Raw genomic sequence first — 56,331 nt, 5'->3', positions numbered from 1 at the left:
GCCAGCTGAGCCAGGGTCAGGGACCGGGAGGCCCCCACCAGCGGGTGGTTCATGAATTTCCCAAACCGGCGCTGGAACACAGACCGGGAGGCCCGGTTATCCAGCAGCTCCCCCACCGTAATGGTGTTGTTTCTCAGATCCAAGGTCATTTCACCTCCGCTCCATTCTATGCAGGGGAGGGGAAAAGAATGTGGAGTCAGGACGGTGAGACTGTTGAAAAAGTAGCTCTGCCGCTTTTTCGAGCAGGAGCTTAGAAAAGTTTACCCACAATTCTTTGCAGAATTGTGGGTAAAGATTTCATGAAAAGCATCATTTCTAAGGCACATGCCCTGAGAAATGACGCAATCAAACCTTACTCGGCTGCCTGCGGGCGCTGGAACTCCGAGCAGGAGTTTTTTTCCACAAGCTGAGTGGGAGCTTCCTTATACAAGAAGCTCCCACTGGTGAGGTTTAAAATTGTGGTGTGCTCAACTCTCCGCATACCGGGAGAGGAACTGCCGGGTGCGCTCCTGAGAGGGGTGCTCGATGACCTGATGGGCTGGGCCCTGCTCCACAATGACGCCGCCATCCATGAAGATGACCTGATCGGCCACATCCCGGGCGAAGGCCATCTCGTGGGTGACGATGATCATGGTGGTCTTCTGCTCCGCCAGGGAGCGGATGACCTTGAGCACCTCACCGGTGAGCTCCGGGTCCAGGGCGGAGGTGGGCTCATCAAAGCAAAGGATGTCCGGGTGGAGGGCCAGGGCCCGGGCGATGGCCACCCGCTGCTGCTGGCCGCCGGAGAGCTGACTGGGGTAGTGGTCCGCGCGGTCACTCAGACCCATCTTGGCCAGCAGCTCCCGGCCCTCGGCCTGGATCTCCTCCAGGATCTGCTTCCGGTTGGCTTTGAAGTCGGGCCGTTCCTGGCTGAGGAGCTCCTTGGCCAGGGTGACGTTCCGCAGGGCGGTGTACTGGGGGAACAGGTTGAAGGACTGGAACACCAGGCCGAAATGGAGCCGCTTTTTCCGCACCTCGCTCTCCCGCTGGGTGGCGGGATCGTCGGCGTCGAACAGAGTGTCCCCCTGGACGACGATCTGCCCCTGGTCGGGGGTCTCCAGAAAGTTCAGGCACCGCAGCAGGGTGGTCTTGCCGCTGCCGGAGGAGCCGATGATGGCCAGAGCCTGGCCCTGCTCCAGGTCAAAGCTGATGTCCTCCAGCACCCGGGTCGCGCCAAAGTGCTTTTCAATATGATGTACTTCTAAGATCGGCATGTTCGCTCCCCCTTATACCCGGAAGTAGTCCAGCTTCTTTTCCAGCCGGCCCAGCACCATGGTCACGATGGCGCTGAAGGCCAGGTAGTAGACCGCCGTGAACATCAGCGGCCACCACAGGCCGGAGATCCCCTGATTGCCCTTCATGAAGGACTCAGCCGCCCAGATGACCTCCTGCAGCGCAATGGCACGGGCCAGGGAGGTGTCCTTGACCAAGGTGATGATCTCGTTGGACATGGGGGGCACGATGCGCTTGACCATCTGGAGCAGGGTGACCTTGAAAAAAATCTGCCGCTTGGTCATGCCCAGCACCAGGCCGGCCTCGTTCTGCCCCGCCGGCACCCCCTGGATGCCGCCCCGGTAAATCTCGGAAAAATAGAAGGCGTAGTTGATGATGAAGGCCACGCATACCGCCGCCATCCGTCCCACCTCGCCCCGGGGCCATGGGCTGCCATCCTCCAGTATCAGACCGGGCACATAAAACAGGGCGATGATCTGCAGGATCAGGGGCGTGCCCCGGACAATCCAGACCAGCAGACGGGTGACCAGGCTGATGGGGCGGAAGGAAATGAGCGCCCGGGCCACCCGGCCGGGCTCCTGCCCCCGGCGGAGCAGGACCCACCGGGTGGGCCGGGACAGGGGCGTCCAGCGGTTCATGGAGCCGAAGGCGATGACCAGCCCCAGAGGGAGCGCCCCGATCAGGGTCACGAAAAACAGCTCCAGGGTTACAAGAAACCCTTGGTTCAAGGCTATCAGTACCGTCTGGGTCACTGGTGATTGAAAAAAGTCGAGCATAGGGGTCGTCCTCTCTGTCTGTGATAGTGGGGCGCAACCGCTCAAAAGCAGAGAGCGGACCCGCTCTCTGCTTTTGAGGGATTCAGCTGCGGAGATCGTTTACTCCAGGATGACGGCATCCTGCAGGCCATAGGTGGCAGCAATCTGCTCCACGGTGCCGTCAGCCACGGCCTGCTTCCAGAACTCGTTGAAAGCATCCACCAGGTCAGAGCCCTTGCGGAAGCCCACGCCGTAGAACTCAGATGCCTCTGCTCTCATGTCGTTAAGGTTAAGGTCGTACACCAGATCGCCGTAGCTGGTGCCCTCGCCGGTCATCTCGGCGGCCATGAGCACGTCGATAACAGCGGCATCGGAGGTGCCGGAGGCGACCTCCATCAGGGTGTTGGCCTGGGACTGCACGGGCACGGTGGTGGCCCCCAGCTCCTCGGCGGCGTCCTCACCGGCGGAGCCGGACTCTACGGCGATGCTCAGCCCCTCCAGAGAGGTCAGCCCCTCAAAGTCCGCTGCCCTGTCGGCGGGGTAGACCAGGGTCTGATAGTTGGTGCAGTAGGGCTCGGAGACGCCCATGGCGGCGGTGACCTCGTCGTTGATGGTCATGCCGTTCCATACACAGTCAATGGTCTTGGAGTCCAGCTCCTGGACCTTATAGTCCCAGGTGATCTCCTGGAACTCCACGTTCACGCCCAGGCTCTCGGCAAAGGCCTTGGCCATGTCGGCATCAAAGCCGATCCACTCGTCACTCCCCGCTTCCTTATAGTCCATCGGGGCGAAATTGGTGATACCCACATACAGGGTGCCCTGGTCCTGGACATAGGCCAGGTCGCTTTCCGCGTCCGCGGGAGTGCTGGATGCCCCCTGGCTGGAGCTGGCGGCGGGGGTGCTGGCAGCGGGAGACTGGCTGCTCTCCCCCTGAGAAGTGGTCCCGCCAGAGCAGGCGGCCAGAGACAGGCACATAGTGATCGCCATTACAAGAGACAACATCTTTTTCATACCGAGAGATCCTCCAAAATGCAGATTGGTCAAAAACGGGGCATTTGACACTTTCACATTTTAGCACGCTAATGTAATGTTGTAAAGAGGTTTTTAATTTTTTTTGATCTTTCGGGGAAAAAGCAAGCGTCCCCCCGCAGCCCATAGGGGACAGCGGGGGGACGCCTTCCGCATCCGATCAGAGAGGCGGCAATTACTTCATGCCGTTCTCGTAGGCTTCGATCATCTTCTTGACCATCTGGCCGCCCACGGAACCGGCCTGCTTGCTGGTCAGGTCGCCGTTGTAGCCCTGCTTCAGGTTGACACCCACCTCGTTGGCCGCTTCCATCTTGAACTTATTCAGAGCCTCGCGGGCATTGGGGACCAGAGACTGCTTGTTGGTAGACATAATTCGTTTCTCCTTTACCTGTTCATTTTGATCTTCTTTGTTTCGTTGGATGGAACATCCGAGCATAGCATTGCCCTGGAGAAGCGGACTATGCAGGAAAAGGCTTTCCTGTTTTTGTTGATTTTCCATCATTTTCAGATCAGGGAAACGGCAGGAAGGAAACCGGCTCAGAGAACGGGGGCCGGGCGGACGGCGGGGCTCATCCGCGGCGGCGGAGACGGCGCAGCAGGCCGCCCAAGGGACCGGAGGGCAGGGCACGGGCGGCAAATTCCACCTCCCGGCAGCTCCGAACGGCCTCGTCCATGAAGAAGTCCTGAGAGGAGAGGCCGGGGGCGCCCGGGGCGGGCACTTTTTTTTGATAGCTCCCTTCACTGTCCAGGGCCCGGGCCTTCACGGTATCCCGCAGCAGGATGTCCAGAATGTGATTCAAGCGGGCCTTGGTGTGGGTGGCATAGACGGGACAGATGACCTCCACCCGGCGCTGGGTGTTGCGGGTCATCATGTCCGCCGAACCCAGGAAGAGGCGCTGGTTCTCTCCAGAGCCAAAGCTATAGATGCGGGAGTGCTCCAAAAAGCGCCCCACCACGCTGGTGACGGAGATGTGCTCCGTGTGGCCGGGGACGCCGGGCCGCAGGCAGCAGATGCCGCGGATGATGAGATCGACCCGAACCCCTGCACGAGAGGCCTCGGCCAGCTTTTCCATGACATCGTAGTCGGTGAGGGAGTTCATCTTCATGATGATGCGGCCGTGGCTGCCCCGGGCGGTCTCTTCCCCGATGAGCAGGAGGATGATCTGCTTCAGGTTGGAGGGGGAGACCAGGAGGTTGTGGTAGCTGCCCTCCAGATTGCCCACAGCCATGTTTTTGAAAAATTCCGCTGCATCCAGGCCGATGCCCTGATCCGCGGTGATGAGGGAGAGGTCTGTGTACTGCTCTGAGGTCTTCTCGTTGTAGTTGCCGGTGCCGATCTGGGTGACGTACTGGATGCCGGATTTGCCTTTCAGGGTGATGAGACATACCTTAGAGTGGATCTTATAGTCGCTGAACCCGTAGATCACCCGGCAGCCCGCGTCCTCCAGGCGCTCGGACCAGTCGATGTTGTTCTGCTCATCAAAGCGGGCCCGCAGCTCAATGACGGCAGTGACCTCCTTACCGTTTTCCGCCGCCGCACACAGATACTCCACGAGCCGGGCCTTCTGGGCCAGGCGGTAGATGGTGATCTGGATGGAGAGGACCGACGGGTCGGAGGCGGCCTCCCGGATCAGGCGGAGGAAGGGCTCCATGCTTTCAAAAGGGTAGCTGAGAAGCAGATCCCGGCGCTGGACCAGGTGGAGATAGGTCTCCCGCTTGGGCTTGGGGGGCGTCTGGGGGGAGAAGGGCGGGTAGAGCAGCGCACTGTGGAGGGGTTCCGGCAGCTTTTTCAGCATGGGGTGGACAAACCCCATGCGCATGGGAGCCCGGGAGAGGAAGATCTGGGCGGGGGCGACGTGGCAGCGCTTGCAGAGAAAGGCGGACAGGGCCTCGCTGAGGGGAGCGGCGCACTCCAGCCGGACCACGGCCATCCGTTTGCGCTTGTGAAGCAGCTTCTGCATCTGGCAGCGGAAGTCATCGTCCACATCAAAGCCCTCGTCCTGGGGGGCGATATCGGCGTTGCGGGTGACGCAGACACAGTTTTTCTCCGCCACGCCGTAGGGGTCAAAGACCCGCTTCAGGTTATCCAGAAGCAGCTGTTCGGTGCGCACATAGCGCAGTCCCTCCCCGGGGAGATAGACTACCTCGGGGGCGGAGGGAGGCACAGGGACGATGCCGAAGAGACTGCGGTCCTTCCCATGGAGGCGGGCCACCACATAGACGCTCTTGTTCTGGAGGTGAGGGAAGGGGTGGTTGATGTCCACGATCTGAGGGGAGAGGATGGGGAGCAGCTGGGTCTTGAAGTAGGTCTTGAGAAAGTCCTTGTCCTTCCCGGCGAGCTGGCCGGGGGAGACTTCGCAGACCCCATAGGCCTGGAGCTGGGTCTGGAGCTGGGCGTAGACCTGGTCCCGCTGCTCCATCAGAAGGACTGCCCGGCGGTAGATGGCCTCCAGCTGCTGGGAGGGGAGCAGGCCGGTGCGGCTGTCCACCTGGTCGTCCCCCATGACAGCCATGTCATAGAGGCTGCCCACCCGGATCATAAAGAATTCGTCCAGGTTGCTGGTGAAGATGGAGACAAATTTCAGCCGCTCGGCCAGGGGATTGGAGGGATCGCGGGCCTCTTCCAGCACCCGCTCATTGAACGTGAGCCAGGAGAGCTCGCGGTTCTGCATGTAAGGTTGGGGTTCCCGGGCCATCAGACAGTCACGCTCCTTCGTTTCAATACCTCGGTGAGCAGGAAGCCCTCCCGGACGCCGTAGCTGCTGACCTCAATGGCGTCGCCCCGGCACCGATGGGCCAGGGTGGAGAGGATGACCAGCCCAGGGAGCAGGGTGTGGACCCGCTCGGGGACGATCTTCAGCAGGATCTGGAGGTCCGCCTTAGCGGGAGCGGAGAAGCGCTCCAGGAGGCCGTCCACCATGTTCAGGGTGATGGTGCGGTTGCCGGCGGGCAGCTTGTAGAGGTAGTTGCACAGCTTCCCGGCCCCGCGGATGGTGCCGCCCACCCCACAGATCACCGGACAGGGAAAGTCGGGCAGGGGGGCGCCGTCCAGCGCCTTTTTCACCTGCTTGCGGATCTTGGCCTGTTCTTTGGGGGAGGGGAGCAGGGTCTCCACACAGCGGTTATACAGGTTCAGGGAGCCCAGGGGGATGGAGGCGGCGTGGCGTATCCTGCCCTGAGAGAAGCAGACCCACTCGGTGGAGCCGCCGCCGATGTCCAGCACCATGCCCTGCTCCCGCTCCTCCATGCCGGAGGTGGCTCCCACATAGTCCAGGATGGCCTCCTCCCGGCCGGAGAGGAGGCGGATCATCAGTCCGGTGCGCTCCTGGAGCTGGAAGACCGCCTCCTCGCTGTTGGTAATGTTGCGCAGAGAGGCGGTGGCGAAGACCGCCCGGTTCTCAATGTGGAGGGCATCCAGGATGGACCGGAAGCGGAGCAGGGCATCTGCGGCCCGGTCGAGGCCCTCCCGGCTCATGGAGCCGTCCTCCCGAACATAGCCGGCCAGGCCGGCCGTCTCCTTGCTTTGAAAAATGCTGTGGATAGCTCCGTCCTCCTCCACCTGATAGACATTCAGGCGGATGGTATTGGAGCCGATGTCGATAATAGCGTACATGCAAGCTCTCCTCTGTGGCTGCGGTCCGCTCGGAAGCGGGACCGGATCATCTGAGTCGTATGATATCAAATGCAGGGGGCTGGGTCCAGAAATAGGATGCAGAATTTTGGTTAAATGTATGTAAAATCACTGGCTGAACAGACAAGACGATGATTTTTGACGGCAGAGTATAGAGATCCCCGGGGAAATGTGGTAAACTTCCTTCATCTGGAGATCTTACAGAGAGGAAGGAACTGAGCATGCTGTCTTTTGTCAACGACTACTCTGAGGGGGCCCACGAGCAGGTGCTCCGGCGGCTGGCGGAGACCAATCGGGAGCAGCATCCCGGATATGGGACCGATCCATACTGCGCCCGGGCAAAGGAGAAGATCCGGCGGGCCTGCGGCTGCCCGGAGGGGGACGTCTTTTTCCTGGTGGGCGGGACCCAGACCAATCAGGCGGTGATCTCCGCCCTGCTGGCCCCCTGGGAGGGGGTGATCGCCCCCGCCACGGGACACATCTGTACCCATGAGGCGGGAGCCATCGAGGCAACCGGGCACAAGGTGCTGGAGCTGCCCCAGCGGGAGGGGAAGCTGTCAGCGGCGGAGCTGCGGACCTATCTGGAGGGCTTTTACGGGGACGAGAACCACGAACACATGGTATTTCCGGGCATGGTGTACCTGTCCTGGCCCACTGAGCTGGGCACCCTCTATACCCGGGCGGAGCTGGGGGAGATCCACAAGGTGTGCCGGCAATACAAGATACCGCTGTACCTGGACGGCGCCCGGATGGGCTATGGGCTGGCCAGCCGGGGGAGCGGCATGACCCTGGCGGACCTGGCGGCCAGCTGCGACGTGTTCTACATCGGGGGGACCAAGGTGGGGGCCCTGTTCGGAGAGGCGGTGGTCTTCCCCCGGCACAACGCCCCCGGGCGCTTTATGACCGCCGTGAAGCAGCGGGGCGCCCTGCTGGCCAAGGGCTGGCTGCTGGGGGTGCAGTTCGACGCCCTGTTCACCGATGGACTCTACCAGAAGCTGGGCAAAAATGCCATCGAGACGGCGGAGCGGCTGAGAGAGGGATTCCGGGAAAAGGGGTTCTCCTTCTATTTGGACACCCCCACCAACCAGATATTCCTGGTGGTGGACCGGGCCCAGCGGGAGGACCTGGCCCGGAAGGCCGCATTCAGCTTCTGGGAGCAGCTGGACGAGGAGCGGACGGTGATCCGCTTCGTCACCAGCTGGGCCACCCGGATGGAGGACGTGGAGGAGTTGATCCGCCGGCTGTGAAGCGGGCTGTTTGAATCATTTGGGAGGAAAAAAGAGATTGTTCTTGTTGGAAATAGACAAAAAGATTGACAAATAAAAGAAAAAGATATATATTATTCTAAAAGGAAGCGGGGGCGATGGTCAGATAACGGAGAGATGTATGAAAAAATCAGTGAGAAATTTCATAAAAATCTATTGGGAAGTTCTGCTTGTAGTGGCTGCTGGAATTGCAGGTGTGATACTTTTAAAAGTAAAAGGTGAAGATTGGCCTGCTGCGTTGAATTTTCCCACAGAGGCAGTAGCGGCTGGCTATTGGATCTTGATACTGGGAATGACGGCATTAGAAGGAATCCTGATTTTCCGTTTTCTGGTGAAAGGGCTGGAATATGTAATATATACTGTTCTGCCGCTATGGCTCTACCTTATGTTTGCCTCGCCAGGAGGACTGCTTTTCCCAAGCCTGATTTGGACATACAGTTTGGTGATCCTGATCGCCCGGCTTGTGATGCTGATAAGGTGCAGGCTAAAAAAACAGGACCGGCAGTTTTCTCATCTGTCATCTATGATATGTATTGATGTGATCAGCACCATAAACATCCTTCGAGAATTTGTATTGTTTGGATAGCGGTAAAAAGCATCGGCCCCATCCATCACGGATGGGGCCGATGCTTTTTATCGGTAGGAATCGGCCAGGGCCTTGAATTTGGGAAGGGCCCGCTGGATCATGTCGGTCTGGACGCAGTAGGCGATGCGCACGTGGCCGGGGGCGCCGAAGCCGGAGCCGGGGACCAGCAGCAGATCGAACTGCTTGGCCCGCTCGCTGAAGGCCATATCGTCGGGCTCCAGGGAGCGGGGGAAGAGGTAGAAGGCGCCGCCGGGCTCCACACAGTGGTAGCCCATCTCCCGCAGGGCGGGGACCAGCAGCTTGGCGTTGCGCTCATAGACCGCCAGATCGGAGGTGAGGTCGCAGCACAGGGAGGTGACCTGCTGGAACAGGCTGGGGGCGTTGACGTAGCCCAGAGACCGTCCGGCGCCTGCCACGGCGGCGTAGACCTCCCGGCTGTCGGTGACGGAGGCGGGGACCAGCACGTAGCCCAGGCGCTCACCAGGGAGGGAGAGGGACTTGCTGAAGGAGTAGCACACGATGGTGTCTGGGTAGAGCTGGGGAATCCAGGGCACCTGGAAGCCGGAGAACACGATCTCCCGGTAGGGCTCGTCGGAGATCAGGTAGATGGGGTGGCCGTAGGCCCGGCTCTTTTCCGTCAGGATGGCGGCCAGCCGCTCCAGCGTCTCCCGGGAGTAGACCACGCCGGAGGGGTTGTTGGGGGAGTTGACCACCACGCCCTTGGTGTGCTCGCTGATGGCGGCCTCAAAGGCGTCAAAGTCGATCTGGAATCCCTCGATCTCCGGGGGAATGAGCACCATCTTGGCCCCAGCGCCCTCGATAAAGACCTTATACTCCGGGAAGTAGGGAGCAAAGACGACGAACTCGTCCCCGGGGCAGGTCAGGCCGTTGAACACACAGCACAGGGAGGCGGCGGCCCCCACGGTAATGTAGAACTGGTCGGCGGTATAGCAGGTGCCGAAGCGGCGGTTGAGGGAGTCGGCGAAGCGCTGGCGGGCCTCCTGGTCCCCCTGGGCGCTGGTGTAACAGTGGATGACCTCCGGCTGCTCCCGAAGGATGCGGACGGCGGTGTCGTTGACCTCCTGGGGGCAGGGGACGCTGGGGTTGCCCAGGGAGAAATCGAAGACATTCTCCGCCCCCACCTGGGCGGCACGTATCTTGCCGTATTCAAAGAGCTCGCGGATGACGGACCGGGCGGTGCCCAGCCCCAACATGCGTTGATTCACCATGAAGATGGCCTCCTGTCCTTTGTCTGATTTGAGCCTATTATAGCACCGGGGCCAAGCCCCGTAAAGCGCATCTTTTCCCGCAGAAGGGAGGAAAAGCGGGCCGGGCCCGCTCTGCCGCACGCGGCGGCGGCGTCAGGAGGCGCCTTGAAAAGTGACCATATCAGATGCCGAGTCAAAACATATAGTAATTTAAAATTGGTATATTGCGATAAGTTTTAAAAATCTGGGGGGAGATCAAGCCGATCCAGTCAGCGTCCCGAAGAAATGGTGCCCATGCGCCGCCGTCGAAAATGCCCAGAAGAACAGGCGTAAAAACGCCGCACTCCCACGGGAGTGCGGCGTTCAAATTCTCACATCTCCTGACGGCCCTCCAGGGCCCGCATCAAGGTGGCGTCGTCGGCGTACTCCAGGTGGCTGCCCACCGGGATGCCGTAGGCCAGACGGGTGATCTTCACCCCAAAGGGGCGCAGCAGCCGGGAGAGGTACATGGCGGTGGCCTCCCCCTCCGTGTCGGGATTGGTGGCCATGATGACCTCCTGGACCCCGCCGGCGGCCACCCGCTCTACCAGGGACTTGATGTGCAGGTCATCCGGCCCCACGTGGTTCATGGGGGAGATCACCCCGTGGAGCACGTGGTAGAGCCCCTGGTACTCCCGGGCCCGCTCCATGGCCACCACGTCCTTCGGGTCGGCCACCACACAGATGACGGAGGCGTCCCGCTTGGGGCTGGCGCAGATGGAGCAGGGGCCGTCCCCCTCCGTCAGATTCTGACACACCGGACAGCAGTGGATGGCGGACTTGGCGGACAGAATGGCCTGGGCAAAGGCGGCGGCGTCCTCCTCTGGGAGGGAGAGGACGTGGAACGCCAGCCGCTGGGCGGATTTGACGCCGACGCCGGGCAGGCGGGCGAACTGCTCCACCAAATTTTCCAGTGCGGGGGGGAAATACTGCATGGGAAAGACCTCCGGAGTCGTAAATAGTACACGGTGTGAACAGGGGGAGATCAGCGCTCCCGCTCCAACACGACGGCAAACAGATAGCTGACACCGGCCGGAAAGCCGGCGGGATAGGGCGTGAGGGAGGTGGTCCGCCACCCGGCCAGGGCCATGTCGTTCATGACCTGCTCCGCCTGCTCCAGGCTGTCAGCGGAGAGGATCTTATACTCTCTCACCGCGCACCCCCTGACACGCGGAGGGCCTGAATGGCGGCGGGGATGTCCTCCGCCCCGTAGACAGCGGAGCCGGCCACCAGCACGTTGGCCCCCGCCTCCACCACCAGGGGGGCGGTCTTGGGGGAGATGCCCCCGTCCACCTCCAGTTCGCAGGCGGGGTTGTACCGCTCGATGAGGGCGCGCACCTGGCGGATGGTGTCCAGCTGGGACTCCATGAAGGCCTGGCCGCCGAAGCCGGGCTCCACCGTCATCACCAGCACCAGGTCCAGCTCCTCCAGATAGGGGAGGATGGCCTCCGCCTTGGTGATGGGCCGCAGGGCCACCGCTTTTTTTACGCCGCACTCCCCCATGACCTTCAGAGCCTGGGCGATGCGGGTGGGGTGGTCGGCCTCCAGGTGGATAGAGAGCAGGTCCGCCCCAGCCTTGGCAAAGGCTTCGATGTACCGCACCGGCTTTTCGATCATCAGATGGACATCCAGGAACATGTCGGTGCACCGGCGGATGGACTGGACCACCGGGACGCCGATGGTGAGATTGGGAACGAAAGCGCCGTCCATCACGTCCACATGGAGGTAGTCGGCATCGGAGACCCGCCGGATATCCCGTTCCAGATTGACAAAATCGGCGGAGAGGATGGAAGGTGAAACTTTTATCATGGTTTTGACCCCGCTTTCCGAAAAAATGAGAGGTTTTGATCAGGGCTGTAGGGGCTGGGCCAGGGGCAGAGGGCCGGTCCGACGCATAGGATGCAGAGCGGAGAGCGGGAGGGCGGAAGCACTCCCCGGAGCCCCGGACCCGAGGCCTGCTCCAGGCTGATCCCACGGCCGCCCGGCGGCCCCGGCCGATCCGGATGGCCCGCCGCTTTTCAGATACCCCCCGCCGGGGGCCCCCCCCCCGGGGGCGGCGGGCGAAAAACAAACACGCCGTGCAGGGCAAGCCTACACAGCGCGAGAAGCACGGGCTTCTCCATGCAACACGGACGCAGGAGTACAACAGCAAAACCGACCTTTACAAGAAAGACCGGAATGTCGTATAATATCCATGCGGTGCGGCCGGATGGCCGTTGTGTAGGTGGTGTCAGCACCTGCGCAGGTTTGCGGGCGTTGGCGCGCCCGCAAACTGCCGCATTTTTGTTTTTCGTGTTGATTATAGCAGGAAACCAGTTCCAATGCAAGAGGCAGGCACACACGCCCTTTTTCGCGCAGAGGACAGAAAGAGAGGAGAGGCGGATGCCTCTCCTCTCTTTCCGCTCAGCCCGACTGGGGCATGGTCACGGTGGCCTTGAACAGGTCCCCGTCCACCGCCAGCTCGAAGGTCCCGCCCTGGAGCTCCGTCAGGCTGCGGGCGATGGACAGCCCCAGCCCGGAGCCCTCGGTGGTCCGGGACTCGTCCCCCCGGACGAAGCGCTCCATCAACCGCTCCGGCGGCACGTTCAGCGGGTCCCGGGAGATGTTCTTGATGGACAGGGTCACCTGCCCCTTCCCCCGGACCAGCTCCAGATAGATGCGTGTCCCCTCCATGGCATATTTGGCACAGTTGCCCAGTAGGTTGTCAATGACCCGCCACAGATGGCGCCCGTCCGCATACACATAGGTCTCCCCCTCCGGCAGACTGGGGACCACTGTGAGCTTCCGGGCCTCCAGCTTCTCCTCGTACTCCCCCAGAGCCTGGTCCACCAGCTGGCACATTCCGATCTTCTCCCGGTTCACCGTCAGCGCGCCTGTGGAGGCCTTGGACGCCTCCACCAGATCCTCTGTGAGCTTTTTCAGCCGCTGGGACTTCCGATCCAGCACCTCGATGTATTCCCGGGCTTTGGGGTTTTCCACCTCCTCCATTTTCAGGAGGTTGACATAATTTATAATAGAGGTGAGAGGAGTCTTCAGATCGTGGGAGACGTTGGTGATGAGCTCCGCCTTGAATCGCTCACTCTTCATCTTCTCCTCCACCGCACCGTTGAGCCCGTCAGCAATGTTGTTGAGCGCCTCGGCGTGGAGCCTGAGATCGTGGGGCATGCGGGTAGTGTCGATCTGGTGGTTCAGGTTGCCGCCCGCGATGGCCTCGCTCCCCTTCCGCAGGCGCTGGAAGCAGACACTCCAGTGGCACAGCCACAGCAGCATCCCAAGATTGATCAGAAACAGAGGGATGGGATTGTCCCACCAGATGCGGCGGGCAAAAAAGCATAGCACCAGATAGGCCAAAAACCCCGCCACGCTTCTCCATATCATGGGGAAGGAGCGGATGGCATCCAGCAGACCGCTCCATATCCAGCTGCATGCCCGGCAAACCAGGGTAGTGCGGGCCAGGACCCCCGCCTTGCAGCGCACCACCAGGGTGCGCAGGACCAGCACGGCCAGCGCCGTCATAGCCGTTACGCACAGAGAGACCACGATGGCGCTCACCTGGTTCTCATAGCTCTCCTGAGACGCATACCCCCAGCCGTACAGGAACTCCATCAGCGGGAAAATCAGAATGAAAAACAGGACCCCCGCCCCGATCAGATACAGGTCAAAATAGATTTTTTCCTGCCAGGTGAGGACGATCCCCTCCACTCCCTCCTTATGGCCGGAGGACCACATGAGAAAGGCAAAGCAGGCAAGGGAGAGCACCAGGCACACACAGGTGGCAGCGATCCTCAGGGGGATCTCTTTCCGGCCCCCTGTGTCGCGGGCATGGAGCTCAGAAAATTCATCCTCTGCCCCGGACAGCTCCTGGGGGACGCCACACTCGATGATATAATAGGCATCTCCGCTCTCCTCCGACCCCTCCGTCACCAGCGCAGGGTCCCCCGCATCGGGGCTGCTGTTCCAGGGCTGGGTCAGGTGCTCCCCTGGACGGAACACAGCGGAGTGGATCTCGGGCACCAGCTGCTCCAGGGACTCCCCCGGCGCCAGATTGGTGGCTAGGACCTTTGTCCCGTCCTGACTGAGCACCCGGTAGCGGAAAGAGGTCTGATCCTGCGCCATTGCTGCTCCGATCCGCTCCGCATCTGTCTCATACCGCACCTGGTCCAGATAGGCCAGTCCAGGATCCTCCAGCGCAGCTCTGGCCGCGAACCACTCGGCCAGCTGGTCCTCCCGTTCCCGGATCAGCTCTTTGAACTCCCAGGTATCCTGCCAGCTGTCTGTCAGCACATAGTCGATCCCCCGCAGCACAGCCATCCCCTGCCAGCACAGGCTGAAGACGGACACCAGAATCAGCAGTGAGGCGATCACCTTGGCCGGCACGCTCTTTCGGACATCGCTCACTCACGCTCCCCCTTTCTCGATCTTATAGCCCAGCCCCCACACTACTTTCAGATAGCGGGGCTCGGCGGGGTCGATCTCGATCTTCTCCCGCAGATGCCGGATGTGGACCGCCACCGTGTTCTCTGAGCCGTAGGCGGGGTCGTTCCATACCTGTTCATAGATTTGGGCAGAGGAAAAGACCTGTCCCGGGTGGGAGAGGAGCAGCTTCAAAATGTTATACTCAATGGGCGTCAGGGACACAGGCGCACCGTCCACCATCACCTGCTTGGACCCGTCGTCCATAGAGATGGGGCCCACGGTGAGCATACCGGGCGCCTTCTCCGCTCCCCCCAGTGCCGTATAGCGGCGCAGCTGGCTCTTCACCCGGGCGATCACCTCCAGGGGATTGAAGGGCTTTGTAATGTAGTCGTCCGCCCCGATGTTCAGTCCCAGGATCTTGTCTGTATCCTCGCTCTTGGCGGTAAGCAGGATAATGGGCACATTGCTCCCCTCCCGCAGCTTGGCCGTGGCCCGGATGCCATCCAGCTCAGGCATCATCACGTCCATCAGGATCAGATGGATCTCGTTTTCCTCCGCCGCCTGGATAGCCTCCCGGCCGTTATATGCCGCGATGGTGCGGTACCCCTCGCTGGTCAGGTAGATATCCAGTGCGGAGACGATGTCCCGGTCATCGTCACAAATCAGTATCGTGTACATACTCTCTCCCCCAGAAGCTTCATTTCCGGCCGGCTCAGCAGGTCCGGCCCGACTGTACTATAAGGATAGCATAGACAGTTTAAGTTGCAAGACCGAAAATCTTAAGAACTGATAAAATTGTGGGGCCATCCCTGTGCTTTCTTCCACTCCTCCGCCGGCAAGGTCCCCTTCCAATGCGGGCTTCCTAACCGGTTTTTTAAATTTATCCTATTTCCTCCAAAAACACACCAACAAACCTCATAAGAAAAGGGCTTTTTTCCTCCGCTTTTTTGTTTTGAGCGAATAAATTCAATTATTTTCCATCATACTCTTGAAAGTGACAGAATAAAAGTGTAACATACAAGAAAGGTCGATTTTTCTTCCTCAGCCCACTATCGCATCATGTTGCGTAAGAAAAAGGAGTGTCCTACTATGAAGAAGACCCCGGAGACAATTGAGAAGGCGGCTGAGCCTGTCGCTGAGAAGGCGGCCGAGACCGTAGTGGAACAGGCTTCCAAGCCTGTGACAGAAAAGGCCGCTGAGACCGTCGCCAAGCCCAAGGCCGCCAAGGCTAAAAAGCAGCCCGCTGCCAAGGCCGCACCCCAGAAGACGGAGGATATCTTTGTCCAGTTTGGCAGCGGAGAGTGGAACGTCTCTGAGTTAGCCGAACGCGCTAAGGCGGCCTATCTGGCTGAGGGCCACCGCGCCGCCTCCATCAAGAAGCTCTGCCTGTATGTCAAGCCGGAGGATGGCAAGGCCTACTATGTGGTCAATGACAAGGCCGCCGGCAACATCGAGCTGTGACCCCCTTTCCTGCCTGAAAAGCGGAAAAGCCCTCCGGTCTGGAGGGCTTTTGTCATTAGAAAACGCCGCAGCTCACGCTGCGGCGTTTTTGATGCCTTAATAGAACTTCTTGCGATTCTTGCGGGCAGCCTCGGACTTCTTGCGGCGCTTAACGCTGGGGCTCTCGTAGTGCTCACGCTTCCGGACCTCAGCCAGCACGCCAGACTTGGCACAGCTGCGCTTAAAGCGCTTCAGCGCGCTCTCCAAAGACTCGTTTTCTCTTACACGGACTTCCGACATTTATATTTCCCTCCCTCCGGCGCGGCGGGGCGTCCCCTGCCGCGAAAGGGCCATTCATATGGCTTTAACAGATTCATTATATTAGACTTTTTCCTTCTTGTCAAGCTCCAGTTTCCCGAGAAAATTTGAACATTTTATGAAAACCCGCTCCGCCCGGATGGGTCTCACGCCTTGGGCTTGAAGATCAGGTTCACCAGGCGGCCCTTGACCACGATGGACTTGACTAAGTCCATCCCCTCCGCCATGCGTGCGATCTTGGGCTCCGCCAGGGCGGAGGCCACTACAGCCGCCTCGTCGCTGTCCGTGGGGACCACGATGTTGGCCCGGACCTTGCCGCCCACCTGGACTGCCATCTGCACAGTGGCGGCCACGGTCTTGCTCTCGTCATACTCAGGCCATGCCTGGAGGCATACCTGCCCGCCGTAGCCGGCCATCTCCCACAGCTCCTCACACATGTGGGGAGCGAAGGGGGAGAGCATCAGCAGCAGGGCCTTCATATCGCCCCGGCTGGCTCCGTGGGCATAGAAGTCGTTAACCAGGGACATCAGGGCGGCAATGGCGGTATTGAACTTCATGGCCTCGATATCCTCAGACACCTTTTTGATGGCCTTGTGGACAGCGGCCTCGTTGGCCTTGGAGTACTCCTCGCCGGTGTGCTCCTGCTCGGTGGCCAGGTTCCACACCCGGTCCAGGAAGCGCTTGCAGCCACGGACGGAGTCGTCGGACCAAACCGCTGTCTTTTCAAAGTCGCCGATGAACATGATATACAGGCGCATGGTGTCCGCGCCGTAATCCCGGATCACGTCGTCGGGGTTGACCACGTTGCCCAGAGACTTGGACATCTTGACAGAGGGACGCAGGGCCTGATTGCCGTACTTTTCAATGAGTGCCTGCTTCTCCTCCTCGGTCTCCACATTGCCCACATAATGGGGGTTCTTGCCCAGGATCATGCCGTGGCTGGTGCGCTTGGCATAGGGTTCAGCACAGGGGATGACCCCTATGTCATGGAGAAAATTGTTCCAGAACCGGGAGTAGAGCAGATGGAGGGTGGTATGCTCCATACCGCCGTTGTACCAGTCCACCTGTCCCCAGTACTCCAGGGCCTCCTTGGACGCCAGAGCCTTGTCGTTGTGGGGATCCATATACCGCAGGAAGTACCAGCTGGAGCCGGCCCACTGGGGCATGGTGTCGGTCTCGCGCTTGGCCGGGCCGCCGCAGCAGGGGCAGGTGGTGTTTACCCAGTCGGTCATCTTGGAGATGGGGGATTCGCCGTCGTCAGTGGGCTCGTAGCTCTCCACCTCGGGCAGGAGCAGGGGCAGCTGATCCTCAGGCACAGGCTGCCAGCCGCACTTGTCGCACCAGATCATGGGGATGGGCTCGCCCCAGTAGCGCTGGCGGGAGAACACCCAGTCCCGCAGCTTATAATTCACCTTGGCCTCGCCGATGCCCTTTTCCTCCAGCCACTTGGTGATAACAGGAATGGCTTCCTTCACCGTCAGGCCGTTGAGGAAGTCGGAGTTGACCATGATGCCGGTGTCGTCCTTGGCGGTGAAGGCGGCCTTCTGCACGTCCTCGCCGCCGGATACCACCTCGATGATCTCACAGCCGAACTTCCTGGCAAACTCCCAGTCGCGGTCGTCGTGGGCAGGAACGGCCATGATGGCGCCGGTGCCGTAGGTGGGCAGGACGTAGTCGGAGATGAAGATGGGGATCTCCTTGCCGTTGACCGGGTTGACACCCCGGACGCCGTCCAGCTCCACGCCGGTCTTTTCCTTATTCAGCTCGGTGCGCTCCAGGTCAGACTTGGAGGCCGCCGCCTTCTGATAGGAGACGACCGCATCTGCATTCTTCAGCCTGCCGCTCTCCAGCCAGCCCCGCACCAGGGCGTGCTCCGGGGAGAGGACCATGTAAGTCGCACCAAACAGGGTGTCGGGCCGGGTAGTAAAGACCTTGATGTCCTCGCCGGTAGTGGCCTTGAATACCACCTCGGCGCCGGTGGAGCGGCCGATCCAGTTGCGCTGCTGGGTCTTGACCCGGTCGATAAAGTCCACAGTGTCCAGACCGTCGATGAGCTTCTGGGCGTACTCTGTGATCTTCAGCATCCACTGGCTCTTTTCCTTGCGGATGACGGGGGCGCCGCAGCGCTCACACACGCCCTCTACCACCTCCTCATTGGCCAGCACACACTTACAGGAGGTGCACCAGTTCACAGGCATGGTGGTCTTATAGGCCAGACCGTGCTTATATAACTGAAGGAAAATCCACTGGGTCCACTTGTAGTAACCGGGGTCGGTGGTGTCCACCACCCGGTCCCAGTCGAAGGAGTAGCCCAGCATATGGAGCTGGCGGGTAAAGTTAGCGATGTTGTCCTTGGTCACCTTAGCGGGATGGACGTGATTCTTGATGGCGAAGTTCTCAGTAGGCAGGCCGAAGGCGTCGTAGCCGATGGGGAACAGCACATTATAGCCGTCCATCCGCTTCTTCCGGGCGATCACGTCCATGGCGGTGTAGGGCCTGGGATGGCCCACATGCAGGCCGGCGGCGGAGGGGTAGGGGAACTCTACCAGGCCGTAGAACTTGGGCTTGGAGGTGTCGCCGTTCTGGCAGGCGAAGGTCTTTTCCTCCTTCCACCTGCTCTGCCACTTCTTTTCGATGGCTGTGAAATCGTACTTCAAATCAATCACACTTTCCTGTATTTCTGCGCCGGAGTGAACCCTCCGGCAGGCATACGCATAAATTCCGTAATATTATATCCGAAAATTTCGATGATTGCAAGGGCCGCTCCCCCCTTTTTCCGCGTCCGTCTCCCGGAAGAGATGATAAAAAAATTCTCATCTCTCTTTCAAAAAATCTTAATCTTCTCTTTATTGCCTCTTAGAATCCATCCTGTATCCTGAATGCACACAGACAGGAAGGGAGAAAACATCATGGGAAACACCACAGAGGCGCGCACCATCTACATCCTTTTGACCCGCTCCGGGACCTGGTTTTCCCGTCTGATCCATCTGGCCACTGCGGATTCCTATACCCATGCATCCATTGGACTGGACGGCCCCATAGGTCCCTTTTACAGCTTTGCCCGGAAATACTCCCACTTTGCCCTCCCGGCCGGGCTGGTGGAGGAACAAATCGGTCCGGAGCTCCGGACCAAGAGGCAGCAGGTCCCCTGCTGCCTCTATGAGCTGTCCGTCTCCCCAGAGATATACGCCAGCCTCCGCCGGCAGATCAGTGCTATGTACGCCCAGCGGCAGCGATACCACTACAATCTGCTGGGTGCCCTCTCCTGCTTCTTCAACCTCCCGCTGGACCGGCGTGACCACTACTTCTGCTCCCAGTTCGTGGCCGGCCTCCTGCGGGACAGCGGGGCGCTGGAACTCTCCAAGCCGCCGGCCCTGGTCCGTCCTGCCGACTTCTGTCAGATCCATCAGCTCCGGACGGTCCACCAGGGGGACATGGGGGGCCTGCCCGCCCTCGCTCTGGCGTAGCGCCCCCATCTCCCATTCGATCAGAGGACCAACTTCCCGGTGGTTTTCTTTCTTACTCCGAAGAGGCCGGTGCGCAAGCGCACCGGCCTCTTTGTCTGTTTTATCGTTCTCTCTTATTCCGGCTTCAGGACCTGGCTCAGATCCTCCTCCTGGGCATCGCCCCACAGGCGCTCCAGGTCATAGAATTTCCGGGCCTCGTCCATGAAGATATGGACCACCACGGAGGAGAAATCCATCAGCACCCAGGTGCCGCCCCGGTGGCCCTCAATGTGGTGGACCCGCTCTCCGTTCCGCTCCATCGCCTCTTCGCAGACGTCAGACAGGGCCTTGATCTGGGTGGTGGAGGAGGCAGTACAGATGACGAAGTAGTCCGCCAGGGTGGTCAGCTCCTCCGTCTTCAGCACCTTGATCTCCATGCCCTTCTTACTGTCCAGGGCTTTGGCTAACACGATCGCACTCTCTCGGGATGTCATGGGCAAAATTCCTTTCCTTTTTGTATTCTGTATCAGGCATCACGCCACATCAGGCAGCAGCCACTCCGGGGGCAGATCGCTGCCGCCGCTCTCCCCCTCTGTGCCGGGCTGGGAGGGTTCGGACTGTGACGCACCCCCGTTCCCGCCGCCAGGGTCCTGCTCCGGCTGGGAGGCTCCAGTTCCCTCCCCCTGGCCGGGCCCTTCAGGCTGCACAGCCCCGGGGTCATCCGTATCGGGAGTCTCTCCCTCCGGCCCTTGCGTGCCGGGCTCCCCAGTCTCCGAGCCGGTGCTGCCGGGTTCCCCGGTTCCGGTCTCCGTGCCCTCCGGGGGCGTGGTGCCGGGGGTCTCCGTCCCGGCGTCCGTCTCCCCTGGCTGTTCTGTCTCAGGCTCCTCTGTCTCCTGGGTAGTCTGTGTCCCCGAGGAGGAGCTGGAGGACCCGGCGTAAGCCATGCTGGAGTCCAGCAGGGTGCCGGTGGTGACCCCGTATCCCCCGCCGCTCTTTTTGTACATCAGCTGGAGGTCGCTGGACTGGATCTGGTCCACATAGGGGTTCATGCCGCTGTTGAGGATCTCCAGCAGCTCCTTCTCCACCGGCAGCACCAGTGAGGCCCTGTCATACATGACCCCGGTATAGGGCATAGTGGAAAATTTCACATCGCTCTCCGGGTCCATGCCGATAGCCAGCTGTGCGAAGGCCAGGATATTGCCCACTGTCAGGTCGGTGGTCACGTTGTTCAGGAACACCTGGGCCAGTGCCGGGGCCTTCAGCAGGGTTGCTGGCTGGAGGCACTTGTCCAGTACGGCGGAGAGGAAGTCCTGCTGGATCTGGATACGTCCCACATCGCCCGGAGAGGGCTCCCCGTTGTTCTTCCGCCAGCGGATGACCTCCATGGCGTCCTCCCCGCTCAGCTTCCGGTAGCCAGCCTCCTGGTGGATATGCAGGTCCTGATAGGGATCGTCGTAGTTCATATCAAATGGGACGTCAAAGTACACTCCGCCCAAGGCGTCCACCAGCTCGCCGATGGCCTCCCACTCCACCATCACATAGAAGTCGGGGTAGATGCCGGTCAGGCGGCTCACCTCCTGCTTCAGGGCAGTCATGCCGTTCTCCACCCGCTGGGCCTCCGGCAGGTCGGAGGAGCCCCGGTTGCGGTTGTACACCACGTTGATCCGCTTCAGCGAACCGCCCTTGGCGCTGGTGTTGATCATAGTGTCCCGTGGCAGGCTGATGGCGTTCAGGCTCTTGTTGTTGGTGTCGAACGTAAAGAGGAGGATGGTGTCCGTCAGGCCGCTGGCCACGTCCCGCCCCACCACCAGGAAGGTGTAGTAGCCCTCCTTCCGTCCGCTCTTGGCCACATTGGGCAGCTCTGCCCCCGTGAACTGGATGTCCTCTCCCTCCCCGGGCTGCTGGGTGGTGTCCGGGCCGGCCGTCGGCGGGTCAGGCACCTTGGGCACCCGTATCCAGGCGCTCATCACCGCCCAGACCGCGATGATGGCGATGGCCAGGACCACCGCCGCCTGGAGCAGGCGGTGCCGGATGCGCTGTCCCCGGGTCATCCCGGCGATCCACTCCCGGCGCTGCTGCCGCCACTGTTGAAACTTCTCTCCCAGGGAGCGCCGCTCCCGATGCTGCTCTCTGCGTCCTCTGTTCTCAGTGCTCATCTGCTCGTTCCTCTTGTCATTCCTCTGTTTTTGTCCCGTGCTCTCTCAGCCAGTCCCGGGCCCGGAGGGTATTGGTGTGGATGGGGAGCCGGCGGTCCCACATCTCCTGGATGGTGGTCTCCACCCCCAGCAGCAGGGCCCGGTCCAGGTCCTCATACGCCAGCCGGCGCAACTCCTCCACCCCCTCGAAGTCCCGGTTGGGCTCGATGTAATCGGCGATATAGATGATCTTTTCCAGCAGGGTCATGTCCGCCTTGGCCGTGGTATGCCAGAAGATGGCCTGGTACACCTCATCAGGTTCCCCAAAAATGTCCCGAGCGATACAGGCCCCCGTCTTGGCGTGGAGCAGCTTCACCGCCTGCTGTTCCAGCTCATCCAGCTCCACCCCGTACTGCCGGCACAGGCGGAGCTGGTCGTCCAGTTCCAGATACTTGGTGCAGTCGTGGAGGATAGCGGCCCGGCGGGCCATCCCCTCGTCCCCGCCCCACCGCTCGGCCAGGCGCACCGCCTCCTCCTCCACGCCCATAACATGTGGGACCCGCTTGGCCCGGATCATGGAGTAGGAACAGGCCCGCAGCTCCGGAAGCTCCAGCCGCTTCAGGTCCGCGTGGGTGCCGTACAGCCGGTTCATCAGGATATAGCCGTACACCTGGGGGAGCAGATACTCCTGTCCCTCCCCCCGGGCCAGCAGCTCCCGCAACCGGGTAGAGGACACATCCACCAGTCCCGGCAGGGTGATGGTGACGATCTGGGCCTGATACTTCTGGGAGAGGAACTCCCTCTGGGGGGCGAACAGCTCCTCTCCGTCCTGCTCTGTTCTGCCAAAGGCGCAGATCCCCGCCAGCTGGGTGATGACCTCCGGGTCGTGCCACAGGTGGAGGGTGAGGAACATGTCTGTCCCCATAAGCAACCACAGCTGGGCGTCCGGGTACTGAGCCCGGATGGCCCGGAGGGTATCGGCGGTATAGCTCTTGCCCTCCCGGTCCAGCTCCATGCGGGATACCTCCGCCACCTTCGGCATGGATAGGGCGTCCGCCATCCGCTCGGTCATGGCCAGACGGTGGGCGCCCTCCGGCGTCCCCTCCGGCAGGGCCTTGTGGGGCGGGACCGCCGCCGGGATCAGGATCAGCTTGTCCAGCTCCAGCACCTTGACCGCCGTCCGGGCCGCCTCCAGATGCCCCAGGTGGGGTGGGTTGAAGGTCCCTCCATAGATCCCAATTTTCATACAGACACCCTTCCTTTCCAAGTTCACCGCTCCCCCGGCTCTGAGCTGGACGGGAGAGCGGATGCCAGATCCCGCCACAGCTGTTCTCCGTCCAGAATGCGCCAGTTTAAGCGCTCCCCGCTGTCATAGGCGAAGGCGCCCTCCGGTCCGGCGATCAGATACCAGCTGCCCCCCCGGTAGCTGAAGCCCAGCTCTAAGGGGTACCTATCCAGTTGGTAGGCGCCCACCTTCCCGCCATAGACCCGCCGGCAGCGCGCAATCCGCTCTGTCACAGCTTCCCGGTCTGCCCGGTCCGTCAGGTCTACCCTCGCCTGTCCGTCCCACAGGGTCACACAGTACAGCTCTCCCTCCATCATGGAGCGGGGAAAGAAGCACCAGAGCAGTCCCCCCACCGCAGCCAGAAGCAGGAGGGCGGTCAGGGCCGCACGCCATTTTCTCCGTTTCAAGAGACAAGCCTCCTCTCAGCCCTTCTTCCGCTTCACTCCTTCTTGCTGCCGCTCCTCAGAGACAATTCTGTTTTTTATGGCTCCCTCTGGGGTACGCTTTCTCTCTTCTTTCCCTCCACCAGCACGATCTTGTCCTTTTTGTCCTTCCGGTGGCTCTGGCGGTAGAGAACAAATTTGGTCCCGATCACCTGGACCACCTCGCTTCTGGTCAGGGGGGCCAGCGCCTCCGCCGCCTCCCGGGCCGACATCAGGGCGTTTTCCAGCACCCTGCCCTTGATCAGCTCCCGGGCCTCCAGGGCATCGTTGGCCTGCTTGACCAAATTGTCACCGATGCCCTCCTTGCCCACGATCAGGATGGTGTCGATCCCGTTGGCCAGACCGCGCAGCTGGGCGCGCTGTTTGCTTGTCAAATCCATCGTCCTCACAAACTCCATTCCGCTCCGTCCGCCTCCCGGCGGACATCCGCTCTATTCCGTTGCTCGTCCTCTCCAAATGGGACCCGCTCCGCTGGGCTCCCATTTGGGGCCGGCCCTGCCGGCCTGTCCTCTCGATCCATTCCGCTCCGTCCGCCTCCCGGCGGACATCCGCTCTATTTCGTTGCTCGTCCTCTCCAAATAGGACCCGCTCCGCTGGGCTCCCATTTGGGGCCGGGCGTCAGCTTTTCTCCAGATACTCCCTCAGCTTCACCTGAAACGCCTCCAGAGCCTTTCCCCGGTGGGAGATGGCGTTCTTCTCCTCCGCCGTCAGCTGAGCAAAGGTTTTTTTCAGCGGCGGCACAAAAAACACCGGGTCATAGCCGAAGCCTCCCTCCCCCATGGGGGTGAAGGCCACGGTGCCCTCACATTCTCCTCTGGCAGAGAGCACGTCTCCGTTGGGGAAACAGCAGGTGATCACCGATACAAAGCGGCAGGTCCGGGGCATCTGGCCCCGCATGTTCTCCAGCAGCAGGCGCACCCGTCCCGGGTCGTCCAGCCCAGGCCCTCCGTACCGGGCGGAGTACACCCCCGGCGCGCCGTTGAGGGCGTCCACGCACAGCCCGGAGTCGTCGGCGATGGCAGGCAGACCGCTGGCCTCCATGACCGCCCTGGCCTTCAGCAGGGAATTCTCTTCAAAGGTGGTGCCGGTCTCCTCCACCTCCACATCCACCCCCGCCTCAGCCTCAGAGCAGACCTCCACGCCCAGATGGGACAGGATATCGTTCATTTCCGCCAGCTTTTTCTTGTTTTTACTTGCTAGTACCAGCTTCATAGTTACCACTCCCACGGGTCCTTGCCCTTTCGTTTGTTCCACTTTTTATCCTCTTTTTGCTCCGCCTTCTGCTCCTGCCAGTTCTCCCGGTTTTTTTCTATATCAGACCTGATCTGATCCAGCTTCTTTTTCAGCTTCTGTCCGGTGGTCTCGATCTCCGGCACAGGGACAATAATCCGGCGGCAGTCGGGACAGTAGAAGGCCTCTGCCTGCTCGATCCTCCACACAGGATTTTTGCTCAGAATGACCTTTTCCTGGGGCGCGTCTATCTCCTCAGAGTTCTCCTGCCAATAGACCGCACACCGGCCAGCGGGAATGCCGCCGGCCTTCATTTCCTTCCCACAGTACGGACAGTCCATGCCTCCGCCTCCTCAGGTTTGGAGTTACCCCTCCAGCACAGCCCGCTGGACCGTCTGAAGCCGTCGGATACCCTTCTCGCACAGCTCCACCAGCTGACGCTGCTCATCCAGCGTAAAAGGCCGCTCCTCGCCGGTGCCCTGGATCTCGATGAGGCGGCCCTGGTCGTCCATGACGCAGTTCAGGTCCACCATGGCGGCGGAGTCCTCCTCATAGCACAGATCCAGCAGGGGCACATCGTCCACGATGCCGGCGGACACGGCGGCCACATAGCCGCTGACCGGATACTCCGCCAGCTGGCCTGCTTCCATCATCTTTCGGAAGGCCAGCATCATGGCCACAAAGCCGCCGGTGATGGAGGCGGTACGGGTCCCTCCATCCCCCTGGAGCACATCACAGTCGATGGTGATGTTCCAGGGTCCCAGCTTCTTCATGTCCACCACAGAGCGCAGAGCACGGCCGATGAGCCGCTGGATCTCGGCGGAGCGGCCGTTCAGCTTCAGCTTGGAGATGTCCCGGCGGGACCGCTCCCGGTTGGCCCGGGGGAGCATGGAGTACTCGGCGGTGACCCACCCCTCCCCCTCGGGCACGTGGCGGGGCGGCCGGTCCTCCACGCTGGCGGTGCACAGCACATGGGTGTTTCCGCACCGGATCAGGCAGGAGCCCTCGGCAAACTTGTTGATATGGGGGATGATCTCCACAGTTCGGAGCTCATCGTTTTTTCTTCCGTCAATACGCGGCATCGTCTTGTCCTCTCCTGTTCTCTGAGTGGCCCGCTGAGGGCCCCTCTGTTTTATGCGGTCTTTACTGAATGCCTCCCATGCTCATGAAAAATGATTCGGTGATGTCCTGCCCCTCTCCGTCGTACAGGGTGATCTGCTCCACGGAGGCAAGTCCGGTGGGGATACGGCTGTCCACCCCGGTGTGGATGAAAAAGACCTCTTTCCGGGGCAGCTTCAGCTCATATTCATAGCCCCTGTCCAGTGTGATTTGGACCCTGTCGATCTCTCCGAAGGTGTTCCGTCCCTGAAAAAGCAGCTGCTTTCCGCCGTTCTCCTCGATCACACCGCACCGAAAGGGGGCGTTTCCGGAAGAGGTGTGGGCGATCCGATATCTGCCGGTGATGCTCCGCTCCAGCAGAGCGTAGCCCAGCTTCTCCCCCACCTCCATGGGGACATAGGTCCGCTCTCCCAGGGTGACCGGCTCATACAGCCGGGGCTGATAGCCATGGACCGCGTCTATCCCCCGGTTCAGCCAGTTCTTCAAAGAGCCCTCCAGCCCGTCCATTCCAGGATCGATGGGGTAGGAGAGGCGGTCGTTGATCCAAAAGCCCCCCGCCGCCAATGCGGCGGCACAGAGCACGCCCAGAAATATCTTCCCGATACGCTTCACGGCAGGCCCTCCCTCCGTATTCCCCTCCCGTTCCGGGAGACGTCATTTTATTTTACCATATCGCTGAGGAAAAATGTTGAAATAGATATGAATATGACTCTTAATTTTTCTTAACTCTGAGGCGGCAGCTACCCCGCCGGTGACATGGTGTTACAACGGCGAGCGCCAGGACGGCCGGCTCCCAATTCCTAATCCCTAACTCAAATGAGCGCCTGCGCAAACTCCAGCGCGTCAAAGGGTCTGAGGTCGTCGATCCCCTCGCCTACCCCGGCGTACTTCACAGGCACGCCCAGCTCCCGGGCGATGGCGATGGCGATGCCCCCCTTGGCGGTGCCGTCCAGCTTGGTGAGGACGATGCCGGTGATGCCGGCGGCCTCCCGGAACTGCTTGGCCTGGATCAGTCCGTTCTGCCCTGTGGTGGCGTCCAGCACCAGCAGGGTCTCCTTGACGCAGCCCGGCAGCTCCCGGTCGATGACCCGGGAGATCTTGTTCAGCTCGTTCATCAGGTTCTGTTTGTTGTGCAGCCGCCCGGCGGTATCCACCAGCACCACGTCTGTGTTCCGGGCCTTGGCGGCGGAGGCAGCGTCAAAGACCACAGCCGCCGGGTCCGCGCCCTCGTGCTGCCTGATGATCTCCAGGCCGGAGCGGTCCGCCCAGATGGTCAGCTGCTCTGCGGCGGCGGCCCTGAATGTGTCGGCGGCGCACAGCAGCACCTTTTTCCGCTCCTTCTTCAGCTGTGCCCCGATCTTGCCGATGGTGGTGGTCTTGCCCACCCCGTTCACCCCGATGAACAGTACCACCGAAGGCTTGGTGGACAGGTCCAGGGCTGGGTCGCCCACCTGCATGGCGTCGGCGATACACCGGCACATGCAGGTCCGGGCCTCCTCCACCGTCTTGATGCGCTCCTCCCGCACCCGGCGGCGCAGTTCCTCCACCAGCTCCAGGGTGGTGTCCATGCCGGTGTCCGCCAGGATCAGGGACTCCTCCAGCTCATCGTAAAAGTCGTCGGTCAGCTCCGAACCGAAGCTGGCAAAAATATTGATCTTTTTCAGCTTGTCAAAAAAGCCCATACGTTTGATCCTTTCTTAAAACAATCTGGTATTCTTCTTTCCGCAGAAGGGGCACTTGGGGCTGTCCAGCTCATAGCTCCTGCCGCAGCTGGGACACTCCATCCGGGCGATGCCGCTGCCCTCCGGGTCCTCCAGCTCAGACCACTCTCCCCGGAAAAATTCCAGCTTCCCGCAGTCTGAACAGCACAGGATATCCACATCCAGCGCCCCGGTCAGCAGGTTGTCCAGATCTCCCAGGACCCACCCTGTCTTTCCCAGCTGGAGAAATTCCCGCCGCAGCAGCTCCATCGTCCCGCCGCAGCGCAGGCATCTCAGGGTCCTCCGGCTCATGTCCCGCTCCCTTCCAGTCGGTCCCGGCCGATATAGGTCTCCTCCGTCGAGTACAGCCGGTCTCCAATGGAGGTCAGCTTGCGGACCTCCTGCTCCCGGCCGTCCAGGATGACTCGGACCCGGATTCCGTTCCAGCTGTCGGAGGTAGTGGCGAAGCAGTACAGCGTCTCCTCCGGCGCCACCGGCTTGCTGTTCTCCGGGGTGCGGGCCCGCAGGACCAGGCACACCTCACTGTCCTCCTCCGTCTCTTCGGAGGCGGTCAGCCCGCCCTCCAGCAGGGAACGGTCCTGGTCCGGCAGATAGAGCAGATACTCGTCGGTGTCCTGGCGGTAGAGCCAGAAGACAATCCCTTCTGTCTCCGGGGTCTGCTCCAGTTCTCCGGCCGCCTGCTCCATCCACTGGGCGATGTCCGGCGCGGACAGGTCGATCTCTCCCGGCTCCCGCAGAGTGTAGCGCACCGCCTCCCCCCGCTCGTTGTACATCTGGTACCAGGTCCCTGTCTCTTCGGGACCTTCGTCCTGGGGGATAACATATCCCAGCCCCGCAAATACCAGCTTCACCCCCGCAAAAAGGACCGCAATCAGCAGGATCAGCCCCACAATGGGCAGCCACCCGCCCTTTTCCTTCTCCTTCAAATGTGTCCTCCCCGGTTCTATGCCGTAAAATATCTGTTCTCCGCCCAGCGGGCAGTATTGGGGTCGATATAGGCCCAGTGATCCAGAAAATCGTCCTCATTCAGGGGGAGGAATGAGATCTCACCGGATCTTCAGCTCTTTCTCCACGTCGTTGAGATTGATCGTCAGCATACGGCTCACGCCCTGCTCCTGCATGGTGACGCCGTAGAGGACGTCGGCCTCCTCCATAGTGCCGCGCCGGTGGGTGATGACGATAAACTGGGTCTTGTCCGCCATGGAACGCATGTAATGGGCGAACCGGGCCACATTGTTGTCATCCAGGGCGGCCTCGATCTCGTCCATCACCACGAAGGGGGTGGGCCGGACCTTCAAAATGGCGAAATACAGGGCGATGGCCACGAATGCCTTTTCCCCGCCGGAGAGCAGGGTGATGATCTTCAGCGCCTTGCCCGGGGGTTGCACTTTGATCTCGATGCCGCAGTTGAGGATGTCCTCCGGGTCCTCCAGCTCCAGCGTGGCCTTGCCGCCCCCGAAGAGCTCTGTGAAGGTCTGCCCGAATGCCTGGTCGATGGTCTGGAACTCCCGGGCGAAGATGGTCTTCATCTCCCCGGTGATGTCCGCGATGATCTCCTCCAGCTCCCCCTTGGCCCGCTGGACATCGTCTCTCTGGTCGGTGAGGTAGGTGTATCGTTCGTTGACCCGCTGATACTCCTCGATGGCCCCCAAATTTATGGAGCCCAGGCTGGAGATGGCCCGCTTCAGCTCCCCGATGCGCCGGCTGGCCTTGGGCACCGACTCGATCTCCACCCGGTGCTGCTTGGCCGCCTCGTGGGACAGCTCGTAGGTCTCCCACAGCTTGTCCAAAAGCTGCTTCTCCTCCATGGCGGCAGCCACCTTCCGCTGCTCCAGTATGGAGACCTCCCGCTCCATGGCCAGCAGCTCGTCGTTCTTGGCCCTGCTGTCCTTATCTGCCTGGTTGCGCTGTCCCTCCAGGGCCAGCTTTTCGTCGCCCAGGGCGCGGATCTCCTCGCTGCGGACCTGATTCTCCGCCCGCAACTCCTGGAGGCGTGCTGTCTTCTCCCCGATCTCCTGGGTGAACTGGCGGTTCTTCTCCTCATACTGGCCGATGAGGGCCTGGTTCTGCTCCCGGTCCCCCGCCATGTCGTCCCGCAGGCTCTTCAGCTCACCCAGGCTCTTGGCCGTGGTCTCCTGCTCCGCCTCCAGGGCGGCCAGGGAGGCGGTGAGCTCGGACAGCTCCCGGGTGATGCGGGCGGACCGGTCCTGGAGATCCGTCTGGCCTCTGACCTTTCCCTCCGCCTCGCTCTTCAGGGCAGCGGCGGCCCCCTCCAGCTCCTGGATGCGGCTCCTGGCCCCCCGGGTGTCCGACTCGATCTGGGCAGAGCGGCTCTTCAGCTGCTCCAGCTCCTCCCGCTGGGACGACGACTGGCGCTCCAGGTCGGCCACCACGCTGTCGCAGTGGGCCGCCTCGCCCTCAGCCTTCAGGATGGCGTCCTCCCACTCCCGCAGCTGGCTCTGGGCCGTCTCCATCTCATAGCCGGCGGCGGCGGCCTCCCGGTCCGCCTCCTCCAGCGCCTTGGCGGCCTGGGCCAGCTGCTCCCGCAGGCCCCGGCCCTGTTCGTTCAGCCGCTCCAGCTCGTTGGCACGGCTCAGGATGCCGGCACTGCGGCTGGCGGAGCCGCCGGTCATGGAGCCGCCGGGGTTCAGCACCTGCCCGTCCAGGGTGACGATGCGGAACTTATAGCCGTATTTCCGGGCCGCTGCGATGGCGTGGTCCAGGTCCTCCATCACCGCCACCCGGCCCAGCAGGTTGGAAAACACGTTCCGGTACTGGGGCTGGAAGGAGATCAGCTGATCTCCCACCCCCACGAAGCCGGGCTCCCGCCGGAGGGCCTGTCCCTCCCTCAGCTCCCCCGGCCGGATGGAGCTGAGGGGCAGAATGGTGGCCCGGCCTGCGTCTCGGCGCTTCAGATACTGGATGACGGCCTTGCCGTCCTCCTCCCGGTCCACCACCAGGTTCTGCATGGCGCCCCCCAGCGCGGTCTCAATGGCCACGGTGTACTCCTCCGGCACCTTCAGCAGGTCGGCCACCGGACCGTGGATATGCTGGAGGCTTCCCCGCTGGGCCTCCCCCATCACCAGCTTGACCGCCTTGGAGTAGCCCTCGTGGAGCTTCTCCATCTCGGTGAGCATCTTCACCCGGGATGACAGGGCATTCTCGTCCATCTGGAGCTTCATATGGCGCTCCCGGGCCTGCTCCGCCTTTTTCCGGCGTGACTCCAGGCGCAGGGCGTAGCCGCTGATGACGTTCTGCACCGCGTCCCGCTCCTCCACCGCCTTGGCCAGGGCCTTCCGGGCCTGACGCTGGGCGGCGCGCCCCTCCTCCAGCCGGCTGTCCAGCTCCCGCAGCTCCTGGCGCACCGTCTCGTCCCGGTCCAGCACCTCCTGAGCGGCAGCCGCCAGGGCGGAGAGCAGGGCCTTGGCCTCGGCGGCGGTGGCCGTCTCCATGGCCTCCTTCTGCCGCAGTTCCTCCAGCTCCCGTGCCAGGGTCCCGGCAGACTGGGCCGCCTCCTGGGCCTGCTCGCTCTTGCCCCGCAGCTCCTCCCGCATCCGAGTCAGCTTGTCCTCGATTTCGGCCAGCCGCTCCTGCCGCTGGCCGATCTGGCCCGCCAGGCTGTCCGCCCGGCCTTCCTGCTGGTCCAGGTCCGCCCGGATGCGCTGAGCGTTGTCCAGGTTGTTCTGCACATTGTTCTTCAGCACCGCGATAGCGCTCTCCAGCTCCGCCGCAGCGGCCTCCCGGCTCTGGCTCTCAAAGCGCAGCCGGTCCGCCTCCACGTCCTTCTCCCGCATCTGGGCGGAGAGGGCCTCGGCGGCGGCATACAGCCGCTCCAGGGCCACCCGGGCCTCCTCCTTCTGCCGGGCAGCCTCCTGATAATCGGCGTCCAGCTTGATGTGGCTGGCCCGCAGCCGCTCCAGGGTGTCCAGCCACACGGAGACCTCCAGCCCCTTCAGCTCGTCCCGCAGCACCAGGAACTTTCTGGCCCGCTCACTCTGCTCCCGCAGGGGCTCCACCTGGAGCTCCAGCTCGGCGATCTTGTCGTTGACCCGGACCAGGTTCTCGTCCGTATGGGCCAGCTTCCGCTCTGCCTCCTCCTTCCGGTGGCGGTAGCGGGAGATGCCGGCGGCCTCCTCAAAGACCTCCCGGCGGTCGGCGCTCTTGACGGAGAGGATCTCGTCGATCTTGCCCTGGCCGATGATGGAGTAGCCCTCCCGGCCCAAGCCGGTGTCCATGAACAGCTCGTTGACGTCCTTGAGGCGGACGGAGCGGCGGTTGATATAGTACTCACTCTCCCCGGAGCGGTAATACCGCCGGGTCACCATGACCTCGCTCTCATCCATGGGAAAGATGTGGCTGGTGTTGTCCAGGATGAGGGACACCTCGGCATACCCCGTCTGGCGGCGCTGAGCAGTGCCGCCGAAGATCACATCCTCCATCTTCCCTCCCCGCAGGGCCCGGGTGGACTGCTCCCCCATAACCCAGCGGATGGCGTCGGAGATATTGGATTTTCCGCTGCCGTTTGGCCCTACGATGGCGGTGATGTCCTCCCCAAAGGTGAGCACCGTCTTGTCCGGAAAGGACTTGAAGCCCTGGATCTCCAATGCTTTTAAGTACACAACGTCGCCCCCTTCTTCTTAAATCCTTTCAAATCCTTGCGCCGCAATGGTTTCCAAGCTTTCTGCTTTTTCATAAATTCTTAAAACTCACCATAATTTCTTTTTGAGTTGGTGTAAGATCGGTGCAACATGGGATTTCATGGAATTCTGCACCACAAAAACCGCGTAACCGTTGGGGCAGTATGGTCACGAGATTTTGAACGCCTCATTTAGGGCTTGAATTGTTTCCAATTTCTTTTCTCTTAACGCTTTTGTGTAAGTTTCCATAGTTGTACAGATGTTCCGGTACCCCATCACATCTTGCAACAGCCTGAGGTTAGTGATAATTTTTTATTGTATCACACCATCTATCCCTTTTCAATATGCTAGATAATGCGTCCCTGTTTAAGAAAGGTGTTGATGATTCCAACTCCGGCGATTTCACCAGTGTGCCTTGCAGGAAGCATTCACGGATGATAAAATAATAAAGAGTAAAACATCAAAGAAATGTTTACGTCTATATAGATGAATTTATAGTTTTGGTCTTATCTTTTCGTGTGTGGGAATTGTAGTCAATATTGCATTTCTACTGATGAACTAAATGAAACCACAGAGTAAAAGGTATTAAGCTAATAAGAATTTGACAAAGGAGTGCAAAAATTATGATACCAAACTTTGGATTGATTATGATTTGTGTAATTCTTTCAATAGGTATAGGAGTGGCGGTTGCTATCTATAACGAGAAGAAAAAGAATGACAAAGATAAAGATTGACAAATTCTAATTTGTTATCTGAAATGCTGACCCATAGGCGCAAGGTTGAAATACACCTTTTATATTTTCGCCTAATTTTCTACATACTGAAGTAACCTCTTCCCTCCACTTTTCAAAGGTCTTCCGGCATCATCGTCGCCTATAACAAGGGCTCTGCACATTTTTCGTGCAGAGCCCTATTTTTATTAGATGTAAGGCGCCTCTTGGGCAAAGCCGCATTTCCGGGCGGCAGCTTCCAAGCGGGTGAGCGCTCCGGTCAGCTCAGAGCGGGGCATTCCAATTTGCAGGCGCAAAAAGCCGGTCCCGGCAGCGCCGTACTTGCTGCCCAGGTCAGGCTCCACGCCGGCGGACAAGAAGAACCGCTCCAGCTCCAGCTCCGACAGCCCCAAGCCGCGGAAGTCCGCCCAAATTAGCGTACCAGCTCTGTGGCGCAGAAGCTTCACCGCCGGCATACAGCGGGCAAAGCAGTCCCGCACCAAGGACTCGTTCTCATGCACAAAGTCCATCAGCTCGTCGATCCACGCCTTGCCCTCATCTGTGTAGGCCGCCAACACCGCGGCCCGCATGAAGGGAGAGAGGCTGCCATAGTGATCGGCATCCCGCTGGGTGCGGTAGGCCTTCCGGATGGCCGCATCGGGGATGATCACATTGGAGTGGCTGGTACCGGTAAAATTGAACGCCTTGCCAAGACTGGTACAGATGATACAGTGGTCCAACGCGTTCGGAACGGCGGCATAGGGAACCATCAGACCGGGCTGCCACACATGCTCGGCAAAGATCTCGTCCGCCACCACCAGCACATGGTGCTTTTGGGCCAAAGCCGCCACTCGCTCCAAATCCTCCCGCTCCCATACATCCATAGTGGGGTTATGAGGGTTACAGAGGAGCATCAGTTTGTTTTCCGGTGCGGCCATTTTCTCCTCCAGGTCGGCAAAGTCCATCTCATACCGGTCACCCCGCAGTTGCAGGGGACTGTCCACTAATTTCCGACCGCAGTTGGCGATGGCGCGGGCATAGAGCAGATAGACCGGCTGCTGCACAATGATGCCGTCGCCGGGCTGAGTAAAGGCGCGGATGGAGGCACACATGGCCTGAAGGATCCCGTAGGACGGCACGATCCAGGAAGGTTCTATCTCCCAGCCGCGGACCTTTGCCATCCAGTTGACAACAGCCCGGATGTACAGGGGGTCATCGGAGTCGGTCCAACCATACAGACCACTCTGAGAAAACCTGGTCAGCGCGTCGATAATGCAGGGGGCGGTTTTTACATGCAGCTGTGCTCCGGCCATCACGGTATAGTCCGGTCGGAACCCGGTGCCGAAGCCGTAGTCAATGGCGTCGGCCAGAGTTTGAAAGTCAAAAGACATAGCTCAGTTCTCTCCCTTTCGATGTTCAGGCCCCAGAACCGTGCCGCTGCGCACATGGGTATGGACGCCGTGGTCCACGGCGATCTGCCCGGCCACCAGCACATAGTCCAGTCCCTGCGGGCCATGTCGGGGATCAGCAAGATTTTCCCTGGCAGAGAAATGCTCCCAGTCCAGTACCAACAGATCGGCAGCCAGACCTTGGGAGACAAAGCCCCGGTCGGTCAGTCCCAGGGTGCGGGCCGCATTGCCGGTAAGCTTGCGTATCGTCTCTTCTATGGCAGCGCCCTTGTCCCGCTCCGTCTCCAGAAACACGGTCATCCCCTCGTATGTGGCGGGCGAGCCGCACTCCAGCGGCAGGTCGCCCTCGGACAGGGCCGCGTCGTAGTCCAAGGTCCAGGTATCCAGACCAATGGTGGCCTCCGTTCGGGCCACAAAGGCGTCCCGGTCGGGGGTATGTTCCGGACGGCGCCCCAGGGAAATCATAGCGGCGTAGGGGTCTTCGGTCAGCACATCCAGCAGCAGCTCCAGGCTGTCTGCCCCCTGCGCTGCCTCTCGAATCGTTTTGCCTACACAGCCTGCCCGCTGCACACGGGTAAACCGGTAGCGGGTGTCCCAGGCTGGGTCGGCCTGCGGATCAAAGCGGGTAAAGACCCCCTGAGACGGATGGCGTCCGGTCCGGATCTCCTCAACAACCTGCCGCCGAAAGTCAGGCAGGGTCAACGCCCGGGAAAAAGCGGCACAGCCCCCACACCGCTCCACGTAGGGTTGGAACAGAGAGGCGGCCATAGGGTAGTGGAAGGGACCATAGGCGTACTTGGGGATCACATCCCAGGTGACGTTTACACCCGCCTGCCGGGCTCGGTCCAGCTCCTCCAGCGTCTTGGCCACGGCGGCACGGATCAAACCGTCGTGGGCCGGGGTGACGTTGTAGCCGTTTTGTATGTGGCTGACATGGATGCGGACGCCGCTCTCCCGTCCCAGGTCCAAAAATTCCCGCAGACCGTCCAGGAAGCTCTGAGCATGGCCATAATAGGGGTGGCTGCGGCTGCGGGTGTGAGCAGTGACGATGCCGCCCCGGGCAGCCACCAGCTTCATCAGGCGCAGCAGTTCCTCCCGCCCGGCAAAGAGGCCCGGCTCATAGTCCAGGCCCAGACTCAGTCCCAGCGCGCCGCCATCCATGGCCTCGCTGAGGGCGCCCTCCATGGCGGCGATCTCCGTCTCAGTGGCGTCCCGGTGATAGTCGGTGCCCATGGCCTGCAGACGGATCTGGGCCTGCCCGGCCACCACAGCCAGGTTGGCACCCAGCCCCACTCGGCGCAGATGCTCCAGGAACTGGCCATAAGTAGTCCAGTCCAGCTCCTGACCGTAGGTCTGGGCAAAGGGCTCCCGCAGCCGCTGAGTGGGAACGAGATAGGCGTTATATGGGTTAATACCCCCAGGCGGCTCAGGCATGACCTTGGTGAATGCCTTTTTCTCTGGGAACATGTAGAGCCAACTATGCTGTACTGGGGCGACCCCCAGGCCGCAATGTCCGGCAAATTCCGTGGTAATGCCCTGGCCCAGCGTGCTCTCCATATTGGGGTACATGGCGGCGGAGCAATCGGAATGGGAGTGCATGTTGATAAATCCCGGGGTAATCAGTTTCCCTGCGGCATCCATCACCTGGGCTCCCTCCGGGGCGGAGAGGTCAGGGCCCACGGCGTCTATTACGCCGTCCCGGATGCACACATCGGCCTGGAAGGGCGGGGAGCCGGTCCCGTCTACCACAGTCCCGCCCCGAATCAAAGTCCATGCCATGGCGGGCCTCCTGTCAGACCAGCCCGCCGATGCGGGTGACCTCTACGCCCCGAGCCTCCCAGGCGTCCAGGATCTGGTTAAAGCCAATGGAGTCGCTGGCCATGTGACCCATGCACAGCACGTTGCAGCGGTTGTCCTCCTGCAGGGCTTTGACGATGTCAGCGTCCATGTGCATGCAGACAAAGGTACCCACACCGGCGGTGATCAGCGCCTTCAGCTCGTCCAGCTCCGCCCCCAGGCCGCCGGCAAAATCCACCACAGTCTTTCCTGCGTAGCTGTCCTTTTCGCCCACCCAGATGGCAGGGCGCTGGCCCTCGGGGGCTTGGGCATACTCTCGGATGGTCATTAAATTGTCCAGGATCTCCTGGACGGTGGGGTTGTCATTGGCTTCATAGACCTCGTCCACCTTCGCCTCCACCATCCGCTCGCCCAGCAGGTCGGCAGGGGTGTGCAGGCCCAGATATGGCATCCCCAGCAGCCGGGCCACAGACGGCCCCCCGTCCAGGTTGGAGCCGTGAAACATGATCTCCGTAGCCCGCTTGCGGTGCTCCAGCAGCTTTTGGGCTACGTTGACGGGCACACCATAGTGTACCAGCTTCTCATAGTGGCTTTGGGCAACCAGCTCTCCCAGCTTACCCAGGCGGGGCACCATGTTATGGTGCCTGGCCACGCAGTCATAGCCCAGCTGGCGGGCCAGAGTCAGCTCGGCAGCACCCATATCAATGCCCGCCAGCACGCGGGTGATATTCTCCCCTGGAACCGTGACGGAGGAATCCAGAGGCAGTTCCTGCAGTTGGGCCAGATCCAGGGCAATTTGAACCATTTCTGTTGTATTCATTGGTAGTGTTCCTCCTAATCCAGATGATGACAAGCGGCAAAATGTCCGCCGCTCAGGTCCTTGGGCGCGGGCGTCTGCGTGCGGCACTGCTCGGTAGCCCGGGGACAACGGCCGCAGAAACGGCAGCCCGGTTTGGGGTCGATGGGGCTGGGCACCTCGCCCTCCATAGGGATGCGGTGGTGGGTCTTTTCATAGTCTGGGTCGGCCACCGGCACTGCCGAGAGCAGACCCTGGGTATATGGATGGGCCGGATGGCCGTAAACCTCCTCCGTAGGGCCGTATTCCACCATGGTGCCCAGATACATGACAGCCGTCTCATCGGCGATGTGGCGGACCATGGACAGATCGTGGGCAATAAACAGGTAAGTAAGTCCCAGCTCCCGCTGAAACTTCATCAGCATATTGACCACCTGGGCCTGGATGGACACATCCAGGGCGGAGATGGGCTCATCACAGACGATAAATTCCGGGTTCAATGCCAGCGCCCGGGCGATACCCACCCGCTGGCGCTGGCCTCCGGAGAACTCATGGGGGAATCGGTTTGCGTGCTCCTTGCTGAGGCCTACCATGTTCAGCAGCTCATACACCCGCTCCCGCCGCTCCTTGGCATTGGCGCAAAGCTTATGCAGCTCCAGGCCCTCCGCGATGATCTCGCCTACGGTGAAAAAGGGATTCAGAGAGGCGTAGGGGTCCTGAAAGATCATCTGCATCTTTCGAGTCAGGGCCTTGGCCTGGGCCCGGGTCACCTTACTGATGTCCTGGCCGTCAAACACGATGGTGCCCCCGTCCGGCTCATAGATACGCAGCAGGGTGCGGCCCACGGTGGTCTTGCCGCAGCCGGACTCGCCCACCAGTCCCAGGGTCTTGCCCCGCTGGATGGCAAAGGATACATTGTCCACCGCCCGCAGGATCTTGCCCCGGCCTACACGGAAGTGTTTTTCCAAGTTGGAAACCTGGAGAATTGCATCAGACATGATCACTGCCTCCTTTCGGCAGGGGCGGAATGCCCTCCGGCGGCGTTACATCGGGTGCCCTTGGGTCCAGCAGCCAGCAGCGGGAGCCGTGGCCCTGACCGCAGGCAAATTCCGGGGGATCTTCCTTCAAGCACGCCTCCATGGCGTAGGGACACCGGGCCGCAAAGGCGCACCCCTTGGGCGGGGCATACAGATCGGGCGGCGTGCCGGGAATGGCGTACAGCTCACTCTTCACGTCCTGGATCAGGTTGGGCATGGCCCCCAGAAGCCCCCAGGTATAGGGGTGGCTGGGGCGGTAAAATACCTGCCGCGCGTCGCCGTACTCCACGATCTTGCCCGCATACATCACGGCGATCCGGTCGGCCATCTTGGCCACTACGCCCAAATCATGGGTAATGAGCAGTATGGAGGTCCCTCGCTTCTCCTTCAGGTGGTTCATCAGATCCAAGATCTGCGCCTGCATCGTCACGTCCAGGGCGGTGGTGGGCTCGTCGGCAAAGAGAATCTTGGGATTGCAGGCCATAGCCATGGCAATCATGACCCGCTGACGCTGACCACCGGACATGGTATGGGGGTAGCGCTTTGCCACCAGCTCCGGGTTGGGCAGGCCCACCTGCCCCAGCAGCTCTGCCGAAATCTGCTGGGCCTCCTGGCGGGACACCCTCTGATGGCGCAAAATACCCTCGCACATCTGCCGTCCCACCCGCATGGTTGGGTTCAGGCTGGTCATAGAATCCTGAAAAATCATGGAAAATTCCTTGCCCCGGTAGGACTCCATAGCTTTGTCGCTCAAATGGGTGATGTCGGTGCCCTGGTAGGTGATGGCGCCCGACTTGATTTGGGATGGAGGGGAGGGCAGCAGCTTCATAATGGTTTGGATGGTCACCGACTTGCCGCAGCCGGACTCGCCCACAATGCTCAGCGTCTCACCCGCATCCAGCCAGAAGCTGACGCCCCGTACCGCCTGGACTTCGCCGGCGTGGGTGTCAAAGGAGACATGCAGGTCCTGCACGTCCAAAAGATGGTTCGTCATAAGGCGCCTCCTTTAGTCCCTCAGATGGGGGTCCAGCGCATCGCGCAGACAGTTGCCGAACAGATAAAATGCCAAAATGGTCACGCTGATAAACACGCCGGGAATAAACAGCTGGTAGGGGTAGAGGCGGTAAAACTCCGAGCCCACCTGGCACAGCTGACCCCAGGACGTCATGGGGGATTTGATGCCCAGGCCGATAAAGCTCAGGTATGCCTCCAGGAAAATGGCCGCCGGGATGGCAGAGGAGATGTTGACCACCTGCTGGCCCAGGATATTGGGCAGGATGTGCCGGAAAATAATGCGGATGGGGGAGGCCCCCAGAGTGCTGGCAGCCAGGACAAACTCCCGGTTTTTAAACTGGAGCATCCGGCCCCGGACGACGCGGGCTGAGTCCATCCAACCGGTAATGGCAATGGCGATGATGATGGCCACGGGGCCCGCGTCCAGCCAGAGCATAATCAGGGTCACATACACCAGCGATGGGATACACACGCCCACGTCAATGATGCGCATGATGAGCATATCCACCCAGCCGCCGAAAAAGCCGGACAGGCCGCCCAAAAAGATGCCGATGATCTGGGGCACAATGGCGCCGCCCAGACCGATAATCAGGGAGATCCGTGCCCCCACCCAGACCCGGGTCCACAGATCCCGGCCTCCGGCGTCGGTGCCGAACCAGTGCTCGGCACTGGGAGGCTGGTTGGTGTGGAGCAGATCGGTGGTCTCATAGCCGTAAGGAGAAAGTATGGGGGCAAAAATGGCCATCAGGATGATGATGACAAGGAAGGTCAGACTGACTATGGCGACTTTGTCGGACCGAATACGGCGCAGCACGTCCCGCCAGTAGCTGACACTGGGGCGCACTATGGCGTCGGCCATGCTTCGGTCAGCGGGCAGACGGACAAAATCCTGCTCGGTCAGAGAGGAAGCGGGTTTGTTCATTGAATGCACCTCATTTCGCAACCCGGATCCGCGGGTCCACAAGGCCGTAAATCAAATCGATCACAAAGTTGGCGCTGACCACAAACACACCGAAGAATACCGTTAAGCCCAGGGTCATGGTGTAGTCCAGGCTCTGGATCGATTGGACAAAATACGCGCCGATACCCGGGATGGCAAAAATCTGCTCCACCACAAAGGATCCCATCAGGATGGTCACGATCTCCATGCCCAGGGAGGGGATCATGGGGATGATGGCGTTGCGGATCTGGTGGCTCCAGACGATCCGGGCAGAGGAGAGGCCCTTGGCCTTGGCAGTCTTGACGTAGTCCTCCGAAATGACCTCCAGCATCAGCGTGCGCATATTGCGGGTTTTTCCGGCGATGGAGCCGATGGCCAGGGTCAGTGTGGGCAGGATGGTGTAGGCAAAGCCCTTCCACTGGGCCACCGGGAACCACCCCAGTTCGGTGGCAAATACATATTGCAGCAGGGATGCCAGAATAAATACCGGCACCGACACGCCCAGCACGGAGAAGCCCACCAGAGCATAGTCCAGGGGACGGCCCCGCCGCCGGGCGGCAATAATGCCGAAAAAGATCCCGATGGGGAAGCTGAGCAGATATGCCTGCAGCCCCAGCTGCGCCGACACCGGGAAGGTCTGGGCAATGATGCCGTTGACCGACTGCCCTACATATTTCAGCGAGTAGCCGAAATCACCCCGAATCAGGTTGGACAGAAAGGTCAGGTACTGCTCCAGGGGCGGGCGGTCCAGCCCATAGTAGGCCATCATCTTGTCCCGCATCTCCTGGCTCATCAGCTGCGTGGTGCCGAAGGGGGTCCCCGGCAGGGCATGGAGCAGAAAGAAGCTGCATGTGGCAATGAGCCAGATGGTGATGATCGAGATCACCAGCCGCTTTAGAATATATCGTTTCAAGGCGGGTCTCCTTTCGAAGAACGATACGCGGGGAGACGGGGCCTGAAAAGCCGCCGCGCTCCCCGCTGCGCAAAACTACTTGTTTACTTGTGTACCACCAGGTGATTGAACTGATAACCGGAGCTGGTGGCGGACATCTGGAAGCCCTCCACATAGGATTGCACTGCGCCGGTCACGCCGTTTTCATACAGGGGCAGGATGGCCGCATTGTCCAGGAAGATCTGCTCGGCCTGGGCGGTGAGCTCCGCCTGCTTGTCGGGCTCCAGCTCGTTGATGGCCTGCTCCACCAGGGAGTCAAACTGGGCATCGCTCCAGATGCCGTAATTGACCTCGCCGCCAGTGACCATGGCCTCCATAATGTCGGTGGGCAGCACGTCAGTTTCCCAGGTAATGGCAAACAAATCATAACTCAGGTCGTAGAAGCTGCCAATGGCAGTGCCAATCACATACTGGGTCAGCTGGATATTCTCCAGGCCCAAATTCTGCTTCCACTGGTCGATGATGGTCTCCAGCAGCAGCTTCTGCTCCGAGGTATCCCAGGTGATCAGCTCCAGCTGGGGCAGCTGAGAGACATCAGAGTAGCCCAACTCTTCCATGGCCGCGGCCAGATACTCCTTGGCCTTATCCACGTCGCCGGACAGAGGCACCGTTTCCACCGGGTACTCATCCACAAACTTGCCGCCGTCGGGACCGGCAAAGTTGGAGTCCACCAGTCGGTTATAGGCTTTATAACCGGGGTTTACCGCATTGACGGTGGCGGAACGGTCGAAGCCATAGTTCAGGGCCTGACGAAAGTTCTGATTGCTCAACAGTGCGGCGGTCTCCGGACTAGTACCCTGTTGATTGATCCACAGGAACATAATGCCGCCGCCCACAAAGGAGTTCAGGTACTCATTCAGGTGTCCAAAATACTGGCTGGAGATCTGCTCAATGGCGTCCACCTCGCCATTTTCGAACATGGCCACCTTGGTGTTGTCATCCTCCACCTCGATGAAGTGCAGGTTCTGGGTGGGGAAGGAATTGGCACTGTCCCAGTAGAGATCATTCTTTTTCAGCTCCATGGAGCTCTCCAGCACCCAGTCAGTGATGATGTACGGGCCGGAGAACAGCATGGTCTCCGGCGATGAGCCCAGCTGCTGGCTGCCTACCTGCTCCACAAAATCCTGGCGCAGGGGGTACAGGCCGCGCACAGCAATGGTGCGGTCAAAGGAGTTGAGCGGCCGCTCCAGGGTGATCTCCAGGGTCAGGTCGTCCAGGGCTTTCACGCCCACCTCGGCCCAATCGGTGATCTCGCGGGAATTATAGGCCGAGGCGTTCTTGATGGCAAACCAGCTGTATGCCGCCGGGCTGCCCATGTCGGGATTCAGCAGACAGTAGGCGCCGTACTCAAAGTCGTGGGCGGTAAGTGCCTGGCCGTCCGACCACTTCAGGCCGTCCCGCAGGTGGAAGGTGTAGACGGTATAGTCATCGCTGACCTCGTAACGCTCGGCAGCGTCGTACTGCAGCTCATCGCCGTAGAAGCGCACCAACTGGATCTGGGTCAGATAGAAAAGGTTAAAATCGTTGGAGCTCTGGCTCATAATGGGGTTCAGAGTCACCACACCATTGTAGGCCATGGTGAAGTCGGCGCTGACTCCATCTGCCGTGTTTGAGGTGCTTCCGGCGCTGGAGGCGCTGTCATCATTTTGGTAGGTGTTGCAGCCGGACAGGAGGCCCAGCAGCATCACACCGGTCAGAAGCAGGGCAATGCATTTTTTCATGGCGGTTTCCTTCTTCCTCAGATAAATTTATTGTTGTCGGGTCATGGGGCCAGCCATTCAGCTGCGGCTTCCGCCGCACAGATACTTGACACAGGCCACATCCTCCACGGCCAGGCCCAGCGCGTCAAACAGAGTAATCTCTTCCCCGCTGCTCCGGCCCGGGACACGCCCCAGCAGCACGTCGCCCAGAGAGCCCACAATGTGGTCCGGACCGATCAGTCCTTCCTGCAGGGGGACCAGATATTCACCGCACTCCTTGCGCATGGCCTCCACCTGATCGGCGTACAGTCTGGCTTTGGCCACCAGAGTACTGGTGACCTCTCGGGTGGTGGGCGTGAAAGCGCCCACGGCGTTGATATGGGTGCCGGGGGCGATCCAGTCGCTCTCCAAATATGGCTCCCGACTGGGCGTTACGGTGCAGACGATGTCAGCGTCGCATACCGCCTCCCGGACACTGTCTGCAGCGGTGACCGGAATACCAAATTTTTCCTCCATCTCCTGACAGTAGCGGCGGGCCGTCTGAGTGTTTTGATCATAGACGGTCACGGAATGGATATCCCGCACAACGGTCATGGCGGCCAAGTGAGACCGTCCTTGTGCTCCCGCCCCGATAATGGCTAGGCGGTGGGCATCGGGCCGGGCCAGCAGGTCGGTGGCAACGCCGGAGACCGCGCCGGTACGGATCTCAGTAATGACCGCCGCGTCGGCCATTCCCAGGAAGCTGCCGTGTTTTCCCTCAAATAGAAGCACATAGCCGATGTGGGATGGGTATTTGGTTCCCGCATTCTGGGGAAACGCTGAAAGCACTTTGGCTCCAAAGCAGTCCCCCAAACAGGCCGGCATAAACCCAAACTTCTCTCCGCCTGGCAGCAGGGCAATGGAGCGCAGCGGCTGGGTGTAATTCCCGGCCTCCAGCTCCCGCAGGCTGGTGCGCATCAGGTCGATACACACAGGCATGGTCAGCCGCTGGCGGACTTCTGCGGCCTCTACAATTGTCATGGGCGTCTCCCCTTCTCCAGCATTATGGTCTGCTTCATTAAATGTGCTCCAACTCATTGAGGTAGTTGTAAATCGTATATTTGGATACACCCATACGCTTGGCTACATAGGGGACGCTGCGCTGCAGGTGGAAAATCCCCTTCTCTTTCAGCAGGGCCACCAGCGCCATTCGGTCGCCCTTGCGCATCTGAGACATGGGCTTGTCCAGTTTGGCCTGGCAGGCATCGAAGATGGCATCCAAATCAGAGCGGTCCTCTGAGATAGAGTCCAATAGGCTGCCAGAGGACTCGGTAAAGTTCTCCAGCAGGCGGCGCATCGCCCCCATCACCGAGACATCATAGTTGATGCCAAGGGCATAATGGTACCCCTCGCCCCGCAGGTGGAAAGTAGAGGATTTGATATTCTTCCCGCTGGGGGTCACTACCATCTGGTTCAGGAAATCCTGATCCAGACTGGTCCCTTCCGGGTCATCCTGGATGGTATCCCTTCCATAAATACTCAACGTGGAGCCGGCGCTGCGTCCAGAGACGTGACCATTGAAAATCACCAGATTCTTCATCCGCTCACCCTCCATCTCATGGACTACCGTTTCACAGCTGTCGCCAAACATACTGGCAATCCCCTGGGCCAGACGGCAGAGAAACTCGAACGCCTCCTCTTGACGCATGGTCAGTCCCCTTTTCTGTGTCTCATTGGTAATGGGGTAATTATAATGATATCTCAACAAATTGTCAATATAATTTCAACAAAAAATAAATATTGGTCGAGCAGTGCGAAAATTTGCGAGCAGTTTACGCCGATATCGTACGGGTCTGTGGCCCGACAAAGTTGCCTTCGCAGAAAAAACGGCTGTTCCGGCTGCGTAGTTTGCTGGATTTTCGGCCGTTGGTTCTGACACTTTACTCCGAACAGAACAGCCAGCAGGTCAGTCGATGTAACTAGTGCTGGAAATATTTCATTCCGAAAATGAAAAAGGCCCCCCGGTACTGTGACCGGGTGGCTGATGGCAAGAGCTGCAAGCAGCGCGGGGGGAATCTGGTAAGGCTAGATAAGACTTCGGAGGGCGAAGCACCCTTTACTTTATAAAAAGCTGCAGGACAGGAAATACACCCATCTGCTTCTCTGGCATGAAATTTTCTATTTAGTAACAGTATCCATCGCTTTCTTGGCATAGACCGCCAGATTGTCCACCTCCACCGTCACCCTCTGCTCCCAGTGGTCGGCGCCGTTTTCAAAGGGGGCGTTTTCCAGGTCGTAGACCTGTACCATAAAGGTCCCGTTGCCCTTCGTCAGTAAGGAGCTGCGGTCAGCAGTTACTTCCAGCGCGAAAGTACCATCCAGGGTCTCGTTTTTTGCCCCGCCCTCCACCTGGACACTGCCGCTTATGGCCCGCCAGGAGAAGGTGACGGAGTGTTCAGGCGCTGGTTGGCTCCAAGGGAAATATAGAAGGTATAGGTGTCGCTGCCAGAAGGAACTATGAGGACTTGCCCAGCATCTTGGTACAATCATACCAAACAAAAGAGGATAGGAGGACTGCGCCGTGAAGCGAATACGATCATGAATGCTTCTTTTTTCCTGCTGTGCGCGGCAGTGGCGGCGGCACTGCTGTGCTTCCGCAGCTGGCCGTTGGGAAAGGCGGCCACCGTGCCGTGGCTCTGGCTTTTGGCATAGAGCAGGGTATCCAGCGGCAGCACCGATGTCTTGCTGCCCAGCCGCAGGGTCACCCGGTCCGGTCGGTGGTGCAGACGGAAATCTGTCTCCATGGCCTGAGCCAGCTCCGCCCGGTCCACCGGTTTCTAGAGGTACTGGATAGGGCGGACGGAGTAGCCGTCCTTGAGGCATTCCTGGCTGCTGGCGATGAAGAGGATGCTGGTCTGTTCATTCTCTGCCCGCGGATCTCAGGCCAGTTCCATTCCCGTCCGGCCTCCATCAGGATATCCATATATAAGAAGTTCAAACCGCTCCCCGCCGTCCGGCGCGGCGGCCAGCTCCCCGGCGCTGGACAAGGCAGAGATGGTGTGCTCCGACTTAAACCCGGTGAGAATCTCGCGGCACAGGTCGCAGATCTGCTCCTAGGCATCACGCTCATCCTCACAGGCCGCCACTCAGTATATATCTCCCGCCCTCTAGCTGCCTCATGGCTCCATTATAGATGGGGGATACCTGTTTGTAGAGGGCAGGCAGAGAGCGCCAGCCTTTTTGATGGGCCTTTTCTTGTCTATGCGGTGCAATTTTTGAGCTTCCATTGTCTATATTTATGTAGTGTTAGGCCAAATACAAAATTTTATATTTATATTTTACAAGTTCTTACTAATATCAAAAATCTGCATAAAAAGTAAAAGCCCCAAGGCTTTTCACAACGAAGATCCCTTCTTTTCGCCAAAAACATTCGGAAAGCAGGGTTCATTTAAGTTTCCAAAACGGCATTTACTTGGCCAAGGACCGTACCAATACAGTGGAATTCATCCGCTTCTTTCACCAAAATATCCTCATCAATTACATTTAGAGATCGAAGACGGCACTCTCCCTTCTCCTGGAAAAGGGTACGGATATAGTAAATGCCATTGAGACAGAACAGCCCCATCTCATTGTGCCGTGCCTGTCTTCTCTGGAGTGCCAGAATATCAAATTTTCGAAAGACAGGCAGATATTGATCTACTTGAATTTGAAAGCAAAAATCGGTTCCGTCAGGCAGATCTTTTTGCATGATGTGCGCGCTGCCCAATTTCGTTTGCATGAGAAATCCGGTGTGGAGCTTACGCACACCAGGCAGATAGCAGGGGAGGGTAAGCTGACTCTTGGTAATAGTTCGGGCATATTCCTCATTGATAATCAGCCGAACGAGCCGCTTTCCCTCTTCCGAAAGCTTTTTATATTTTTGAATAGAATCAATTTCTTCCGCATTCAGGTCCTGGTCATAAAGATTTCTTACTTGGCTATGTCCAAGATAATCGGAGTAAATATAATTGGCATCGACCTCCAACACATTGATTAGGGAAATCAGGATATCAGGTTTCGGGGTGCTGATACCATTTTCGTAATTGGCAATCGCTGAGGGAGTCACGCATATTTTAGCCGCCAGCTGGGGCCTGGTGAGGCCCATTTCCTGTCTCCTCTGCCGTAATCTATCTCCCAGGCTCATGTGAGGTCCTCCTTATCAGACGCTACAATCCCCATTTTCTGCCTCACAAATCTCTTGCCCGCAAAAAGAGGATAACAAGAAATTTGTAAAAATTGGTTTACTTTCAAAGATATTTGTTGTAAGCTAAGGGTGCTGAACGTGTTACATGGACATATGTACCACGAACGGCGTATTTAAGTATATCGATAATACTAAAGCAAAAGACAGCGCTTGTCAACCAGGAAATGTACGTGGCCCCCATAGGAACGGCTGGGCAATCTATCATTGAAAGGATATTTATTATGATATACGATGAAATCGCGGATACTCTGCTGCGCGCAGGGATTCCGGTCAATACAAAAGGGTTTATATATATTCACGATGCTTTAGAACTCATGGATAAAGATCCCTACTATTTTTCCGGAAAGATCTGTGCGTTATACGCAAAGATAGCCAAGCAGAACGGAGCCAGTTTCGCACAGGTAGAGCGCGGGATACGCTACGCTTTTGAGGGTGCCCTGACACGCGGGGATTCGAAATTGGCGGGGCATTATCTGGACCCCGTCAATACCCAAAGCTCCAATCAACTCAAAGTCTTGTTTCTGCGGTGGAAACAGGACTCACATCAGAGAGAGACAGCTTTATGCAATAATATGTCCGTATGCCGTGCGGAGATATACAACGAGATCCTTGCTGAGATGAAAGTTTTGACCTCTACGATCCGGCAGGCTGCATTAAGTGCCGTCTCTCAAAAAACAGCAGTGTAAGGAGAGCCCTATTCAATATGTATATGGGAGAGTTATGTGGGAATGAAGAGTGATCTGAAAATGCCAGCCCCTTCGCAGTGCTTCGTTCATAAACCTGACGAGAAGAGACAGCTTGAGCATTGTATAGAAAAAGCAATGCTGGATTTGCTGAGCAAATGTATGTTCGGCGGTATTATGATTACTTATAATGCTCCGGGCTTCCCCCTCTATTACATTGATGAACAGATGCTGTCTCTTTTGAATTATCCAAGCCAGACGGATCTCATCGCCGCTGTCGGGAAAGCCATGATCAATTGCCTTCGGCCAGAGGACCGCGAAAATGTAAAGGCAGAGATCGCACAGGCCCTTCTCGTTGGAAATAACTATACAACGGCATATAGAATGCTGTGCAGAGGCAAAGGCTATATCTGGGTAAAAGAGACAGGAGTACAGACGGTCTTACCCAATGGCGCATCAGTACTGGTCAGCCTATGCTTGGACATCACCGGTCAAATGGAGGCGCAGGCTGAATTGGAGTCCATCGTTCAATGTCCGATGGGCGGAATTTTCCGTGCCAGAACGGATCGGGATCTTACCTTGATCTATGCGAACGATCACTACTATGCTCTGCATGGCTTTACAAGGGAGACATTCCGCAACAAATTAAATAACCAAGCGATCCACTTGGTACATCCCTCGGATATTCCCTGGATTGAGCAGCGGCTGCGTAACGCCATAAAACAGAGGGAGTCAACGATCAGCTTAGAATATCGTGTAGTTCGTCCCGATGGGGAGGTCGTATGGCTGTTGATGAATGGCTCCTTTTCCGAGCAGCAAGGGGACATGCTTCTCACTGGCATGGTCATTGACATTTCGCATCAAAAGTTCATGGAGGAACGTCTCTGTTGTAAAAGTCGGCGCCAGCGCGCACTTTGCGTCCAAAATTGCGAGCCTATCAATTAGAATCTCAGCCCCAGGACCGGACCGAATATTTGTTTGTTATCGTCTGAGCCAGGCAGAGTCAGTTTTAAATCCCCATAGTGAGCGATAATCGCTTATAATATCAATGTTTGAGTCTTATATAGTTTCCCTTGTTTTTGACCTTACAGGCTGAAACAGGGGAACACTTTTACTCCCCGCAGGCTGCCTTGTCCAGCAGCTCCTGCATATCCTTGGGTGCCATATCTTTTGAGGCGAGCAACCAGATCGTCATCTGTCCGTCTAACAAGGAGCTCTCCCGTCTCAATGACCAGTACAGAAGCAGGCGAGGCTCCCATAAGCGGTTCATCCGGCAGTGCATCAACCGCGATGCCATCTAGGAAGCCCCTCCTGTTGATATGCCAACGCTGGTCTATGAAGTTCGCAGCAGCAGGAACATCCTGAACCAACTCCTCCGTACCGTCAGCTCCATCGGCCCGCTGGATGAGGCCAAGCTCCGCAGGGTGCTGGGACACAACCGGGAGATGGAGGGATGTATCGTGGAGGCTTACCCGAAAGGCTGACAGCAAAACACACCGCACAGCCTCACGGTCATTCGGTGCTTACATCAATTATAACATTCTCCGGTAAACACGAGGGAAGTGATGTGGTTTACTGTACTTCACCTTAATGCAAAGTCCGCTGTTATTTTGCTGTTTTCATGACCTTCCAGATATTGTACTGTCTTAAGATCATCAGAAGCGCAAATGAGCTCGGTGATAGGTGATATATGTGCAACATAATTTTATCTGAAAATCAATACTCCTTTTGCCTTTGGCCGGTATATCTTGTTCAATTATCAATGCCATACTCTTAAGTTAGATCTGTGGAGTGCGCTTCCGTACAGGGCCGGATCATTTTTATGCAGAACAATCTCGTCTCCTCCCTTGTAGACATACTGTAACTTTTTGTAGAATTTGAGATTTCCTATCTATACAGATCGTAAAAATACTGTTACAATTAGATAAAGACAAACTGTGAGCAGACATCGGGTTCAAATGCTCTGCGAAGAGAGCGCAGCTCGATTGTTAGAAAGCGAGTGACACTGTATGGAATTTCATGAACTGCTGGAGCGAATCGGGGTAGATGCACCGGCAACTGTGGCCAGATTGGGAGGAATGGAGTCGATTTTGAGGCGCTTTATCCTGAAATTTCCACAGGACCCGACCTTCAGCGCCCTGGCCCATGCCTATGATATTCGTGACATGAAGGCGTTGGAGCGCCATGTTCACACGTTGAAGGGCCTGACTGCTAATCTGGGTATCGAGCCGCTGCGCCAGCTGTCTGCCGAATATCTGGAGCAGATCAGAACCGCTGTGCCCCCTAGTGAGCTGACAACTTATCAACGCCAACTTACCCAGGAGTACCGCAGGGTCACCCAGAGCATCACCCAGTTCCTAGCGGAACAAACCGGTTGAAAGAAGGAACGCGGATGAAAAAAATCATGATCGTAGACGACGATGTGACCAGTGTGGCCATCGTCAAGGCTCTGCTGGAGCCAGAATTTGAGGTGGTCAGCGCCAATACTGGAGTAGAGGCCCTGGGCGAGCTTCAGCGTTCGCCAGATTTGAATCTGATCCTGCTGGATATGGTGATGCCGGGCGTCAGCGGCATGGACCTGCTCAAGGTGCTGAAAAAATCTGAAAACTGGTCCAATATATCCGTGATCTTCCTGACCAGCCTGGAGGGCGTGGATATTGAACTGGAGGGCTTTACCAACGGAGCGTCAGACTTTCTTCAGAAGCCTGTGAATGCAGAGCTGCTGCGGCTGAAGATCAAGCGCCAGCTGTTTATCCAGGATCTGAAAGCGGAGAACCAGCACTTACAAAAGACCTTGCAGACGCTGCACAGCCGGATCGACCAGGTATTCAACGAGGTCCTGCCGTGAGCCTCCCTTTGACGCTTTCCTGTGGGTTCAGCGGCCGGTAAGCAGGTCGACAAAAAGACGATGCGCGTGGCTCTGTGTCCAGAGGTATGCGCGTTGAAAAACTCCACATCCGACGTGAAAACTGAGAGGCAGGAAGGATCGTTTATGAATCAGAATCAAAACAGAGGGATCGATGCGCTCCACGGAGGCCTTGCTGTCTATGACGGGTCCACGGACAAATTTGTGTTTCAGTATTGCTCTGATACGCTTGTAAAGCTGATCTGCGGCGATCGGTCGGAATTTGAAGCGCTTACCCGTGGAAACGCCCTGCAGATCGTTTGCGAGTGCGACCGGGAGCAGGTGGAACAAGCCTTGCGCATGGCGCGGGAAGAGCATACAGAGCTCAGCACGCATTTCTGGCTGAAAAGCAAGGGCGGGCGTCAGATCTGGTGTCATCTGGTGGGATGGATGGTGGGAGAGGAGTTCCAGGTGCTGTTCTCCGGACTATCTCCGGAGGTCCAGCTGTTTCAGCACATTGTCAGTGAATCGGCGGACGATATTTATGTGATCGATTCGGAAAACTACGACCTCCTGTATGCCAACAGCCTGAAATCCAGGGGCGGAGCACAGAGCGCCTTCCCAGCCGGGAAATGCTACGAGGTGCTGCACGGCAGAACAGAACCATGTGAGTTCTGCTCCCTGTATTCAGGCGCGTCTGCACAATCGGAAGGTGTGGAAGTCCACGAACTGAACGGAAGGACCTATACGACGAGGACCCGGGTAACAGACTGGAATGGGACCCCGGCGTACATCAAATATGTACGCGATACGACTGAGGAACTGAAAGAACGCAGGGCAAAGGAGCGGCTGGAGCAGTATTTTCAGACTGCGGTGAAATATCTTCCCGGCGGCATGGCCGTGATCCGACATGATGTAGACGGAAGCATCAAACCGGAGTATCTCTCAGAAGGCTTTTCAGAAATGCTGGGTATGCGCCATGAGGACGCCTGGGCCATGTATCAGGAGAGCGCCCTTGCCGGCGTGTATCCGGACGATCAGGCGTTCGTTCGTGAGAATCTGGATCGCTGTATCAGCGAAAAACGCGAGAAATATGAGCTTGAGTATCGCCTGCAAAAGGGAAACGGGGAGTACATCTGGGTCAAGACCAAGGTGTCTGTCATTCAGTGCGACGGCGACTGTGTAAGGGTCTATGCCGATTATCACGATGTGACCGAAGAAAAAGGGTCAGGGAGCAGCTGCGCCAGCAGTATCAGGAGCAGATCTACCAGCACTACCAACTGGCCGGACCGGATGCTTTGATTCTTGGACACTGTAATATTACAAAAAATCAGATCCTTGAGATCGTGGACCACACAGACTCCGACCTTCTTTCCCTGTTTGGTTCGGAGCGGGAAAATTTTTTCACAGGGCTGGGGACCCTGATCGTCGATCAGGAGGAGCGAAAGACCTTTTACTCCAAATATTTGAACGAACCGTCTCAAAGAGCCTATGCCGCCGGCGACAGAGAAATCGTCATGCCCTGCTTTATCGACCTCCCGAAGCAGCGTGCCGGAAGATATGTCCAATTTAAGGTGCGTTTAGTAGAGATGCCGGATACAGGAGATATTACTGGTATCCTGACTGTGACGGACATCACGAAGGAGACGATACGAGATAAGATATTTTTAACGCTGTCCTCTGCGAAATATGACTTGGTGGCGGATGTGGATCTTCTTACCGACCAATATGAGATCGTGAGCGGTGGAGATGACAATATCCCTGAGATGACAGGCTGTAATTCTGAGCGCATCCGGAAAGTCGTGGAAGGAACACTGGCGAAGGGTTGGGGCGAAGAGGGATATGTAGAAAAGATGCTGGATCCTGCCACGATGTTGGAACGGTTAAAGGGGCAGGGAAGCTACTCCTTCATCTATTCTGTGTACAATGCCGCCGGTGAGATCCGAACGAAAAAAATGCACATTTCGGCCATCGATCTGCGGCTTGGACGGGTCTGCTTCATTCGGGCGGATGTAACGGACGTCTTGAACGCGGAGCGAAAGGCAAAGGAAGAGCTTGAAAGAGCACTGCGCGAAGCGGAAAACGCGAGTAAGGTGAAAAGTGATTTCCTCTCCTCGATGAGCCACGACATCCGTACGCCCATGAATGCGATCGTTGGTATGACGACCTTGGCCCTTGCGAACCTGGATAACACCGACAAACTGAAGGATTATCTGTACAAGATCTCTGTGTCATCCCAGCATTTACTCAGCCTGATCAATGACATTCTGGATATGAGCCAGATCGAACAGTCTAAAATACATCTGAACCTTCAAACGATCCATATTGAGGAGCTGATCGGAAATATATCCTCTATTATGACCTCTCAGGCGGAAAACATAGGCCTGTGCTTCAAAATTGAGACGAGTGTGTTCCAGCATATCAAATTTACCGGCGATGCGCTGAGAATCAAGCAGATCTTGATCAATCTTCTGAGCAATGCCTTCAAGTTCACATTGGAGGGCGGTATGGTCATCTTCCGTGTTGAGGAGATCAATGTAGAGAGGCACGGATGCGTACGCTACCGCTTCACAGTTCAGGATACCGGAATCGGCATCAGTGATGAATTCCTCAACCGACTGTTCGAACCATTTAACCGGAGCAAAAAGGTCTCCAAGGTGGAAGGGACCGGCCTGGGATTGAGCATCACCAAGGGACTGGTCGATTTGATGGGCGGCACGATCCAAGTAGAAAGCAAGCTGGGTCAAGGGACAAAGTTTGAGGTGGAACTGGAATTTGATCTTCCCTCTGATCAGGAACAATACTGCCGGGATGTGCCCGTTGAGGTGGAGCCTGGTGACTTGTCCGGCTATCATTTCCTGCTGGTAGAGGATAATGAGATCAATTCTGAGATACTGGGAGAGCTGCTTCAGATGTGGGGAGCCACATTTACACTTAGGTGTGACGGCCTTCAGGCGGTCAACGAGTTCGATCAGTCTGAGCCGGGAACATACGATGCAATTTTCATGGACATACAGATGCCGGTGATGAATGGCTATGAGGCAGCGAGAGAAATTCGGAAGCTCGCTCATCCAGACGCAGCATCCATCCCCATCTTTGCGATGACGGCAAATGCGTTTGCTCAGGATGTGCGTGACGCTTTGGAGGCCGGAATGAACGCTCACATCTCGAAGCCTGTTGAGATGGATCTGCTGTATAGTACAGTGTCGAAATATTTGAAGAAAAATGATCCAGCCCGTCGTTAAGAGCGAAACAATGCGTTTGTCTCACTGCCATGGAGCAGCAAATCGCAAACTTCAGCACTGTATCACTGTCAGAATAAGCACAGCAAAAGGTGAGGGATGTTCGGCTCCTTTTACTCACTCTGCAGAAAAGAGCCAGATGGTTTTCTTTCATGCCCTTCTCCTCCGGAGCCTTTCGCCAGCAGGTCGATTGACAGCTTCAAAAGAAAAGGCTCTGTCGCAGAATAGTTTTCAAAAATGAAGGCAAATAAAAAGTTACCGAGAACCCCGGAGCTGCGGTTCTCGGTAACTTTTTATTTATTCCATTTTTCTGTCTCAGACTGAAATCTGTATTTTGTGACTGGCTCTCTCAAAGCCGTCAGCACTGACGAATTTGATGAGAGAAGACTGTATCAATTCCATCAGATCATAGTTTTGCTCAGTCCCTCCGCACCGCCCGCAACGTCTTCTGGTAATTGGGGCAGCCATTGCGGCGGTCAAAGCGCCCTCCAGCCTCTTCTGCTCGACTCCAGAACCACTGGGTCAGGGCGGCACACTCATATAATCCGTCTACAGAACAGTCTGTGAAGTCGGGGAACTGCGGGTTTAGGTACTGTGCGCTTTGGGCCTGACAGAAGCCACCGCAAGGGCTGGGCAACCACATCCCAAGATACCCCGCTGGGGTGTTTCTATAAATCACTACTGGAACCAGTTTTATACGGCGCAGGAATGCACCTGGCATGACAAAACACACACGCAGCGCTCTCAGTATGAGCGGTATGTGGATAGCTGGCATCAGTTTTTGAATACAGTCTCTTCCAAGAACTGTTATCTCAGCCCTTCCAGTAAAGACGCACCTTCTTATGGGCTGCATACCACACTCAACAAACAGGGATAATCAGGCATGGCCCCATGCGGTCTGGCGTCAGAGCATATAGGATTTCTGCATCTGCTGTCAGCCACCAGAAATCGGGTCGGGTGAGCCAACACCTCAGAAATACGATAAAAGGGGCATTGTTCCGCTGTCACTTCACTTTATGTGTATATGATCTCCTTGTCTACAACTTCCATTGCACCGGCTCGGATATTGTTCATCTTACCGCTCCATGTCATTTGATCGGCGGCTTTCATCGTTTCGGTGATTTCCTGCGCCTCGCCATCTGTTGGATGATAATGTCCGCCCCTCCTGAAGAACGCTGAGCGCCAGACGGGCGGCCTGGGTAAAATGGACACAGCGCGCAGGTGCTGGTCTCCAATGCTTTTAAGTACAAACACACACCTCGCCTCCGCGGGAGAGCGGTCCCTCCCCCGTGGATGTCGGAAGATTTTCGATCTGTCCATACCGATAGATAGTATATTATAGCAAAATACCCCCGCATTGCAAAGAAAATCCCCCGGAAAGCCCACGGAAAATGCCGCGCCCCGCTCCGCATTTTTTACTTTCCCAGCAAGTGGGCCCTGACAGCCACTCTCCGGCCCCGGAACCCCCTTTTCTCCCCCGTCATAGACTGAACCAGCAAAGAATGGAGGCTGACGCCATGAAACGTGAACTGAATTTCTGGGTGCTGGGCGGGGACCTGCGCCAAGCCTGTCTGGCCCGCCTGCTGGCGGAGGACGGCCACCGCGTCCATACTTACGCCCTGAGCGGCAGCGTGGTCACGCCCACGGAAAACCTGACCCTGGCCGACTCGCTGGACGGGATCGGCCGGGCAGACTGCGTGGTCCTCCCTCTCCCGGTGGCCGGGGCCGAGGGGATGGTCAACACCCCCCTTACCCGCTCTGCCCTTCCCCTGGCCTCTCTGCTGGATGCCCTCTCACCCCCCCAGATCCTGTGCGGCGGCCGGGTAGACCCGGTCTCCGCCGCTATGGCTGACGCCCGGGGGCTGATCCTTCGGGACTACTTCGCCCGGGAGGAGCTGGCGGTGGCCAACGCAGTCCCCACGGCGGAGGGGGCGGTCCAGCTGGCTATGGAGCAGATGCCTGTCACCATCCACGGGGCTCGGGTGCTCATCACCGGCTTCGGCCGGGTTGGGCAGGCCGCGGCCCGGCGCTTCGCCGCCCTGGGAGCCCGGGTCAGCGTGGCCGCCCGGCGGTATGAGCAGCTGGCTCTGGCGGAGAGCGAGGGCTACGGCGCAGAGCAGATCGGCGGTCTGGACGGCTGGCTGTGCGGCTACGATCTGGTGGTCAACACCGTCCCCGCCCCGGTACTGGGGGAGACGGAACTGAAAGATCTGCGGCCCGACTGCCTCATCATCGACCTGGCCTCCAAGCCCGGCGGGGTGGACCGCAAGGCCGCCGACCGCCTGGGACGTCAGGTGATCTGGGCCCTGTCCCTCCCCGGCAAGGTGGCCCCTGTCACCGCTGGCGGCGCCATTCGGAGCACCATCTACAACATGCTCCACGAGCTGGACGTGTGATATCTGGAAAGGAAGGCTGCAATATGGAACATAAAACTGTGGGATTCGCGGTGTGCGGCTCCTTCTGCACCCACCACAGGGCCATGGAGGCCCTGGAGGCGGTGAAGGCCCGGTATGACCATGTCATCCCCATCGTCTCTGAGGTGGTGGCAGACACCGACACCCGGTTTGGCACCGCCCACGACCTGATGCGGGAGATGGAGCGCATCTGCGACCACCGGGTGATCGCCACCCAGAAGGAGGCGGAGCCCATCGGCCCCAAGGGCCTGCTGGACCTGCTGATCATCGCCCCCTGCACCGGCAGCACCCTGGGCAAGCTGGCCTGCGGCATCGCCGACACCACCGTCACCCTGGCCGCCAAGGCCCACCTGCGCAACTGCCGCCCCATCCTGCTGGCTCCCTCTACCAACGACGGGCTGGCCGCCTCGGCCCGGAACCTGGGGCAGCTGATGTCCCGGAAGTACATCTATCTGGTCCCCTTCCGGCAGGACGACCCGGAGGAGAAGCCCGCCTCCCTGGTGGCCGACTTCTCCCTGGTGGCTGATGCCGCCCAGGCCGCCCTGGAGGGCCGCCAGCTCCAGCCGGTGCTGCTGGGGCCCCCCGCCCCCCGAGC

Annotated in this window: 57 protein-coding genes (1 of these 57 only partly in view); 13 read left to right on the top strand and 44 right to left on the bottom strand. The window is 58.9% G+C overall.

Annotated elements, in window-relative coordinates:
- From NE584_RS04915 to NE584_RS04885, 7 genes are all read right to left on the bottom strand, one after another.
- Positions 1 to 149: the 5' portion of a hypothetical protein gene (locus tag NE584_RS04915; protein ID WP_242850285.1), read on the bottom strand. Its footprint begins 70 nt before the window's first position; 149 of the gene's 219 nt are visible here — the first part of the coding sequence; its start codon is at positions 147 to 149; the stop codon falls past the left edge of the window.
- A 318-nt stretch (positions 150 to 467) separates the two neighbouring features.
- A complete protein-coding gene (locus NE584_RS04910) occupies positions 468 to 1,253 on the bottom strand; it encodes an amino acid ABC transporter ATP-binding protein (protein WP_108980568.1) in 786 nt (261 codons plus the stop codon).
- Between the two features lie 12 nt (positions 1,254 to 1,265).
- Complete coding sequence (locus tag NE584_RS04905; protein WP_050623474.1) at positions 1,266 to 2,048, bottom strand: amino acid ABC transporter permease; 783 nt, start codon at positions 2,046 to 2,048, stop codon at positions 1,266 to 1,268.
- A gap of 99 nt (positions 2,049 to 2,147) precedes the next feature.
- Positions 2,148 to 3,038 (bottom strand): transporter substrate-binding domain-containing protein, encoded by an 891-nt coding sequence (locus NE584_RS04900; protein WP_050623475.1) that lies wholly within the window; start codon positions 3,036 to 3,038, stop codon positions 2,148 to 2,150.
- 193 nt (positions 3,039 to 3,231) lie between these two features.
- Positions 3,232 to 3,426: an alpha/beta-type small acid-soluble spore protein gene (locus tag NE584_RS04895; RefSeq protein ID WP_108980570.1), complete on the bottom strand. Its 195-nt coding sequence runs from the start codon at positions 3,424 to 3,426 to the stop codon at positions 3,232 to 3,234.
- A 199-nt stretch (positions 3,427 to 3,625) separates the two neighbouring features.
- The gene (gene ppk1, locus NE584_RS04890) at positions 3,626 to 5,752 is read right to left on the bottom strand and encodes a polyphosphate kinase 1 (RefSeq protein ID WP_108980571.1); all 2,127 of its coding nucleotides are present in this window, start codon (positions 5,750 to 5,752) and stop codon (positions 3,626 to 3,628) included.
- Positions 5,752 to 6,669 carry a hypothetical protein gene (locus NE584_RS04885; protein WP_050623496.1) on the bottom strand — a complete coding sequence of 306 codons (918 nt, stop codon included), beginning with the start codon at positions 6,667 to 6,669 and terminating at the stop codon, positions 5,752 to 5,754. The genes ppk1 and NE584_RS04885 overlap by 1 nt, the downstream gene beginning before the upstream one ends.
- A 239-nt stretch (positions 6,670 to 6,908) precedes the next feature.
- Between NE584_RS04885 and NE584_RS04880 the strand changes: the two genes are divergently transcribed.
- Together NE584_RS04880 and NE584_RS04875 are read left to right on the top strand one after the other, a co-directional pair.
- Complete coding sequence (locus NE584_RS04880) at positions 6,909 to 7,934, top strand: low specificity L-threonine aldolase (RefSeq protein WP_108980572.1); 1,026 nt, start codon at positions 6,909 to 6,911, stop codon at positions 7,932 to 7,934.
- 139 nt (positions 7,935 to 8,073) lie between these two features.
- The gene (locus NE584_RS04875; protein WP_108980573.1) at positions 8,074 to 8,538 is read left to right on the top strand and encodes a hypothetical protein; all 465 of its coding nucleotides are present in this window, start codon (positions 8,074 to 8,076) and stop codon (positions 8,536 to 8,538) included.
- 47 nt (positions 8,539 to 8,585) lie between these two features.
- Here NE584_RS04875 and NE584_RS04870 read toward each other — a convergent pair whose 3' ends face one another.
- The 7 genes from NE584_RS04870 to NE584_RS04840 all read right to left on the bottom strand — a co-directional run bounded on the left by NE584_RS04870 (position 8,586) and on the right by NE584_RS04840 (position 14,879).
- Positions 8,586 to 9,767 (bottom strand): pyridoxal phosphate-dependent aminotransferase, encoded by a 1,182-nt coding sequence (locus NE584_RS04870; RefSeq protein WP_108980574.1) that lies wholly within the window; start codon positions 9,765 to 9,767, stop codon positions 8,586 to 8,588.
- A gap of 172 nt (positions 9,768 to 9,939) precedes the next feature.
- Entirely contained in the window at positions 9,940 to 10,113 is a 174-nt protein-coding gene (locus tag NE584_RS04865; protein WP_157954713.1) for a hypothetical protein, read from the bottom strand.
- Between the two features lie 4 nt (positions 10,114 to 10,117).
- Positions 10,118 to 10,720, bottom strand: coding sequence for a recombination mediator RecR (gene recR, locus NE584_RS04860; protein WP_108980575.1), 603 nt, complete (start codon positions 10,718 to 10,720; stop codon positions 10,118 to 10,120).
- A gap of 50 nt (positions 10,721 to 10,770) precedes the next feature.
- The gene (locus NE584_RS04855) at positions 10,771 to 10,938 is read right to left on the bottom strand and encodes a hypothetical protein (RefSeq protein ID WP_154669725.1); all 168 of its coding nucleotides are present in this window, start codon (positions 10,936 to 10,938) and stop codon (positions 10,771 to 10,773) included.
- A complete protein-coding gene (rpe, locus tag NE584_RS04850; protein ID WP_108980576.1) occupies positions 10,935 to 11,594 on the bottom strand; it encodes a ribulose-phosphate 3-epimerase in 660 nt (219 codons plus the stop codon). The genes NE584_RS04855 and rpe overlap by 4 nt, the downstream gene beginning before the upstream one ends.
- A gap of 594 nt (positions 11,595 to 12,188) precedes the next feature.
- A complete protein-coding gene (locus tag NE584_RS19815; RefSeq protein WP_050623848.1) occupies positions 12,189 to 14,183 on the bottom strand; it encodes a HAMP domain-containing sensor histidine kinase in 1,995 nt (664 codons plus the stop codon).
- A complete protein-coding gene (locus NE584_RS04840; protein ID WP_050623847.1) occupies positions 14,184 to 14,879 on the bottom strand; it encodes a response regulator transcription factor in 696 nt (231 codons plus the stop codon).
- 411 nt (positions 14,880 to 15,290) lie between these two features.
- Between NE584_RS04840 and NE584_RS04835 the strand changes: the two genes are divergently transcribed.
- Positions 15,291 to 15,662, top strand: coding sequence for a DUF6465 family protein (locus tag NE584_RS04835; RefSeq protein WP_256182025.1), 372 nt, complete (start codon positions 15,291 to 15,293; stop codon positions 15,660 to 15,662).
- A 96-nt stretch (positions 15,663 to 15,758) separates the two neighbouring features.
- On the opposite strand, the gene rpsU is transcribed toward NE584_RS04835, so the two are convergent.
- Together rpsU and leuS are read right to left on the bottom strand one after the other, a co-directional pair.
- Positions 15,759 to 15,941, bottom strand: a complete 183-nt coding sequence (rpsU, locus tag NE584_RS04830; RefSeq protein WP_023348912.1) for a 30S ribosomal protein S21 — start codon at positions 15,939 to 15,941, stop codon at positions 15,759 to 15,761.
- A 164-nt stretch (positions 15,942 to 16,105) separates the two neighbouring features.
- A complete protein-coding gene (gene leuS / locus NE584_RS04825; protein WP_256182022.1) occupies positions 16,106 to 18,616 on the bottom strand; it encodes a leucine--tRNA ligase in 2,511 nt (836 codons plus the stop codon).
- Positions 18,617 to 18,868: 252 nt separating this feature from the next.
- Between leuS and NE584_RS04820 the strand changes: the two genes are divergently transcribed.
- Entirely contained in the window at positions 18,869 to 19,426 is a 558-nt protein-coding gene (locus tag NE584_RS04820; RefSeq protein ID WP_050623844.1) for a hypothetical protein, read from the top strand.
- Between the two features lie 113 nt (positions 19,427 to 19,539).
- Here NE584_RS04820 and rsfS read toward each other — a convergent pair whose 3' ends face one another.
- The 26 genes from rsfS to NE584_RS04690 all read right to left on the bottom strand — a co-directional run bounded on the left by rsfS (position 19,540) and on the right by NE584_RS04690 (position 46,492).
- The gene (rsfS, locus tag NE584_RS04815) at positions 19,540 to 19,899 is read right to left on the bottom strand and encodes a ribosome silencing factor (RefSeq protein WP_050623843.1); all 360 of its coding nucleotides are present in this window, start codon (positions 19,897 to 19,899) and stop codon (positions 19,540 to 19,542) included.
- Positions 19,900 to 19,938: 39 nt separating this feature from the next.
- On the bottom strand, positions 19,939 to 21,561 hold the full coding sequence (locus NE584_RS04810; protein ID WP_108980848.1) for an LCP family protein: 1,623 nt from the start codon (positions 21,559 to 21,561) through the stop codon (positions 19,939 to 19,941).
- A 16-nt stretch (positions 21,562 to 21,577) separates the two neighbouring features.
- A complete protein-coding gene (nadD, locus tag NE584_RS04805; protein WP_256182018.1) occupies positions 21,578 to 22,786 on the bottom strand; it encodes a nicotinate (nicotinamide) nucleotide adenylyltransferase in 1,209 nt (402 codons plus the stop codon).
- 23 nt (positions 22,787 to 22,809) lie between these two features.
- Positions 22,810 to 23,232 (bottom strand): hypothetical protein, encoded by a 423-nt coding sequence (locus NE584_RS04800; RefSeq protein WP_050623840.1) that lies wholly within the window; start codon positions 23,230 to 23,232, stop codon positions 22,810 to 22,812.
- A 74-nt stretch (positions 23,233 to 23,306) separates the two neighbouring features.
- On the bottom strand, positions 23,307 to 23,648 hold the full coding sequence (locus NE584_RS04795; protein WP_050625435.1) for a YhbY family RNA-binding protein: 342 nt from the start codon (positions 23,646 to 23,648) through the stop codon (positions 23,307 to 23,309).
- 238 nt (positions 23,649 to 23,886) lie between these two features.
- The gene (locus NE584_RS04790) at positions 23,887 to 24,480 is read right to left on the bottom strand and encodes an XTP/dITP diphosphatase (RefSeq protein WP_256182016.1); all 594 of its coding nucleotides are present in this window, start codon (positions 24,478 to 24,480) and stop codon (positions 23,887 to 23,889) included.
- Positions 24,481 to 24,482: 2 nt separating this feature from the next.
- Positions 24,483 to 24,839 carry a PF20097 family protein gene (locus NE584_RS04785; RefSeq protein ID WP_256182014.1) on the bottom strand — a complete coding sequence of 119 codons (357 nt, stop codon included), beginning with the start codon at positions 24,837 to 24,839 and terminating at the stop codon, positions 24,483 to 24,485.
- A 24-nt stretch (positions 24,840 to 24,863) separates the two neighbouring features.
- Positions 24,864 to 25,580 (bottom strand): ribonuclease PH, encoded by a 717-nt coding sequence (gene rph / locus NE584_RS04780; RefSeq protein ID WP_050623838.1) that lies wholly within the window; start codon positions 25,578 to 25,580, stop codon positions 24,864 to 24,866.
- Between the two features lie 61 nt (positions 25,581 to 25,641).
- Positions 25,642 to 26,229, bottom strand: a complete 588-nt coding sequence (locus NE584_RS04775; RefSeq protein WP_256182012.1) for a hypothetical protein — start codon at positions 26,227 to 26,229, stop codon at positions 25,642 to 25,644.
- 200 nt (positions 26,230 to 26,429) lie between these two features.
- Positions 26,430 to 27,299 (bottom strand): signal recognition particle-docking protein FtsY, encoded by an 870-nt coding sequence (gene ftsY / locus NE584_RS04770; RefSeq protein WP_256182010.1) that lies wholly within the window; start codon positions 27,297 to 27,299, stop codon positions 26,430 to 26,432.
- Positions 27,300 to 27,314: 15 nt separating this feature from the next.
- Complete coding sequence (locus NE584_RS04765) at positions 27,315 to 27,629, bottom strand: hydrogenase maturation nickel metallochaperone HypA (RefSeq protein ID WP_256182008.1); 315 nt, start codon at positions 27,627 to 27,629, stop codon at positions 27,315 to 27,317.
- Entirely contained in the window at positions 27,626 to 28,264 is a 639-nt protein-coding gene (locus NE584_RS04760; RefSeq protein WP_256182006.1) for a hypothetical protein, read from the bottom strand. Before NE584_RS04760 ends, NE584_RS04765 begins: the two co-directional genes overlap by 4 nt.
- A gap of 120 nt (positions 28,265 to 28,384) precedes the next feature.
- Complete coding sequence (smc, locus tag NE584_RS04755; protein ID WP_256182004.1) at positions 28,385 to 31,957, bottom strand: chromosome segregation protein SMC; 3,573 nt, start codon at positions 31,955 to 31,957, stop codon at positions 28,385 to 28,387.
- A 937-nt stretch (positions 31,958 to 32,894) separates the two neighbouring features.
- Positions 32,895 to 34,076, bottom strand: coding sequence for a MalY/PatB family protein (locus NE584_RS04750; protein ID WP_050623832.1), 1,182 nt, complete (start codon positions 34,074 to 34,076; stop codon positions 32,895 to 32,897).
- Positions 34,077 to 34,079: 3 nt separating this feature from the next.
- Positions 34,080 to 35,873: an amidohydrolase family protein gene (locus NE584_RS04745; protein ID WP_108980809.1), complete on the bottom strand. Its 1,794-nt coding sequence runs from the start codon at positions 35,871 to 35,873 to the stop codon at positions 34,080 to 34,082.
- 13 nt (positions 35,874 to 35,886) lie between these two features.
- Positions 35,887 to 36,711 (bottom strand): hypothetical protein, encoded by an 825-nt coding sequence (locus NE584_RS04740; protein WP_256182001.1) that lies wholly within the window; start codon positions 36,709 to 36,711, stop codon positions 35,887 to 35,889.
- A gap of 14 nt (positions 36,712 to 36,725) precedes the next feature.
- Complete coding sequence (locus NE584_RS04735; protein WP_050623829.1) at positions 36,726 to 37,685, bottom strand: ABC transporter ATP-binding protein; 960 nt, start codon at positions 37,683 to 37,685, stop codon at positions 36,726 to 36,728.
- Entirely contained in the window at positions 37,678 to 38,718 is a 1,041-nt protein-coding gene (locus NE584_RS04730; protein ID WP_108980807.1) for an ABC transporter ATP-binding protein, read from the bottom strand. Before NE584_RS04730 ends, NE584_RS04735 begins: the two co-directional genes overlap by 8 nt.
- A 12-nt stretch (positions 38,719 to 38,730) precedes the next feature.
- Entirely contained in the window at positions 38,731 to 39,660 is a 930-nt protein-coding gene (locus tag NE584_RS04725; RefSeq protein WP_108980806.1) for an ABC transporter permease, read from the bottom strand.
- Positions 39,661 to 39,670: 10 nt separating this feature from the next.
- Positions 39,671 to 40,591: an ABC transporter permease gene (locus NE584_RS04720; RefSeq protein WP_050623826.1), complete on the bottom strand. Its 921-nt coding sequence runs from the start codon at positions 40,589 to 40,591 to the stop codon at positions 39,671 to 39,673.
- Positions 40,592 to 40,674: 83 nt separating this feature from the next.
- Positions 40,675 to 42,351 (bottom strand): peptide ABC transporter substrate-binding protein, encoded by a 1,677-nt coding sequence (locus tag NE584_RS04715; RefSeq protein ID WP_050623825.1) that lies wholly within the window; start codon positions 42,349 to 42,351, stop codon positions 40,675 to 40,677.
- 57 nt (positions 42,352 to 42,408) lie between these two features.
- Positions 42,409 to 43,350 (bottom strand): ornithine cyclodeaminase family protein, encoded by a 942-nt coding sequence (locus NE584_RS04710; RefSeq protein ID WP_157954733.1) that lies wholly within the window; start codon positions 43,348 to 43,350, stop codon positions 42,409 to 42,411.
- 37 nt (positions 43,351 to 43,387) lie between these two features.
- The gene (locus tag NE584_RS04705; RefSeq protein WP_108980803.1) at positions 43,388 to 44,017 is read right to left on the bottom strand and encodes a transcriptional regulator; all 630 of its coding nucleotides are present in this window, start codon (positions 44,015 to 44,017) and stop codon (positions 43,388 to 43,390) included.
- A gap of 470 nt (positions 44,018 to 44,487) precedes the next feature.
- On the bottom strand, positions 44,488 to 44,718 hold the full coding sequence (locus tag NE584_RS04700; protein ID WP_108980802.1) for a hypothetical protein: 231 nt from the start codon (positions 44,716 to 44,718) through the stop codon (positions 44,488 to 44,490).
- Positions 44,719 to 44,855: 137 nt separating this feature from the next.
- Positions 44,856 to 45,113, bottom strand: coding sequence for a hypothetical protein (locus NE584_RS04695; protein ID WP_133248304.1), 258 nt, complete (start codon positions 45,111 to 45,113; stop codon positions 44,856 to 44,858).
- A 644-nt stretch (positions 45,114 to 45,757) separates the two neighbouring features.
- A complete protein-coding gene (locus NE584_RS04690; protein WP_050623820.1) occupies positions 45,758 to 46,492 on the bottom strand; it encodes an XRE family transcriptional regulator in 735 nt (244 codons plus the stop codon).
- 281 nt (positions 46,493 to 46,773) lie between these two features.
- On the opposite strand from NE584_RS04690, the gene NE584_RS04685 reads away from it, so the two are divergent.
- Positions 46,774 to 47,238 carry a sporulation initiation factor Spo0A C-terminal domain-containing protein gene (locus tag NE584_RS04685; protein ID WP_157954732.1) on the top strand — a complete coding sequence of 155 codons (465 nt, stop codon included), beginning with the start codon at positions 46,774 to 46,776 and terminating at the stop codon, positions 47,236 to 47,238.
- Between the two features lie 42 nt (positions 47,239 to 47,280).
- Entirely contained in the window at positions 47,281 to 48,180 is a 900-nt protein-coding gene (locus NE584_RS04680) for a PAS domain-containing protein (protein WP_108980799.1), read from the top strand.
- 166 nt (positions 48,181 to 48,346) lie between these two features.
- On the opposite strand, the gene NE584_RS04675 is transcribed toward NE584_RS04680, so the two are convergent.
- Positions 48,347 to 48,532 (bottom strand): hypothetical protein, encoded by a 186-nt coding sequence (locus NE584_RS04675; RefSeq protein ID WP_050623817.1) that lies wholly within the window; start codon positions 48,530 to 48,532, stop codon positions 48,347 to 48,349.
- A 22-nt stretch (positions 48,533 to 48,554) separates the two neighbouring features.
- On the opposite strand from NE584_RS04675, the gene NE584_RS04670 reads away from it, so the two are divergent.
- The 5 genes from NE584_RS04670 to NE584_RS04650 all read left to right on the top strand — a co-directional run bounded on the left by NE584_RS04670 (position 48,555) and on the right by NE584_RS04650 (position 53,325).
- Positions 48,555 to 48,719, top strand: coding sequence for a hypothetical protein (locus tag NE584_RS04670; RefSeq protein ID WP_157954731.1), 165 nt, complete (start codon positions 48,555 to 48,557; stop codon positions 48,717 to 48,719).
- A 525-nt stretch (positions 48,720 to 49,244) separates the two neighbouring features.
- On the top strand, positions 49,245 to 49,613 hold the full coding sequence (locus tag NE584_RS04665; RefSeq protein WP_108980798.1) for an Hpt domain-containing protein: 369 nt from the start codon (positions 49,245 to 49,247) through the stop codon (positions 49,611 to 49,613).
- Between the two features lie 14 nt (positions 49,614 to 49,627).
- Positions 49,628 to 50,083 carry a PleD family two-component system response regulator gene (locus NE584_RS04660; RefSeq protein WP_108980797.1) on the top strand — a complete coding sequence of 152 codons (456 nt, stop codon included), beginning with the start codon at positions 49,628 to 49,630 and terminating at the stop codon, positions 50,081 to 50,083.
- A 144-nt stretch (positions 50,084 to 50,227) separates the two neighbouring features.
- On the top strand, positions 50,228 to 51,382 hold the full coding sequence (locus NE584_RS04655) for a PAS domain-containing protein (RefSeq protein ID WP_157954729.1): 1,155 nt from the start codon (positions 50,228 to 50,230) through the stop codon (positions 51,380 to 51,382).
- Positions 51,379 to 53,325, top strand: coding sequence for a hybrid sensor histidine kinase/response regulator (locus NE584_RS04650; protein ID WP_108980795.1), 1,947 nt, complete (start codon positions 51,379 to 51,381; stop codon positions 53,323 to 53,325). Before NE584_RS04655 ends, NE584_RS04650 begins: the two co-directional genes overlap by 4 nt.
- Positions 53,326 to 54,336: 1,011 nt before the next feature.
- On the opposite strand, the gene NE584_RS04645 is transcribed toward NE584_RS04650, so the two are convergent.
- Entirely contained in the window at positions 54,337 to 54,576 is a 240-nt protein-coding gene (locus NE584_RS04645) for a TnpV protein (protein ID WP_050623813.1), read from the bottom strand.
- A 263-nt stretch (positions 54,577 to 54,839) separates the two neighbouring features.
- Between NE584_RS04645 and NE584_RS04640 the strand changes: the two genes are divergently transcribed.
- Complete coding sequence (locus NE584_RS04640) at positions 54,840 to 55,718, top strand: dipicolinate synthase subunit DpsA (protein ID WP_077138730.1); 879 nt, start codon at positions 54,840 to 54,842, stop codon at positions 55,716 to 55,718.
- A gap of 23 nt (positions 55,719 to 55,741) precedes the next feature.
- The coding region (locus NE584_RS04635) for a dipicolinate synthase subunit B (protein ID WP_256181980.1) at positions 55,742 to 56,331 on the top strand (590 nt) is incomplete at its 3' end.

The sequence above is a fragment of the Clostridium sp. DFI.5.61 genome (assembly GCF_024462915.1).
Taxonomy (GTDB): Bacteria; Bacillota; Clostridia; order Oscillospirales; family Oscillospiraceae; genus Lawsonibacter; species Lawsonibacter asaccharolyticus.
The sequence above is the reverse complement of the archived record's forward strand: the minus strand, read 5'-3'. Positions and strand labels throughout refer to the sequence as shown.

What these genes read in the sequence shown, in the direction of transcription:
- NE584_RS04910 (WP_108980568.1), bottom strand. Translation starts at nt 1,253, where the DNA reads ATGCCGATCTTAGAAGTACATCATATTGAAAAGCACTTTGGCGCGACC.
- rsfS (WP_050623843.1), bottom strand. Translation starts at nt 19,899, where the DNA reads ATGACATCCCGAGAGAGTGCGATCGTGTTAGCCAAAGCCCTGGACAGT.
- NE584_RS04735 (WP_050623829.1), bottom strand. Translation starts at nt 37,685, where the DNA reads ATGTCTGATGCAATTCTCCAGGTTTCCAACTTGGAAAAACACTTCCGT.
- ppk1 (WP_108980571.1), bottom strand. Translation starts at nt 5,752, where the DNA reads ATGGCCCGGGAACCCCAACCTTACATGCAGAACCGCGAGCTCTCCTGG.
- NE584_RS04835 (WP_256182025.1), top strand. Translation starts at nt 15,291, where the DNA reads ATGAAGAAGACCCCGGAGACAATTGAGAAGGCGGCTGAGCCTGTCGCT.
- NE584_RS04810 (WP_108980848.1), bottom strand. Translation starts at nt 21,561, where the DNA reads ATGAGCACTGAGAACAGAGGACGCAGAGAGCAGCATCGGGAGCGGCGC.
- NE584_RS04765 (WP_256182008.1), bottom strand. Translation starts at nt 27,629, where the DNA reads ATGAGCCGGAGGACCCTGAGATGCCTGCGCTGCGGCGGGACGATGGAG.
- NE584_RS04670 (WP_157954731.1), top strand. Translation starts at nt 48,555, where the DNA reads ATGCCAACGCTGGTCTATGAAGTTCGCAGCAGCAGGAACATCCTGAAC.
- NE584_RS04745 (WP_108980809.1), bottom strand. Translation starts at nt 35,873, where the DNA reads ATGGCATGGACTTTGATTCGGGGCGGGACTGTGGTAGACGGGACCGGC.
- NE584_RS04900 (WP_050623475.1), bottom strand. Translation starts at nt 3,038, where the DNA reads ATGAAAAAGATGTTGTCTCTTGTAATGGCGATCACTATGTGCCTGTCT.
- NE584_RS04905 (WP_050623474.1), bottom strand. Translation starts at nt 2,048, where the DNA reads ATGCTCGACTTTTTTCAATCACCAGTGACCCAGACGGTACTGATAGCC.
- NE584_RS04695 (WP_133248304.1), bottom strand. Translation starts at nt 45,113, where the DNA reads ATGGAGACAGATTTCCGTCTGCACCACCGACCGGACCGGGTGACCCTG.
- NE584_RS04685 (WP_157954732.1), top strand. Translation starts at nt 46,774, where the DNA reads ATGATATACGATGAAATCGCGGATACTCTGCTGCGCGCAGGGATTCCG.
- rph (WP_050623838.1), bottom strand. Translation starts at nt 25,580, where the DNA reads ATGCCGCGTATTGACGGAAGAAAAAACGATGAGCTCCGAACTGTGGAG.
- NE584_RS04680 (WP_108980799.1), top strand. Translation starts at nt 47,281, where the DNA reads ATGAAGAGTGATCTGAAAATGCCAGCCCCTTCGCAGTGCTTCGTTCAT.
- NE584_RS04655 (WP_157954729.1), top strand. Translation starts at nt 50,228, where the DNA reads ATGAATCAGAATCAAAACAGAGGGATCGATGCGCTCCACGGAGGCCTT.
- NE584_RS04710 (WP_157954733.1), bottom strand. Translation starts at nt 43,350, where the DNA reads ATGACAATTGTAGAGGCCGCAGAAGTCCGCCAGCGGCTGACCATGCCT.
- nadD (WP_256182018.1), bottom strand. Translation starts at nt 22,786, where the DNA reads ATGAAAATTGGGATCTATGGAGGGACCTTCAACCCACCCCACCTGGGG.
- NE584_RS04885 (WP_050623496.1), bottom strand. Translation starts at nt 6,669, where the DNA reads ATGTACGCTATTATCGACATCGGCTCCAATACCATCCGCCTGAATGTC.
- NE584_RS04675 (WP_050623817.1), bottom strand. Translation starts at nt 48,532, where the DNA reads ATGGCATCGCGGTTGATGCACTGCCGGATGAACCGCTTATGGGAGCCT.
- NE584_RS04820 (WP_050623844.1), top strand. Translation starts at nt 18,869, where the DNA reads ATGGGAAACACCACAGAGGCGCGCACCATCTACATCCTTTTGACCCGC.
- NE584_RS04660 (WP_108980797.1), top strand. Translation starts at nt 49,628, where the DNA reads ATGAAAAAAATCATGATCGTAGACGACGATGTGACCAGTGTGGCCATC.
- NE584_RS04880 (WP_108980572.1), top strand. Translation starts at nt 6,909, where the DNA reads ATGCTGTCTTTTGTCAACGACTACTCTGAGGGGGCCCACGAGCAGGTG.
- NE584_RS04785 (WP_256182014.1), bottom strand. Translation starts at nt 24,839, where the DNA reads ATGGACTGTCCGTACTGTGGGAAGGAAATGAAGGCCGGCGGCATTCCC.
- NE584_RS04840 (WP_050623847.1), bottom strand. Translation starts at nt 14,879, where the DNA reads ATGTACACGATACTGATTTGTGACGATGACCGGGACATCGTCTCCGCA.
- NE584_RS04690 (WP_050623820.1), bottom strand. Translation starts at nt 46,492, where the DNA reads ATGAGCCTGGGAGATAGATTACGGCAGAGGAGACAGGAAATGGGCCTC.
- NE584_RS04740 (WP_256182001.1), bottom strand. Translation starts at nt 36,711, where the DNA reads ATGAATACAACAGAAATGGTTCAAATTGCCCTGGATCTGGCCCAACTG.
- NE584_RS04875 (WP_108980573.1), top strand. Translation starts at nt 8,074, where the DNA reads ATGAAAAAATCAGTGAGAAATTTCATAAAAATCTATTGGGAAGTTCTG.
- NE584_RS04730 (WP_108980807.1), bottom strand. Translation starts at nt 38,718, where the DNA reads ATGACGAACCATCTTTTGGACGTGCAGGACCTGCATGTCTCCTTTGAC.
- NE584_RS04640 (WP_077138730.1), top strand. Translation starts at nt 54,840, where the DNA reads ATGAAACGTGAACTGAATTTCTGGGTGCTGGGCGGGGACCTGCGCCAA.
- NE584_RS04870 (WP_108980574.1), bottom strand. Translation starts at nt 9,767, where the DNA reads ATGGTGAATCAACGCATGTTGGGGCTGGGCACCGCCCGGTCCGTCATC.
- NE584_RS04790 (WP_256182016.1), bottom strand. Translation starts at nt 24,480, where the DNA reads ATGAAGCTGGTACTAGCAAGTAAAAACAAGAAAAAGCTGGCGGAAATG.
- NE584_RS04725 (WP_108980806.1), bottom strand. Translation starts at nt 39,660, where the DNA reads ATGAACAAACCCGCTTCCTCTCTGACCGAGCAGGATTTTGTCCGTCTG.
- rpsU (WP_023348912.1), bottom strand. Translation starts at nt 15,941, where the DNA reads ATGTCGGAAGTCCGTGTAAGAGAAAACGAGTCTTTGGAGAGCGCGCTG.
- NE584_RS04895 (WP_108980570.1), bottom strand. Translation starts at nt 3,426, where the DNA reads ATGTCTACCAACAAGCAGTCTCTGGTCCCCAATGCCCGCGAGGCTCTG.
- ftsY (WP_256182010.1), bottom strand. Translation starts at nt 27,299, where the DNA reads ATGGGCTTTTTTGACAAGCTGAAAAAGATCAATATTTTTGCCAGCTTC.
- NE584_RS04665 (WP_108980798.1), top strand. Translation starts at nt 49,245, where the DNA reads ATGGAATTTCATGAACTGCTGGAGCGAATCGGGGTAGATGCACCGGCA.
- recR (WP_108980575.1), bottom strand. Translation starts at nt 10,720, where the DNA reads ATGCAGTATTTCCCCCCCGCACTGGAAAATTTGGTGGAGCAGTTCGCC.
- NE584_RS04795 (WP_050625435.1), bottom strand. Translation starts at nt 23,648, where the DNA reads ATGGATTTGACAAGCAAACAGCGCGCCCAGCTGCGCGGTCTGGCCAAC.
- NE584_RS04705 (WP_108980803.1), bottom strand. Translation starts at nt 44,017, where the DNA reads ATGCGTCAAGAGGAGGCGTTCGAGTTTCTCTGCCGTCTGGCCCAGGGG.
- NE584_RS04715 (WP_050623825.1), bottom strand. Translation starts at nt 42,351, where the DNA reads ATGAAAAAATGCATTGCCCTGCTTCTGACCGGTGTGATGCTGCTGGGC.
- rpe (WP_108980576.1), bottom strand. Translation starts at nt 11,594, where the DNA reads ATGATAAAAGTTTCACCTTCCATCCTCTCCGCCGATTTTGTCAATCTG.
- NE584_RS04750 (WP_050623832.1), bottom strand. Translation starts at nt 34,076, where the DNA reads ATGTCTTTTGACTTTCAAACTCTGGCCGACGCCATTGACTACGGCTTC.